Consider the following 57,671-nt stretch of genomic DNA (forward strand, 5'->3'; position numbering starts at 1 on the left):
AGTAATGGTGTTCACACTGTGGCGTAAGCGCATATTCTTGAAGTTTGCTAGCGGAACATCCGAAGACAAATAGTCATCAATCGCGTATTGCTGAGGTTTGATGAAACGTTTGATTTTGAGCAATGCTTTATGGGTGTCCATCAATTCATCACTCAGTTCTAACTCGTTGTCAAAGGCTTCTATTTTGTCTTCAACGGAATTGAGGTAATTATCGATATTTTTGTTTAGCCCATCGATGATATTAAGTATGAGATCTGCAATGGTTTTTGGACCTTGACCGTCACGCAAAGATTCACGGATAGCATTGATTGTTTTGGATGGGATCTTGCGAGTAGAGATCAACACGCCTTGATAATACAAAATGCGAACACTGAGCATATCTGCAGGATCAGCATTTTCATTAAGGTTGACGCCTCTGAGAATCAGCAAGAAATTCTGTTCGTCATATTGCTCAAATAAAGGGCGTGTATCTTCTGCCAACAAGCTATCGACAATCGATGCGGGAATAGTATTTTCGATAAGCCATTCACGAACGCCCGGCACATCTCGTTGGCAATGATACCAATGATGAGCTTCGAGTGAGCTTGGCTTATCCGTTGGTTGAGTTGCTTGCTGTCCTGAAAACTGCCAGTGATCGATTAAAAAATCCATGTTGTTCCTTTTGAAGTACTTAACTTTTATAAATTGTGCTTTTTTGAAAGTTATCTTCCGAAACTAAATCGAAAGTCTGCTCTGTTAAAGCTTATGTTTCTTATACAAAATAGCCCAAGATGACCTTGGGCTATTGACGAGTTTGGTTAGAAGCCGCGCATTTGGATTCGGCGCAGGAACTCTGTCATGACTCGGTCGTATAGCAAGTCTCCCAAGAAAGCATCCTCTACGTGATGGTCAATACTTGGGTTGTCGTTAACTTCAATAACATAAACTTGACCGTCAATCTCTTTTAAGTCAACACCGTACAAGCCGCTACCGATAAGGTTGGCTGCTTTAACCGCTACATCCACGACATTTTTCGGTACTTGTTTTAAGTCTAGAGTTTCAAAACCACCAGAAGATACTCGTCCGCTATTGTGGTGTTGATAAATCTGCCAGTGACCGCGACTCATCATGTATTTACAAGCGAAGATAGGTTGGCGGTTCATCACACCAATACGCCAGTCAAAATCAGTCGGCATAAAGGCTTGAGCCAAAATAAGCGCGCTCTTTTCAAACAGTGCTGAAGCTTCTTTTTGTAACTCTTCTTCAGTGCGAACTTTCACAACGCCACGAGAGAATGCACCATCTGGAATCTTCAGTACCATTGGCAGTTCAAGTTGAGAAAGCAGATTTTCTTTCCAGTCTACATCGAAGCTTTTCACAATCACCCCTTTCGGTGCTGGAACGTTGTTGCGTTGTAGAAGTTCTGTTAAAAAGACCTTATTGGTACATTTCATTATGGACTCAGAATCGTCCATGACTACCAAGCCCATCTTTTCTGCGGTTTTTGCAAAACGATAGGTGTAGTTGCTGATGTTGGTGGTTGCGCGAATGAACAAGCCATCAAATTCGCCTAAGCGTGATAAGTCATCCGGTGAAATCGTTTCTAAGTTCATCCCTAGACGGTTTGCTGCTCTTGCAAAACGTTTGAGGGCAGATGCATCTGAAGGTGGCATTTTTTCTTCAGCATCCACCAACATCGCCACATCGTAGCGGTATTTCTTCTCTTGCTTAGGTTTACGCCAAACCTTAGTTGAGAACATTTCCAGAGACTCAATGAAGAAGTCTTGTTCTTGATCTGCTAAGTCTTGGAATGGGAATGGTGCAATACGGCTAATTTGCCATTGTCCTTGGTACTTGTGCATTTTCAGCTCAATTACAGGCACCATAAATTGTTCGAACAGGCGACGAGCAAGCTTATCTAGCCCCGGCTCTGGTGTACGACCGAAGTAGATTTTACATTGAATAGAATCGGTATTTTTGCACAGTTTATTGAGTTTCAATAAGCCAGAAGAAAGCAGAAATGGCTGGTTGATATCGTTAATTGCCATTACGCGCGGAATAACGCGATGCCCACGAGCTTCTGCCATTAAAGAACAGTAATAGCCGTTGCTCATGTAATCATAATCACGACACAAATTGACCACTTGAACGCTGCGGAAGTTGTTTTTCCAGTCTGCATCAAGGTATTGGGCGACGCTGACAACTTGTTCTGAAGGGAAGTATTGTTGCCAGTCACTTGCTTGGTCAGTCACGATTAAAAGATTTGCCATATTATTTTGATTCCTATTGCTAGAGTCTATATAAGCTAAAGTTAGATTCCCGCTTCACAGTAAACAGCTTTACTGCTCATCACTCCCAACGGTTCAATACGATTAAGTGTAGACAATCGATTGAAGGTTATTGTTCATTACCTAGCTGCATGCTTAGTTGCTTTGGGTGTATTATTGAGTTGCAATCTATTAGGGGCTGCTGGCCTTTCAATATTGCATTTTGTTCGAGTTAAAAACGTTTTAATCGAGGCGTAAGTTAGGAAGCTTAGTCATTCTAAGAGACTAACTTACAACGAAGAGTAAAGCGTTTTTAACCGAACCCTTTGGGCAGTTTTTGTAAGCCCTTTCTACTGCGTTATCGCTTATTTATGTAGATGACTACATTGCATAAGCGCTGCCTTGTATAAAGAACGTACAAAATACTGCAAAAACAATCTTGAATGGCCAACAGCCCCTACACCTTAAGGACATCGTATGGACTTTCGTCTTGCGAAAAGTACTGATCTCTCTGCGCTTAATGCGTTAGAACAACAGCTATTTGACGGAGATAAGATCTCTCCACGTCAAATGAAGCGTTTTTTACACTCCAACCAAGCTGTCATTTTTGTGGCAGATTCGGGTGAGGAACTGGCTGGTTATGCATTGCTACTATTTCATCAAGGTACACAGCTATCAAGATTGTATTCAATTGCCGTTAAACCCGATTTCAGAGGACGGAGAATTGCTCAAAATTTGGTTGAGCAATGTGAGCGTGCAGCTCTTGATCAAGGCTCCACTACATTAAGGCTAGAAGTCCGTGAAGACAATACGGCAGCAATAAATTTATATGAAAAAATGGGTTATAAAACCCTGAAATTATTGATCCATTATTACGATGATTTATGTAATGGTCGTCGTCTACAAAAGCGCCTTATGCCTCATGGTCCAAAAGTGCAGTTACCTATGCCGTTGTATGTTCAAACAACGCCTTTTACTTGCGGTGCTGCTTGCTTATTAATGAGCTTTTCCTACCTTGATAAAACCTTTGAACCTTCTCGAATTCAGGAGATGCAACTGTGGCGTGAAGCGACGACCATTTTCATGGCTGCTGGACATGGTGGTTGTAGCGGGCATGGGTTAGCACTTGCTGCGACTCGTCGAGGTTTCCATGTTGAACTATGGAGCCAGTCTAAGAGCACCCCGTTCATTGATAGTGTTCGTGATGCCAATAAGAAAGCTGTGATTGAGTTGGTTCATCAGGATTTCTGTCAGCAACTGGAAACACAAGATGTGACGACTATTGATGCTCCACCAAGCCAAGAACAGTTGGAAGAGTGGGTAAGACAAGGCGCATGTGTACTGCTTCTTATCAGTACTTATCGCTTTGATGGCAAGAAAGAACCACATTGGATTGTATTGAGCGGTATGAGTGAGAAGTTTTTCTTCTTCCATGACCCACATGCTGAAGGCGAAGAACACGCAATTGCGTCAGCGTTTGTGCCATTAGGTAAAAAGGCTCTCTGCCAGATCTTAGGTTTTGGTAAACAGAAACACACCGCTTGTGTGGTGATTACCCCTAAAGTGTCTTAATTCATTAGTTTTTGCCTCTCACGATTCTTTTGGAATCAGAGAGGCAAATTGCCTTCGTAACTATACGTATGTAAGTAAATGTATGTAACTAAACGTATTGAGCCAAGTATTCGTTCGTTTGTTCAGTCATACGCGCTTTTTCCTGATCAGAAATGAAACTTGCTTCAATCGCATTCAAGGTGAATTGCGCTAACTCTTGGTAAGACATCGGGTGAGCATCCGCAACCGCGTTGAAGTTATCAGTCATATACCCACCAAAATAAGCTGGGTCGTCAGAGTTGATGGTCACACAAAGCCCCTGACGTAGCAGTTGCACGATATTGTGTTGCTCCATTTGCTGAAAAACTTTCAGTTTCAAGTTAGAAAGAGGGCATACTGTCAATGGCATACGAGTTTGTTTAAGCTCTTCCACTAATGCGACATCTTCAACACAACGCACACCGTGGTCGATACGTTGTACACCCAAAAGGTCGATAGCATTACGAATATTGAGCGCCGGACCTTCTTCACCAGCGTGTGCGACAGTAATGAACCCCGCGTTTCTCGCTTCACGGAAAACATTCATAAATTTCTCTGGTGGATGACCTTGCTCTGATGAATCTAACCCGACACCAACGATTTTATCTTTAAATGGTAATGCTTGAAGCAAGGTTTCCATCGCTGCTGGTTCGCTAAGATGACGTAAGAAACACATAATGATTTGACTAGAAATCCCCAGTTCTTGCTGCGCTTTTTCCAAAGATTTGCTAATACCGTTAATCACTGTTTCAAACGCAATACCACGACCGGTATGGGTTTGTGGATCAAAGAAAATCTCAGTATGGATAACGTTATCTTGCTTGCAACGAAGCATATATGCCCAAGTTAGGTCAAAGAAATCTTGCTCGTGAATGAGGACGTTAGCACCCTGATAATAGATATCGAGAAATGACTGTAGGTTGGAAAACTGATAAGCGGCACGAACTTCTTCTGGCGAAGAGAAAGGAATATCTATGTTGTTACGTTTTGCCAGTTCAAACATCAACTCAGGCTCAAGAGAACCTTCAATGTGCAAATGCAGCTCGACTTTTGGAAGTTTTTGGATAAATGGTTTCATATATGCTCTTAATCCTCATGTGATTAATCGCTTTTCATTTTGAGTGGTGTTTTACCGGAAAGGTAAATGGAGCCCATACAAAGAGAAAGCGACAACCTATTCGCTTAACTCTTCGTAATCAGAATTTTACGGATTCTGGTAGAGACCCCCACACCGTATCAGTGGGGTTATACGAAGCAACTTATACTACATTTTTTAGTTAGCCTTGCTCATTGACAGCAATCACTATCGTTAAAAATGAAAATAACAAACTTTAAACAAATGATAACGTAATTATTGGTAATTGCCACTTTTAACAATAAACAGAGATGATGGTCGAACTTCAGATACAACAAAGCTCCCCATCAAGGAGAGCTTTCTAAGGTCATTCTTATTAAGACAGAGCAAGAATCACGCTTGGGATCACTATGAATACTGAGAGTAAGTATCCAGCAACCACAGCTTTGCTTTTCACCGCCATGTCTGAAATGTAATCAGCACCTTTTAGCGGTATTTCACGTAAGAATGGAACACCATAAATTAAGATGGTCGCTAATACGTTGAATGATAGGTGTACTAGTGCAATCTGTAGTGCGAATACCGCAAACTCACCTGAAACCGCAGTTGCTGCCAATAGCGCTGTAATACAAGTACCGATGTTAGCGCCAAGCGTAAATGGATAAACATCTCGTACCTTCAATACGTCAGCACCGACAAGTGGAACCATCAAGCTGGTTGTTGTCGATGAAGACTGAACCAATACTGTCACAATTGTACCTGACGCAATACCATGTAGTGGTCCACGACCAATTGCGTGTTTAAGAATGTCACGAGCTCGTCCCACCATTAGGCTCTTCATCAATTTGCCAATCACAGTAATCGCTACGAAGATTGTCGCTATACCTAGCACTACCAGAGCAATGCCACCAAACATATCACCCAAAACAGCAAGTTGGTGTTTCACTGCACCAACTACAGGGCTAGTGATTGGTTTGACAAAGTTTAAACCCTTCATACTCATATCACCGCCAGCAAGGAATGGTGATACTAACCAGTGAGAAATTTTCTCTAGTAGACCGAACATAATCTCTAAAGGAAGAAAGATACACACCGCAAGTAAATTGAAAAAGTCATGAATGGTGGCACTTGCGAACGCACGCTTGAATTCTTCTTTATTACGGATATGACCAAGGCTAACAATAGTATTAGTGACTGTGGTACCAATGTTTGCGCCCATTACCATAGGAATGGCAGTTTCGATAGGTAAACCACCAGCAACTAAACCTACGATGATAGAGGTAACTGTACTCGAAGATTGGATCAGGGCCGTTGCGATCAAACCAATCATCAAGCCTGCGATAGGGTGTGAAGCGAACTCAAAAAGAACTTTTGCTTGTTCTGCTGCTGCCCATTTGAAGCCATCGCCTACCATTGTTACGGCAAGTAATAGCAAATAAATCATGAAAGCCAAGTTTGTCCAGCGAAGCGCGCGAGTCTTTGACGATATCGGCTCCATTGTAGAAGCTGCTTGGGTGATCATTGTTTTCTCCATTGACCTTATTAACTACTTTGGGTCTGTTGTTGAATCTGTCGGCGATAGTAGAGATCGAATATTTCAGTAATATGACAGTTCTGTAATGAATCTATATTTTTGTTAATTAGGTTCAATTATGAGATGTAATGTCTTATTTTGTGTTTGTATATATTTGATTTTTAAAATGAATTATTTGTTTTCGTGAGAGGGGAGGTAATGTTTGTGAAACATTTTTGCTTAAAGTTCACTAGTCAAATATGACGTTAGTGTCATAAATAAAAAGAGTGTTATCGTAAAAATTTTAAAAAAAATGAAAATTATTCGGTTTTTTCGAGTTTATTGATTGATGGCAGGCACTTGGTATAACCTTATTGATTATTTGGTTACTGAGTTCACTGGCACTATGTCACATCTTAACTATAACCATCTCTATTATTTTTGGATGGTATGTAAACAAGGGTCTGTTACCAAAGCTGCAGATGCTTTATTCCTAACACCACAGACGGTAACGGGGCAGATTAAAGCTTTTGAAGAACGTATGGATGGCAAGCTGACCAAACGAAACGGTAGAACGATTGAACCTACCGAATTGGGGCAATTAGTCTTTAAGTATGCTGATCGTATGTTTGGCTTGAGTTACGAAATGTTGGATATCGTTAACTACAGTCAACGCTCGAATGTGCTGTTTGACGTAGGTGTTGCGGATGCGCTGTCCAAAAGATTGGTTAGCAAAATCTTGATGACTACCATTCCAGAAGATAACAGCATTCACCTGCGTTGCTTTGAATCCACTCACGAGCTTTTGTTAGAGCAGTTATCGCAACACAAATTGGACATGATTCTTTCTGACTGCCCTGTAGATTCCAGCCAAAGCCCTGGTTTGTATAGCAAAAAGTTAGGCGAAAGCCATATGGGTTTCTTTGCCCGTAATCATCTTGGTAAAGTGGCATTTCCTGCAGTTTTAGAAGAACGTAAGTTGCTGATGCCGGGAAGCCGAACATCAATGGGAAGAAAAGTGCGTCAGTGGTTCGATCATCAGGGCATACAGCCAAACATTTTGGGTGAGTTTGATGACTCGGCACTAATGAAAGCTTTTGCTCGTTACCACCCTGAAGCAATTTTCCTTGCGCCGTTGCTATATGTCACGGAAGTGGCTGATGACTCTTCGTTGCAGCTTATTGCACCTATCGAAGAAGTAAAAGAAGAGTATTACGTTATCTTTGCTGAACGAATGATTCAGCATCCAGCAGTAAAAAATATTTGTGACGCAGATTTTACTAAATTGTTTGAATGAGACCTAAGTCATTATTTACAGTTGGATTAACTTCACACAATTTGATAAAAAGAACAATTATTACACAGAGCTAATTAATTCGAGCAGTAATAAAGATGCCAGTTATGAATCGATAAGAATTCAGACGCGTCGCATAAATAACCTTAATTGATATTACCAAAACACTTTACCCCGCTAATATGCCGCATAACTAGTTGAATTAGTTAATCATGTCGACTTAAAGAGCGTTTAGAAGTTGTTCCCAGGGGACTTAATTCATGAATTTACAAGAAATGGAAAAGAATTCCGCTCAAGCTGTTGTTTTATTGAAAGCGATGGCGAATGAAAGGCGTTTACAAATTCTTTGCTTGCTGCACAACAATGAGTTGTCTGTTGGTGAGTTATGCGGAAAACTCGAACTAAGCCAATCAGCACTCTCGCAGCATTTAGCTTGGTTGAGACGTGACGGGTTAGTAAATACTCGCAAGTCTGCGCAAACGGTCTTTTACACGCTAAGCAGCGATGAAGTGAAAAAGATGATCGAACTACTGCATGGTATTTACTGCAGCTGAACAGAAGTTTTAAAACTGTAACGTTTAGATATAAAAAGCAGATATAAAAAAACCGGCAAAAGCCGGTTTTTTTCATCGCTGATAATTCAAGCCAGAATTATAGAGCTTTGATAGCTGCAGCGAAGCGAGACTTATGACGAGCTGCTTTATTCTTATGAATAAGGCCTTTAGTCGCCATGCGGTCTAGGATTGGTGTAACTACAGCGAAAGCAGCAGTTGCAGTTTCTTTGTCGCCTGCTTGGATAGCAGCAACAGTTTTCTTCATGTAAGTGCGCATCATAGAACGACGGCTAGCATTGTGCTGGCGACGTTTCTCAGCTTGGATAGCGCGCTTCTTAGCAGATTTACTATTTGCCAAGGGTCTAACTCCCAAAAACTTTTCGTTAGGTAACATTTTAAGGGCGAGGAATATCCCCTATTTGCTCTAAAATGTCAAATGATTTGTGCAAAAACCCACCTGCACCAAACAAGTTTGGTATAAAAAGGCCTTCGCGGTTAAGATGGCGTGGATTCTAACAGTATTTTTTTTTCAATGCTAATACTTATCTACTCTCTGAATGACATTCTTTGCATTCAGTGGTCAACTATGTTGTTTTAGCTTGTTTTTCGAGGTTATCGTGAGCAAACGCTTACTCAAGTCTGGCATGATTGTCAGTGCTATGACACTTATCTCCCGCGTATTGGGATTAGTGCGTGATATTGTAGTTGCAAATCTTATGGGGGCTGGTGCAAGCGCAGACGTATTTTTCTTCGCTAACCGAATTCCTAACTTTTTGCGTCGCCTATTCGCTGAAGGGGCATTCTCTCAAGCCTTTGTTCCTGTCCTAACAGAATATCATGCGTCAGGTGACATTAACAAAACTCGAGACTTAATTGCCAAAGCATCGGGTACTCTGGGAGTATTAGTCTCTATTGTTACTTTGCTAGGTATTGTGTTCTCCGGTGTTGTTACGGCTGTGTTTGGTGCTGGTTGGTTTATTGATTGGCTTGATGATGGTCCGGCGGCTCCAAAATTCGAATTGGCGAGTCTGCTGCTCAAAATCACCTTTCCTTATTTATGGTTCATTACTTTTGTCGCTCTATCTGGGGCTATATTAAATACCCTCGGAAAATTCGCGGTTTCTTCTTTTACGCCTGTGTTTCTTAACGTAATGATGATCCTTTCGGCTTGGTATATCTCACCAAACTTGGATCAGCCAGAGATCGGTTTAGCAATAGGTGTATTTTTGGGTGGTTTAGCTCAGTTTTTATTCCAACTGCCTTTTCTGATCAAAGCGGGAGCGCTAGTTAAGCCCAAATGGGGCTGGAAAGATCCTGGTGTGGTTAAAATTCGCACTTTGATGATTCCTGCTCTGTTTGGTGTCTCTGTAAGCCAAATCAACTTATTATTTGACTCGTTTGTTGCAAGTTTCCTGCAAACTGGTTCTATCAGTTGGCTTTATTATTCAGACCGTTTATTAGAATTTCCACTGGGCTTGTTTGGTATTGCTATTGCAACTGTTATTCTGCCTGCGCTTTCACGCAAACATGTGGATGCACATAGTGAAGGGTTTGCTCATACCATGGATTGGGGGGTGCGCATGGTGACTTTATTAGGGGTCCCTGCCATGCTTGGCTTGATGGTATTAGCTAAGCCAATGTTGATGGTGCTTTTCATGCGAGGTGAGTTCTCTGCGAGTGATGTTGAGCAAGCGTCGATGTCGCTTTTGGCTTATGCTGCAGGGCTTCTGAACTTTATGTTGATAAAGGTTCTCGCACCTGGCTATTACTCGCGCCAAGATACCAAAACTCCGGTTCGCTACGGCATCATAGCTATGGTGAGTAACATTGTCTTCAACGCTATTTTCGCTTGGTTCTATGGTTTTGTTGGTTTAGCTGCTGCTACCGCGTTATCAGCCTTCATTAATATGGCTCTACTTTATAATGGTTTGCACAAGCAAGGCGTATATCAGCTTTCTCGTAAAACAGTATTGTTCTTTGCGCGATTGGTAGTTGCTGGTGGTGCTATGGTGGCTGCTATTTTGTGGCAACTGGAAGACATGTCGATTTGGCTAGAGTGGAGCTTCCATCAGCGTGCATTAATACTGGCTGCGCTTATTGGTTTAGGCGCAATTGTTTATTTGATCACCGCATGGGTTCTAGGCTTACGCCTAAAGGACTTAAAAGCGGCGACAGAATAATGTTAATTAGGGTATAATCCGCCAGTTTCGCACCAATATAACTGAGAACTATAGGTTTTAAACGTATTCCAATGGAATTAATACGCGGTATTCATAACATCAAAGCACAACATAATGGCTGTGTGTTGACGATTGGTAATTTTGACGGTGTTCATTTAGGACATCAGCGAGTTCTTCATAAAGTCTCTGAACAAGCAAAGTCGCTGAATTTACCTTCGGTCGTAATGACATTTGAACCGCAGCCTATGGAGCTTTTCCTAAAAGACAAAGCGCCAGCTCGGTTAACTCGTCTGAGAGATAAGTTTGTTCAGTTGAGTAAACTTGATATTGATCGACTATTGTGTGTGAATTTTAACCATCATTTTGCCAGCTTAGATGCGGACACTTTTATCCGTGACTTGTTGGTAAAACGTTTGGGTGTTAAGTTTCTGGTTGTTGGCGACGATTTTTGTTTTGGCCGTGAGCGTAAAGGTAATTTTGCTATGCTCAAAGAGGCTGGAAAAAAATACGGTTTTGAAGTCGTCAGCACGGAAAGTTTCTGCTTAGAAGAGCTTCGCGTGAGTAGTACGGCGATTCGCGAATCGTTGGCCGAAAACGATCTGACGGGAACGTCAGAAATGCTAGGAAGAGATTATAGTATCAGCGGTCGAGTTTCCCATGGTCGAAAACTGGGTCGTACTATTGGTTTTCCTACGGCAAATATTCCACTAAAACGCTGTGTTTCACCTGTGTCTGGTGTGTATGTTGTCGAAGCTTATGGACTAGGTGAACAACCTATTGGTGGCGTGGCAAATATCGGTCAGCGACCAACAGTAAACGGTGTTCGTCAGCAGCTAGAAGTGCACTTATTTGACTTCCAAGGCAATTTATATGGAAAGCAGCTAGAAGTTGCACTTTTACATAAGTTAAGAGATGAGAAGAAGTTTGAGTCATTTGATGCGCTTAAACAACAAATAGAATTGGATGCTGAAGCGGCTAGGGTGTGGTTGCTTCAGTTTAAGAATTAGCCAGTTGATTCCACTGGTTAAAAATAATGTCTAACTTCGCCCAATACAACGGAATTAAGAATCGATGAGTGACTATAAAAATACCCTGAATTTACCAGAGACAGGGTTCCCAATGCGCGGTGATCTGGCTAATCGTGAGCCAGCAATGTTAGAGCGTTGGTACCAAGAAGATCTATACGGTGAAATCCGTAAAGCTAAAAAAGGCAAAAAATCTTTCATCCTGCATGATGGCCCTCCATATGCCAACGGTGATATTCATATTGGTCACGCACTAAATAAGATTCTTAAAGACATTATTATTAAATCTAAAACACTTTCTGGTTTTGATTCGCCATACATTCCAGGTTGGGACTGTCATGGTCTACCAATTGAATTGATGGTAGAAAAGAAAGTGGGTAAACCTGGACAAAAAGTGACAGCAGCTGAGTTCCGCGAAAAATGTCGTGAATACGCTGCGGGTCAAGTTGAAGGCCAAAAAGAGAGCTTCAAACGTCTTGGTATTCTTGGTGAGTGGGATAAACCGTACCGCACTATGGATTTTGCTACAGAAGCAAACATCATTCGTGCGCTAGGCAAAATTGCCGATAACGGTCACTTACTGAAAGGTTTCAAGCCTGTTCATTGGTGTACAGATTGTGGTTCAGCTCTTGCTGAAGCAGAAGTAGAGTACAAAAACAAAGTATCTCCATCTATCGACGTACGTTTCAAAGCGGCAGATGAATCTGCACTGCTTGCTAAGTTTGCTCTTCAATCTGACCATGCAGGTGAAGGTGACGTTTCAATCGTTATCTGGACAACTACACCATGGACGCTTCCAGCAAACCGTGCTGTGTGTCTTCGTGACGATTTAGAATATGTGCTAATTCAAGTTGAAGGCGCTCTTGAAAAAGGTCAGCATCCAGAGCGTATTATCGTTGCTTCTGAGCTTGCTAAGGAAGTGATGGATCGTGCTGGCATTGAGCAGTTCCACAATCTAGGCTTTGCTAAAGGCAGTGATCTAGAGTTGACTCAGTTCCAACACCCATTCTATGACTTCACTGTTCCTGCGATCCTTGGTGATCACGTTACAACAGACTCTGGTACTGGTGTCGTTCACACAGCGCCTGGTCACGGTCAAGAAGACTTTGCAGTAGGTCAAAAATACGGTCTAGAAGTAGCAAACCCAGTAGGTTCAAACGGTGTATACCTGCCAGATACGGAGTTCTTTGCTGGTCAACATGTATTCAAAGCGAATGACAATGTAGTAGAAGTACTGAAAGAAAAAGGTGCTCTTCTTCATCATCACGCCTATGAGCACAGCTACCCACATTGCTGGCGTCATAAAACACCAATCATCTTCCGTGCAACGCCACAATGGTTCGTTTCTATGGACCAAGCGGGTCTTCGCGCCCAAGCTCTGAAATCGATCAAGAGCGTTCAATGGATGCCGGAATGGGGTCAAAGCCGTATCGAAGGCATGATAGAAGGTCGCCCTGAATGGTGTGTTTCTCGTCAACGTACGTGGGGTGTACCAATTGCTCTGTTCGTTCACAAAGAAACATCTGAGCTTCATCCAAACAGCCCTGAACTGATTGAGAAAGTTGCGAAGCTTGTGGAAGAGAAAGGTATCCAGGCATGGTGGGATGTTGAATCTGCGGAGTTGCTTGGTGCAGATGCTGAGAAATACGAAAAAGTATTAGACACGCTAGACGTATGGTTTGACTCTGGTGTCACTCACTACGCGGTTGTTGATAATCGTGAAGAGTTCAACGGCGCGGAAGCGGACATGTACCTAGAAGGTTCTGACCAACACCGTGGCTGGTTCCAATCTTCTCTGATTTCATCTATCGCGATGAAAGGTAAAGCACCTTACAAAGAAGTGTTAACTCACGGTTTCGTAGTTGATGGTCAAGGTCGTAAGATGTCTAAATCTATTGGTAACGTGGTTGCTCCTAAAGATGTCACCAACAAGCTAGGTGCAGATATCCTACGTCTATGGGTTGCTTCAACAGACTACACTGGTGAAGTCGCGGTTTCTGATGAGATCCTGAAACGCAGCGCCGATTCTTACCGTCGTATCCGCAACACAGCTCGTTTCTTCCTAGCGAACTTAAATGGTTTCAACCCTGCAACTGATATGGTTGCGGCAGAAGACATGGTTGCTCTGGATCGTTGGGCTGTCGCTCGCGCACTAGCTGCACAACAAGAAATTGTTAAGGCATACGATGAGTACAACACTCACGCAGTTGTTCAACGTCTAATGCACTTCTGTTCTGTGGAAATGGGTTCTTTCTACTTAGATGTAATTAAAGACCGTCAATATACAGCGAAGAAAGGTGGCCATGCTCAACGTAGTTGCCAAACGGCACTTTACTACATCGTAGAAGCTCTGGTTCGTTGGATGGCACCAATTATGTCGTTCACAGCAGATGAAATCTGGAACGAGATGCCAGCGAAACAAGAGAATGGTGAAGATCGTAGCAAGTTTGTATTCACCGGCGAGTGGTACCAAGGCCTGTTTGGCCTTGTAGAAGGTGAAGAATTTAACAATGAATTCTGGACTGAAATTCAAGAAATTCGCGGTGCTGTAAATAAACTAATTGAAAACGCTCGTAACGAGAAAACTATCGGTGGTTCACTACAAGCAGAAGTGACGCTGTTTGCTGAAGACGGACTAGCGGCGAAAATCAACAAACTTGAAGATGAACTTCGCTTTGTACTGCTGACTTCTAAAGCTGCGGTTAAGCCAGTTTCTGAGAAGACAGACGCTGCGCATGAAACTGAAATTGAAGGTCTGTTTGTTCAAGTAAATAAAGCTGAAGCAGAGAAGTGTGACCGTTGTTGGCACCACACTGCAGATGTTGGCACTATTGCTGGACACGAGAAAATCTGTGGTCGTTGTGTGTCTAACGTTGACGGCGAAGGCGAAGTTCGTAAGTTCGCATAATCAAAGGCTTTTAGATGACACAGCAAGCATTAACGCTAAAACAATCAGGAGTGCGCTGGCTATGGCTTGCACTCGTGATGTTCGTGGCGGACATTGGCATTAAACTCGTTGTTATGAATAGCATGGGTTATGGGTGGGATAATCGCATTGAAATCCTTCCATTTTTTAACCTGCTTTATGTCCATAACTACGGCGCAGCTTTTAGCTTCTTAAGTGATCAAGCTGGTTGGCAACGTTGGTTTTTTACTGCAATCGCTTTTGTTGTAACTGGCTTACTCGCATTTTGGATGAGACGTCTACCTGCGAGTGATAAATGGAACAACATTGCGTATGCGCTGATTATTAGCGGCGCTGTGGGTAACGTGTTTGATCGCGTTGTACACGGATTTGTGGTTGATTACTTAGATTTTTATTGGGGTAATTACCACTGGCCCGCATTTAATTTAGCGGATAGTGCAATTTGTATTGGTGCGGCGATGATTATTTTAGATAGTTTCCGCAATAATAAAAAAGCGGCGTAAGTTCTAGCACCTCCTAATAACCCTAAGCGCTGTCCGTTGATTCGGAGAGCGCTTTTTGTTAGAAAAAGACCTAATAAATTAAATATAAAGAAAACGAGACGTATAGATCTCGATTAACCTGAAGGAAGCCCAACGTGACAACAATTAATCAAGATTCTGCCGTGACCCTGCATTTCACTATTAAATTGAAAGATGGCTCTGTTGCTGACAGTACGCATAACTTAGGCAAACCAGCCAAGTTTGTGATTGGTGATGGCAGCTTAAGTGAAAATTTTGAACAGTGCCTTATCGGAATGACAGCAGGACAAAGCCAAGCTATCGAATTAGCCGCTGATGATGCTTTTGGACAGCCAAATCCAGATAATATCCACCATATGGACCGCGCGAAATTTATCGGTGAGTCTGAGGTGGAAGTCGGTACTATCATGGCATTTAGTGGCCCTGATGGTATGGAAATTCCGGGTATTATCACCGAGATTGTAGGCGACTCTGTGACGGTTGATTTCAACCACCCTCTAGCCGGACAAGATGTTATCTTTGATGTCGAAATTTTGTCTGTTGAATAACTGATTACTTAAAATACATCCATGAGCAACAACATGAAAATACTGTTAGCTAACCCTCGCGGCTTCTGCGCTGGTGTTGATCGTGCCATCAGCATCGTAGAGCGTGCATTAGAAATGTATCAGCCACCTATCTATGTTCGTCACGAAGTGGTACACAACCGTTTTGTGGTTGAAGGGCTAAAACAGCGTGGAGCAGTTTTTGTCGAAGAGTTGCATGAAGTGCCGGACAACAACATTGTGATTTTTTCTGCTCATGGTGTTTCTCAGGCCGTACGTATAGAAGCAAAAGAGCGTGACTTGACGGTGTTTGATGCGACATGTCCTTTAGTGACCAAAGTTCATATGGAGGTAGCGCGTGCAAGCCGTAAACATATGGAAGTGGTGTTAATCGGTCATGCTGGACATCCTGAAGTTGAAGGTACTATGGGGCAATATGCCAGCAATAAAGGTGGTATGTATTTGGTTGAAAAGCCAGACGATGTTATTGCTTTGGTTGAGAAAGTTAAAGATCCAAGTCATCTGCATTACGTAAGCCAAACAACGTTATCTGTGGATGAAACAGCGGATGTGATAGATAAACTGCGTGAAGTGTTCCCTGAAATTCAAGGTCCGCGCAAAGACGACATTTGTTACGCTACTCAAAACCGTCAGGATGCCGTTCGTATTCTAGCAAGTGAAGTGGATGTGATGATTGTAGTAGGTTCTAAAAATTCATCGAATTCAACACGTCTAAAAGAGTTGGCAGAAAAGTTAGGTACGCCAGGATATCTGACTGACTGCCCTGAAGATGTGCGCCCGGAGTGGTTTGACGGTAAGAGTCAAGTAGGTGTAACTGCAGGTGCTTCAGCACCAGAAGAGTTGGTTAACCAAATTATCAATCGTATTAAAGAACTCGGGGCGACTTCAGTGGAAGAAGTGCTAGGTCGTGAAGAGAATATGTTTTTCGAAGTGCCAAAAGAGTTACAGATTAAGCAGATTGATTAATCTCTTTTCTCATAGTTTTCTCTTTCGTTGAACAAAAAAGAAGGGCTCCAATCGGAGCCCTTCTTAATTTCTACAAAAACGTTGTTTATGAAAACTAAACAGTTTCAGTCACGCCTGATGGTTTTTCTTCGTCAGCGTACTCTGTATCGCCTTTACCTTTAGAGATTTTGATTACGTAAGCAGTAATTGCTAGAGCCGCTACAACACCAATGATAGTTGATAGTTGCATTGATTGACCAAACCCTAGCGTACCGTTGTTCAGGATAAAGGTAATACATACAGCAGTCATAAACGCTGCTGGAACTGTTGTGATCCAGTGGAACTTGTTATGGCGTAGTAGGTAAGCAGATGCTGTCCACAACATCATTACCGCTGTAGCTTGGTTTGCAAAACCGAAGTAGCGCCAGATGATACCAAAATCTACTTGAGTCAGTACACCACCGATAACGAATAGTGGTAGCGCCATGAATAGACGGTTACGCAGCGTTTTTTGTTCCATGTTGAAGTATTCAGCAAGGATTAGACGGCTTGAACGGAACGCAGTGTCGCCAGAAGTGATTGGTAGGATAACAACGCCTAGGAATGCGATAATACCACCGAATACACCTAGTAGACCGAATGAGGCGCTATAAACAACATTACCTGGACCACCATTAGCAATTGCAGCTTGTAGACCTTCTAGCGAATCGAAGAATGATAGAGCGATAGCACACCAGATTAGCGCGATGATACCTTCACCGATCATTGCTCCGTAGAAAACGAAACGACCGTTGGTTTCGTTCTCAATACAACGAGCCATTAGTGGTGATTGTGTTGCATGGAAACCAGAGATTGCACCACAAGCGATTGTGATGAATAGTGCTGGCCATAAAGGCATATCTTTAGGGTTCAGGTTGCTGAACATGTCGCTTGGTTCAAAGCCAGCTAAAATTTGGTGTTCGCTTGAGAACGCAATAGCCGTAATCAGACCTACAGACATGAAAATTAGAAGCGCACCGAATAGTGGGTAGAAGCGGCCAATGATTTTATCTACAGGTACGATTGTAGCAAGAATGTAGTAAGCAAAGATGATCACAACCATAGTGCTCATGCTTACTGTTAGGCTAGTTTGTTCATTGACTAGGTTAGTGATCATGCCCGCTGGAGCTGAAACGAATACCACACCAACAAGAAGTAGTAGAACAATGGCAAAGATGTTCATAAAGTGTTTTGCGCCATTGCCCAAGTAACGACCTGTCATGGTTGGTACTGATGCACCACCGTTACGAATTGAAAGCATGCCTGAGAAGTAATCGTGAACTGCACCAGCAAATACACAACCAACAACAATCCATAGCATTGCAGCAGGACCATAAAGGGCACCCATGATTGGACCGAAGATTGGACCAACACCAGCAATATTTAGAAGTTGAACTAGGTAAACTTTAGGCGTTGACATACGAACATAGTCGACACCGTCAGCTTTAGTATGGGCAGGCGTTTTACGTTTTTCGTTAATACCGAAGATTTTCTCTACGATAGCACCGTAGATGAAATATCCAGCTAGCAGTGCTGCTACACAGGTTAGGAACCACAACATAGCGATTGTCCTTTGTTATTGGATTAATAAATAAGCTCAATTTGCATAGTAATCGGTTGCTACGCTAGTAACATGCGCTTTCCTAGTGAGTGGTCAAATAGAGAATTAAGTGGTTTCTGATGTAAATAAGTGGTTTCTGATGTTGGATAGTGGTTCCTTGCAAAGGTTAAGTGGTTCGGTAAGCGGATTTAGTAGGAAAGATTTAGCAATCAGTGGTATATCTAAAGGGCTGAAGATTTTTTGCTAAATAGAAGGTAAATAATGAAAAAAGCAATTGTTGCGTTGGCTGTGTTAGGGCTCTTTGGCTGCGTAGCCAGTGATAGCGATTTGGCAAAAGAAGGAAATTGGTATCAAATTGGTTATCAGGACGGTATGGTTGGACATTCTCAACGTTCGCATAAGCGATTATCTGAACTGGGTGATGTTCAAGTATCGGATTATGAAAATGGCTATTCAGCAGGCATCGCTGAATATTGCAATCCTAATTTTGCTTATCAAATCGGTGTCAGTGGTCAATATTACGAAGGTGTGTGTGAAGGAACAGAACAGGCACAGCAATTTCGTATGGAATGGCAACGTGGCTGGAATGAATACAATAACTAACTAAATTTTTATTTCATTGTCCTTTTCTTATTCGTTAGTTACAGGATGTTGAGGTGCAACGATGCACGACGAATCACTCGCGTTAGCTTTAGCCAGTGTTGGTGTTGTTGGTTTATTTTGTCAGTGGCTGGCTTGGCGTTTACGCTTGCCAGCCATTTTGTTTTTGCTGCTCGCAGGCATTATTGCCGGACCTCTAACCGGTGTTCTTGTGCCTCAACAATTGCTTGGCGAGTTATTATTTCCACTAATCTCATTAGCGGTTGCCGTCATCTTGTTTGAAGGCAGCTTAACGCTCAATTTTAAAGAGATACGCGGTGTCAGTAACACCGTGTGGAGCATTGTCTCTTTTGGTGCCTTTATCTCATGGGCTATCACTTCTTTTGCTGCTCACACTTTGCTTGGGTTTGATTGGACTCTCGCATTTCTATTTGGCAGTTTGACTGTAGTGACGGGACCGACCGTTATTGTCCCTCTATTACGAACGGTAAGACCAAATACTCGGCTGTCAAACATACTCCGTTGGGAAGGTATCCTTATCGACCCGTTAGGTGCGCTTTTCGTTGTAATGGTGTATGAGTTTATTGTTTCAAGTAGCGAAGCACATAGCCTACAAGTGTTTGGTCTCATCATCGTCGTTGGTTTAGTTCTTGGCGTATTATCCGGGGGGGCTGTCGCTTATGTACTGCGTAAAAGTCTTATTCCGGAATATCTTCAACCTTTTGGCGTTCTTAGTGTGGTGTTAGGCATCTTTGCTCTCTCAAACCACATCGAATCTGAATCTGGTTTGCTAACTGTGACTGTGATGGGGATGTGGCTTGCTAATGCCAAAGATGTGAATATCCGCCACATTCTGCATTTCAAAGAGAATCTCACCATCTTGTTGATTACCGGACTTTTTATTTTGCTAGCAGCACGTATTCAACTGAATGACTTCACCACATTGGGCTGGAGCGCGCTGTTACTGTTTGCTGTGATGCAGTTTGTTTCCCGCCCTGTTTCAATATTGCTTTCAACCTTGCGCAGCAGTTTAGCATTTAAAGAAAAACTCTTTCTCGCATGGGTAGCACCGCGAGGCATTGTTGCTGCGTCCATTTCGTCATTGTTTGCGATTAAGCTTAGTGCTGTAGGTATGACCGAAGCTGAGTTATTAGTTCCACTTACCTTTATGGTCATCATCGGTACTGTTGTTTTGCAAAGTGCGACGGCAAGGCCGATGGCATTAGCGCTCGAAGTGGCTGAGCCAGCACCGAAAGGTTTTCTTATCATTGGTGCTAATGATGTCGCTCGTCAGTTGGGCTTGGCGATTATGAAATACGATTGCCGAGTCGTGCTCACCGATTCGAACTGGGACTATATTCGCCAAGCTAGAATGGCAGGGTTGGAGAACTATTATGGGAATCCGATTTCAAGTCATGCCGATGAGTATCTGAACTTAATTGGTATTGGGCATGTCGTGGCGTTAAGCCCGGATAAACACTTCAACATAATGGCGTGTATGCAGTTTTTATCTGATTTTGGTGAGAGGCGGGTGTTTTGTCTGCATGATAAGGTAAATGGTAACACTAAAGATAAACACGTAGTCGCGCAGGAATATCACGGTTTATCATTCCTAGGTGCTGATGTCAGTTACAAAAAACTGGCAAGCTTAATCAATCAGGGTGGTGAAATTAAACATACTAAGCTAAGTGAAAACTTCACTTATGATGATTATTTAAAGAAACATCAGGATAGCTACGTTTTGCCGCTGTTCTTGGTTGATTCTCGCAATCGTGTGCAAATATGTTCTGACCTAAATTCATTTGCACCAAAAGAAGGGGAGACAGTTGTCTCATTGATTAAAGCCTAGTTGGGGTTTCAGTTTAGGTTGTATGAATGTTTAATTGACGACTATGTAACAAAAAGAGCCTCAAAAGAGGCTCTTTTAGATAAGAATAAAGGGGAAGAGTTATTGCTCTTTAATCACCTTATGCAGTACACCGTCAGATTCAGACAGCTTCTCTTTTGCAAAATCTGCATCCACCCCCGTCAATAGCATCAAAATGGCGACTTTAGCGCTATAACCGCATTCAATTAATAGCGATTCTGCTGTTTGGGAATTGCAATCTGTGGCTTGCATAACGATTCGAATTGCACGCTTCTTTAACTTTTCTTGGTCATTAACCGTTTTATGATTAGGCTTTGGCGACTGAAAATGCTGCTCTAAATCATTCAGTTCCTGTTCTTTTGACACAATATGAGAAAGCGCGGATAAAAGTGCGTCGTTAGCCATGAATTACCTCAATAACCTCTAAATTGTGATGCTTGTCGCTATATTAATCCGAAAAATAGATAACGCCAAGACTTGCAAGGCGAGAGGCTCCAGTAACTGCAGGCAAATTACTTGGCAAATTATGCATTCTGCGCTGAGCAAGCCATGCAAACGCCATGGCTTCCATATAGTCGCTATCGACGCCTTTGCTGATGGTCGGAGCAACTGTCCAGTTTGGTAGAAGAGATTGGATTCTTGCCATCAGTAAGGGGTTTTGTGCGCCGCCACCACAGACCAACAGTTCTGGCTGTGGACCTATCGTAAATTTAGTCACTTCGTTACAGATAGTTACTGCGGTAAATTCGCACAAAGTGCGAACAACATCTTCCGATGAGTAATGGGTGCCCTCGAGATGTTTTTCTAACCAAGGTAAGTTAAACAGCTCTCGCCCAGTGCTCTTCGGTGCTGGCTCATATAGGTAAGATTCTTGGCAAAAATGCTCTAGCAATTCAGGTATAACTTTGCCTTGTTTGGCTCTAGAGGCATCTTTGTCATAACTCTCATTCCAGTTAAGTTGACACCACGAATCCATCAACATGTTGCCTGGACCTGTGTCATAGCCAACCACGTCACCTTTAGGTTTAAGTACAGAGATGTTCGAGATGCCACCGATATTGAGCACCACCACACTGGAGTCTTTTACTTTAAAAATGGTGTGGTGAAATGCAGGAACTAAAGGAGCACCTTGTCCTCCCAATGCCATGTCTTTTCGTCTGAAATCTGCAACAGTAGTAATACCTGTTTTTGCAGCGATGATGTTGCTGTCGCCCAATTGCATCGTAAACGGTTTTTCACTATTAGGCTGGTGGAAAACGGTTTGTCCATGGCTGCCAATAGCTCGAATCTGTTGTTTATCAATGTTCGATTTCTCAACCAGAGCCAATGCAGCTTCAGCAAACAGATGACCAAGCTCATGATCGATCTCGCCAATTTCCGGTAAGTGAGTTGCCTGACCAATACAAATATTCAACACGCGAGATTTGAGATCTGCAGGAAATGAAAAGAAGTCGTGCTCAATAAGTTCGATTTCATCGTCTTGTATCGCCACCAAAGCGGTGTCGACACCATCCAAACTCGTTCCAGACATAATTCCTATATACAGTTCACGTTCATTCATTATGTAATCTCGCCGTCATATCTAAACAAACTCATTGTAATTGAAAAATAAACTGAATAACCTCACTCGCAGTGACAAAATTTGAACTTAGGAGAAATAATGGGACCGTTATGGCTTGATGTGGAAGGCTATGAATTGACCGCAGAAGATCGCGAAATTTTGCAACATCCTACGGTTGGTGGCGTCATATTGTTTGCTCGCAATTACCACGATAATCAACAGCTATTGGCGTTAAATAAAGCGATTCGCCAAGCGGCAAAGCGTCCTATCTTAATCGGTGTCGATCAAGAGGGGGGCCGAGTTCAGCGTTTTCGTGAAGGTTTTAGTAAAATTCCAGCGGCTCAGTTATATGCGAAGTGTGAAAACGGCGCAGAGTTAGCAAAGCAAGGTGGCTGGTTAATGGCTGCGGAGCTGATTGCTCACGATGTCGATTTGAGTTTTGCACCAGTGCTCGATAAAGGCTTTGAATGTCGTGCCATTGGCAACCGTGCGTTTGGTGAAGATGTCGCAACAGTACTCAAACACAGCAGTGCTTTTATGCAGGGAATGAAATCTGTAGGTATGGCGACAACAGGCAAGCACTTTCCTGGGCACGGTGCTGTGATTGCAGATTCTCATTTAGAAACGCCTTACGATGAGCGTGAAGCTATCAGCGATGATATCTCGATTTTTAAAGCTCAGATTGCAGCTGGAATTCTCGATGCCATGATGCCTGCTCACGTTATTTACCCGCATTTTGATGATCAGCCTGCTAGTGGCTCTCCTTATTGGTTGAAAAAGGTTTTGCGCCAAGAGATGGGATTCAAAGGCATTATCTTCTCTGATGATTTAAGTATGGAAGGTGCTGCAATCATGGGGTCGCCAGCAGAGCGTTCACAGCAAGCGCTTGATGCAGGCTGCGACATGATTTTAATGTGTAACAAGCGTGAAGCGGCTGTTGAAGTGTTGGATAACTTAGCGATTGTTGAGGTTGCTCAAGCTGATCAACTACTGAAGAAGCAAAACTTTAGTTATCAAGAATTAAAATCAGCGGAACAGTGGAAGCAAGCGGTGTCTGCGATGCAACGAATCATAGATCAGCACAGCTAATTTTGGCTTAAGCCGATATTGGACACAAACACGCACTTGTTCATCCTGAAGCTCCAACGAGCCGTCCATGGTTCGTTGGGTTTGTTTATCAATATCGGCACACTACTACTGGTTAGTTAAACTGGTTAGTGAAATCCGAGTTTTTCTTTTAGCTCTTTTAAGTAGCGACGGCTGACTGGAACTTTGTGCTCCGAACGCGTAATAATTTCCGCTAATCCATTTTCAAGCAGCTTTATTTCTTTAATCGCTTTGAGATTAATTAAATACTGGCGATGACAACGCAGAAGATGCGTTTTTTCTTCCAATATTTTCAACGTAAGCTGGCTGGTGGCTCTTTGATTATGGGTTTGAACATGTACGCCGCTAATATCAGTAAACGCATACTCAACCTCAGTTGTGGGAATAATAACGATTCGGTTCAGACCAATACACGGCACCTGATCCAAGGTGGTAGGTGCGATGGTTGAGTAGTCTTTCTTTTGCGTTGTGCTACGTTGCAGACGTTGAAGCGTTTTGTTCAACCGTGCTATTTCAATCGGTTTCAACAAGTAATCAAATGCGTTGTCTTCAAACGCTTGCAAAGCATATTGGTCATAAGCGGTGACGAACACAACCTTAGGCATGGTTTCAGGGTCCAACATACTCAACATTTCAATGCCTGTGATTTGAGGCATCTGAATATCAAGGAAGACTACATCTGGTTTTAGTTGGTTTATTTTCTTAAGACCTTCAATGGCGTTGTTCGCTTGTCCGATAACATTAATTTCGCCACTCTCTTCAAGTAATTCTGTCAGTTCTTCACGGGCGAAAAGTTCGTCGTCAATGACCAGTGCTGAAAGCATTCTAATCCCTTACTTGTTTTCTTGATTAGGAATGAGGAAGCTCATTCGTGTGTATTGTCCCGGTTCAACTTCGATTTTTAGTGCTGAGTCATCGCCGAATTTATTGGTCAGTCGTTTGGCAACAATCTGCATTCCCAGCCCATCATGATCTTCACTGGGAGCCTGATAGCTGCCTGCGTTGTCTTCAACTACTACTCGGTAGCCGTTATCTGCCAATTCGCTGTAAATGCGAACTTTACCATCTTCAAGTAAGTTGGACGTGCCGTGTTTTATCGCATTTTCCACCATAGGTTGTAAGGTGAAAGTAGGCACATTACGTTCCAACAAAGAACTATCGATATCGATCTCGACATCTAGCCGGTCACTAAAACGGGCTTTCTCTATAGTTAGGTAGGCGTTGACGTGGGCTATTTCGTCTCGAAGTGTTACTGTTTCTATATTCTGTTTCAGGTTACTACGGAAAAACTGCGATAGATGCTGAATTAATTCGCGAGCTTTGGTGGGATCCCTACGAATCACCGCGCTAATGGTATTGAGTGCATTAAATAGGAAGTGCGGGTTGATTTGCGCTTGTAACAGCTTAATTTCTGCCCTTGAAAGCAGAATTTGTTTCTGTTGGTATTCGCCATAAAGAATCTGGCTTGAAAGTAACTGGGCGATACCTTGTGCCATAGACATATTGATGGTGGAGAACAGCTTACGTTTTGGCTCATAAAGCTTAATAGTGCCAATAACTCTGTCACCTGCTCGAAGGGGAATGATAAGTGCTGAACCTAGTTTACAGGTCGGTGATAATGAGCATTGGTAAGGTTGTTCTTTACCGTCGAGGTAGATGATGGCATTGCCCGAAATCGCATCTAGAGTGCTTTGAGAAGATATCGGAGTATTCGGTTTATGGTGGTCGTCGCCGATACCGACGAAAGCGAGAATCTTTTCTCTATCGGTAATCGATACTGCACCTACGTTCGTTAATTCGTAAACGATTCGGGCAATTTTATCTGCGTTTTTAGGGTTAAAACCTTGTGCGAGGATACCGACAGAGCGCTCTGCGATGTTTAATGCTCTGCGAGAAAAGGTGGCTGAATACTCTTCGAATATGGTTTTTCTGTCTTGTAGGATACTCATGAATAGTGCTGCACCGACAGAGTTTGCAATGATCATTGGTGCAGCAATGGTCGAAACCAGGTCATAGGCTTCATCAAACGGTTTGGCGACGATAAGAATCAGCAGCATCTGAATAATTTCGGCAAACAGAGTTACGGCAAAGACAATGCTCGGGCTGAAAACGAGTCGTCCTTTACTATTTCTGAGCAAATAGGTGTGTAACAGACCACCAATAAGACCTTCCGCTGTTGTGGAAATGGCACAGGCTAAATCGGTAAAACCACCTAGAGTGTAGCGGTGAATCCCGCCTGTTAGCCCAACGAAGAAACCAACCACAGGTCCACCGAACAGACCACCCATCACCGCACCAATGGCTCGGGTATTGGCTATGGCGTCATCAATTTGCAGACCGAAGTACGTACCCATAATACAAAACAGAGAAAATAGGGCATAGACACTTAACTTATGATCAATGCGGCTGGAAATATTAAGCAGCGGCAGAAAGAGTGGCGTCTTACTTAACATGTAAGCTAAAACTAAGTAGACACACATCTGTTGTAGTAGAGAAAGGATCAAATCCATAGTTCAGCCAGCAAAGCATAGGTTTGTGATGAGGTGTATTTTATGAAAGTTATTAGCAATAAAACACGTTTTAATCTCATTCAGTGACTAAAAGCGCTTAATTGTGTTTGTGTAAATTTAATTTTACATGTGTGTTTTTTTTAATTTACACTTGAAATCTTTTTCTAGCCTGATAATTTGTGTTTTATTCAGTTTGTACTTAGGTACATAAATTCAGTGTAAAGATTTAAATACAGGTGACGAGATGAAAAAAAGTGAACTAAGTGATATCAATATAATTGATGAACAAATATTGATCACACCAGACGCGCTAAAAGCAAAATTACCTTTAAGTGATGATAGCCGTCGTTTTATCCGTGAGTCTCGTCAGACTGTGGCAGATATTATTCATAAACGCGATCACCGTTTGTTAGTAGTATGCGGTCCTTGTTCTATCCATGATGTTGAAGCGGCAAAAGAGTACGCGAAACGCCTAAAAGCATTGTCTGAGGAGTTGAAAGATCAGCTTTACATCGTTATGCGTGTTTACTTTGAAAAACCGCGTACAACGGTAGGTTGGAAAGGGCTCATAAACGATCCGCATCTTGATGGCACTTTTGATATTGAGCATGGTTTGCATGTAGGTCGTAAATTGTTGGTGGATCTAGCTGCGATGAATATTCCATTAGCAACTGAAGCGCTTGATCCTATTAGTCCACAATACCTAGCGGATACTTTTAGCTGGGCTGCGATTGGCGCGCGTACCACGGAATCTCAAACTCACCGTGAAATGGCAAGTGGTTTATCAATGCCTATCGGTTTTAAAAATGGTACAGATGGTAGTCTTTCAACGGCGATCAACGCTATGCAGGCTGCATCATCAAGCCACCGTTTCATGGGTATCAACCGTGAAGGTAACGTGGCATTACTCACCACAAAAGGCAATGAGAATGGTCATGTGATCCTACGTGGTGGCAAGCAAACCAACTACGATTCAGTGTCTGTGGCTGAGTGTGAAGAAGATTTAGCAAAAGTAGGGCTAGATGCAGCGTTGATGATCGACTGTAGCCATGCAAACTCACGTAAAGATTACCGCCGTCAGCCTCTAGTGGCGGAAGATGCGATTCACCAAATTCGCGAAGGTAACCGTTCAATCATCGGTTTGATGATAGAAAGCCACATAAATGAAGGCAATCAGTCTTCAGATCTACCAATTGGTGAGATGAAGTACGGTGTATCAATCACCGACGCATGTATTAATTGGGAAGCAACTGAGGCACTATTGCGTAAAGCTCACAGAGAGCTGACACCGTTTCTAGAAAACCGCCTGAAAGGATAAAAAAGGATTAACCATGGCTGTTGAATTGAATGAATTGCGTGACCAAATTGATGCGGTTGATAAGCAGATGGTGGAGCTGCTTGCTCGTCGCTTAGCATTAGTGGAAAAAGTGGGTGAAGTAAAAAGCCAGCACGGTCTTCCTATTTATGCGCCAGATCGTGAAGCGGCAATGTTGGCTTCACGTCGTGCAGAAGCTGAGAAACAAGGTGTACCTCCGCAATTAATTGAAGATATTCTTCGCCGTACCATGCGTGAATCTTATGCCAGTGAAAAAGATTCAGGTTTTAAGTGTTTGAATCCTGAATTACGTTCAGTCGTCATCATTGGTGGTAATGGTCAGCTAGGTGGTCTGTTTGGGCGAATGTTCAAATTGTCTGGTTACCAAGTGAAAGTCCTAGGTAGCAAAGATTGGGACAGCGCGGACGAGCTATTGAAAGATGCTGGCCTCGTTGTGGTTACAGTACCTATTCATAAAACCCTTGGTGTTATCGAGAAGCTCAATAATCTGCCTGAAGATTGCATTTTGTGTGATTTAACTTCCATCAAATCCAAGCCTTTGAAAGCCATGATGGCGGTTCATAAAGGCCCTGTTGTTGGTTTGCACCCTATGTTTGGTCCAGATGTGCCGAGCTTGGCGAAACAGGTTATCGTTCATTGTGATGGTCGAGATAAAGAACAGTATCAATGGTTGTTAAAGCAGTTCTCTATTTGGGGAGCGAGTCTGTGCAATATCGATGCTGAAGAGCATGACCATGGTATGACGTTGATTCAGGCATTACGCCACTTTACTTCATTTGCATACGGTTACCACTTATCTAAAGTGAAGCCAAATCTTGCTCAGTTACTGAAATTAAGCTCGCCAATTTACCGTCTTGAGTTGGCAATGGTTGGACGTTTGTTTGGCCAAGATCCAAATCTTTACGGCGATATTATTCTATCGTCTGACGAAAACATCGAAATGATTCAGCGTTTCCAACGCAGTTTCGGTGAAGCCGTGAGTTTGATTGAAAGCCGAGATAAAGCTGGATTTGTTGAAAGCTTTGAGCAGGTAAGCCAGTGGTTTGGTGATTACTCTCAGCAGTTTATGACCGAGAGCCAGAATCTTCTAAAACAAGCGAATGACTCTATTCACCGTCCTCATTCAAGCTAAAGTGAATAACTAAAACAAACTAGAAAGCGCTGCCTATTAGTCAGCGCTTTTTTGTTTTCTAACCCTAAACCACCTTCTATGAAGGCTGTCTTTTATACAGAAGTCCCTCACATCATGTGAGGGACTTCTGTATAAAAGACAGCCTGCTATGCAGGTGGATTTTTACTCGTATTGATTAACCAAAAGTTTTTATTGCTCAGCGTAGTCTGCTCCTAATCAACATAGTCAGCTAAATCCACTAAGTGCTCAAGTTCGCGGTGTAGCAGTTCATCACTACCTACATTCAATTCAACTAAGCGGCGTAAGTGCCCAACACTTTCAATATCAATATGGTCGATTTTAAGATGCAAAATACGTTCATTTTGCATGATGAGCGTTGCTGAGAGGTTAATAGAAATATCACTGTCAGGAAGAGTGAAAGTGACGTCTACAATGCTGTTGGTATCGAGTTCGGGTTCATCGACCGCCCACAGTAATAGCCCTTTTAAGGATAAATCTTGAATGCAGGTGGTTAGCTGATAATTGCCTTGAGTCAGCGTAGCCGGTGCTTGATAGATGATGCGTGAAAAACGTCGACGTTCGATCATAAGTTTATCTCTCAGTAAGCCTACTCAAAAGCATAGCAAAGGATAGTCTATTGAACAGAAACCTGATTCACGAATCCTCCTTTCTACTTGAAGCTATTACATTCAGAATGTGTTTATCTATCGAGATAAAAAAGGCCGCTAAAAAAGCGGCCTTGAATCTTTTTGGTATTACTTTGAAATACGTTTGTATTTGATACGGTGTGGCTCAGCGGCTTGAGCACCAAGCGTTTGCTTCAGCCATTCCATGTATTCTGTGTAGTTACCTTCGTAGAAGTTTACTTGGCCTTCATCACGGTAATCCAGAATATGCGTAGCAATACGGTCTAGGAACCAACGGTCGTGCGAGATAACCATGGCACACCCAGGGAACTCTAGTAGTGCTTCTTCAAGAGCTCGTAGCGTTTCAACGTCTAGGTCGTTGGTTGGTTCGTCGAGTAACAGTACGTTACCACCCGCTTTTAGCAGTTTTGCTAAGTGAACACGGTTACGCTCACCACCAGATAATTCGCCAATTACTTTCTGTTGATCTACGCCTTTGAAGTTGAAGCGAGAACAGTAAGCTCGCGCTGGTATCTCGAAGTTGTTGATCTTAATGATATCCGCACCTTCAGAAATCTCTTGGAAAACGGTGTTTTTGTCGTTCATGCTGTCGCGGAACTGATCAACAGACGCAAGTTTAACGGTTGCACCCAATTCGATTTCACCTGAATCTGGCTTTTCAACGCCGCTTAGCATCTTGAATAGTGTTGACTTACCCGCACCGTTAGCACCGATGATACCGACGATTGCACCTTTAGGCATGCTAAACGATAAGTTGTCGATCAGTACGCGATCATCGAATGACTTAGTCAGGTTACGAACTTCAAGAACTTTGTCACCTAAACGCTCACCTGGCGGGATGAACAGTTCGTTAGTTTCGTTACGTTTTTGGTGATCGCCACTTTGTAGCTCTTCAAAGCGTGCCATACGAGCTTTAGATTTCGCTTGACGACCTTTAGGGTTCTTACGTACCCACTCAAGTTCTTTCTCGATCGTTTTTTGACGAGCACTCTCTTGTGCAGATTCTTGCTTCAAACGCTCATCTTTTTGTTCTAGCCAAGAGGTGTAGTTACCTTGCCATGGAATACCTTCACCACGGTCAAGTTCCAGAATCCAGCCAGCAGCATTATCTAGGAAGTAACGGTCGTGCGTGATAGCCACAACAGTACCTGAGTAATCAACTAGGAAGCGTTCTAGCCAAGCGACTGATTCTGCGTCCAAGTGGTTGGTTGGTTCGTCAAGTAATAGCATATCTGGTTTTTCAAGAAGCAAGCGGCAGATAGCAACACGGCGACGTTCACCACCAGACAGCACAGAAATTTTTGCGTTCCACTCAGGAAGACGAAGTGCGTTCGCTGCACGCTCCAGAGCGTTCTCTAAATTGTGGCCATCTTTCGCTTGAATCAGCGCTTCCAGCTCACCTTGCTCTTTGGCAAGTGCATCGAAGTCAGCATCTTCTTCAGCGTAAGCAGCATAAACTTGGTCTAGGCGCGTTAGCGCACCTGCGACATCCGCAACGGCTTCCTCAACCACTTCGCGAACCGTTTTTGATTCATCAAGAACTGGTTCCTGAGGTAGATAGCCTACTTTAAGGCCAGGTTGTGGACGTGCTTCACCATCGATGTCTTTATCGATACCGGCCATGATACGTAGTAGGGTAGATTTACCCGCACCGTTTAGACCTAAAACACCAATTTTGGCACCTGGGAAAAAACTTAGAGAGATGTCTTTTAGAATTTGACGCTTAGGCGGGACGATCTTGCTCACCCGCGACATGGTATATACGTATTCAGCCATTGCCGATTGTTCCTAATCTATCTTTCAGAATAAAGTCGCTATTCTATACCAAAGTTATGGCATTTGTTACTAGGGGCAGTAGCCCTTTATTATGCAATATCAAAGGTAATAAAAAGGCGATGATTTACCGCGTGAATGTATATATTAGTTAATTATTATTTATGTCACATTATTCACATCAACTTTACATCTAACCCCTTTACATTTGTCACTAGAATTAGCGTAATGGATAGTAAGTAGTATTCAGTAAAGGAATAGAGTTCATGGCGTCCCTGCATTCTTCAAAGCCGTCTCGTATTTTGTTATCAATGGTTGCTTTCAGCTCATTGTTTAGCGGCACAGCGTTTTCAGACTCTACCGAACTCGATGCTCAGCGAGATCTCTACGATCAAGCTCAAGAGTGGCTAGATGACAAAAATGTCACCCAGTTTGAAGAGGTTAGGCCGAAACTTACCAACTATCCGCTTACACCGTATTTGGACTATCGAGCATTTCTCATCGATATTGGTGATAAACCACCGATCACTGTTAGAGTCTTCATTGACGGACATAAAGATTATCCATTTTCTAGCCGCATTAGCGCCCCTTATATTGATGCTTTAGCCAAGCAAAATGCGTGGAGTAAGCTTTTGCAATTTCAGACTTCAGAACCGGGTGGAGAGACTTATCTGTGCCACTACTACAATGCTCATTTGCAAGTAGGTAAGCGTGCAAAGGCATTCGATGGCGCTAAAAAACTTTGGATGAGTGGTGGAAGTATTGCGGATGCCTGTAACCCATTGTTTAGTGCTTGGGAGAAATCTGGTGGGCTTACTGATGAACTGATTTTTCAACGTATGTTGCTAGCGTTTGACGGCAGAAACAGAGGGTTGTTGGTCTATTTATCTAAAAAGCTCAGTTCGAGCAAATATCAGGCGAAGGGCAAAGCAATGTTAGCGCTTTATGATAAGCCTGAAACAGTGATCAGTTTTGCCCAAAAATACAGTGATCCGCTATCTGTTCAACAAGCGCAATTGGCACTGGAAAAGTTAGCTCGTACTGATAGCGAAAAAACGCAGCCTTTAATTTATAAAGTAGTAAAAAGACCTGCTTGGACTCCAGAGCAAAAGACGCAAATTGAACAGTTCATTGCTTTGCGATTAATGGACACCGAGGATGATAATCTTATCCGTTGGAGAGATAAAATTATCGCAATGGGTGATAACGTGCCTCTTATAGAATCTCGTATTCGAGTAGCACTGCGTAGTGCAGATTGGCCTGATGTCCTATTTTGGATAAATCGCTTACCCGATGAAGAGATGAAGTCTCAGCGTTGGCAGTATTGGTTAGGGCGCAGTGAAATAGAGAATGGTCATACTGAACAAGGTATGCAGCGTTTGGTTTCTATTCTCGGCCAACGTAATTTTTATAGCGTTGCTGCTGCGAAGATCGTTAAGCAATCAGTTCAGTATTCCAAAAGTACGATTGAACTGGATTTCAGTAAGATAAAGCTTTATCAGAAAAGTTTAACTCGTATTCAAGAGTTGATTGAGAGAGATAAAATCGCGGCTGCCAAAAGTGAATGGGATTGGCTACTTGATAAAGTCAATCAATCAGAGAAAGAGATGTTAGCTGCATACGCTTCTAGCCAACACTGGCATCACTTAACTGTTACAGCTTCAATATCAGCGAGTTTGTGGGATAACTTGCAGTTGCGTTTCCCTGTTGCTCACCAGTGGTGGTTTAACTTTTACGGCAATAAACACGGAATTGACCCCATAATGTTGATGTCTCTAGCTCGTCAGGAGAGCGCGATGGATTCAGAGGCACAATCACCTGTGGGTGCTCGTGGTATAATGCAAATCATGCCAGCAACGGCAAAATATACTGCCAAGAAATACCAGCTAACCTACAGCGGTGCAGATGATTTATACGAAGTTGGGAAGAACATTGAAATTGGTAGTCATTACTTAAATGGGCTGCTAGAGCAATATGATAACAACCGAATTTTTGCTTTTGCTGCCTATAATGCTGGACCGCAGAGAGTGGATAGATGGCGTAAACAAACACAAGGTAAGCTTGATGCTTATGCGTTCATTGAAGCGATTCCATTTAGGGAAACTCGTGGCTATGTGCAAAATATATTGATGTTTGAAACCTACTACCGAGATCTGATGGGGTTGCAAGGCGATTTTCTTAATGAAAATGAGTTGAAGACAAAATATTGATTATCTTCGAGGTATCACTAAAATAGCGAGAGTGTATCACTTAACGAGTACAGTTATGTCTCAACAACCACAATACAGTGATTGGTCGCAATTAATTGATCTGGTTAAACAAGCTGCAGATAACGATCAACATGAGATGCTATTGACCATGTTAATGACATCAGATGAAAGGGAAGCGCTTGTTGCTCGTGTAAATATATTTTGTGAATTGCTCAAAGGTGATATGTCACAGCGTCAAGTGAGTCAGATGTTAGGCGTGGGTATTGCAACGATTACTCGAGGCTCGAATGAATTGAAGTCTCGTTCAGAACAAGAAAAAGAGATTCTCAGTCAATTGATTCTAAAATAGTCGTTCTTTAAATATTAAAAAGCCAGTTTTATACCATTCTGGAACATTTCCTGATCAGTGAATGGGCGTCGATAAGCAAACCCTCCGAGCCATGGATGGTTCGACGGAGCTTCAGGGACGAATGAATGCGCGTTTGCGTTTGGCGCCCATTCGCTGCTCGCCGATGCTCAGTCTGATCATATTTTTATCTAGGATGGTATTATGACTGGCTTTTTGTTTGCAGATGTCATGCGGTCTCATGCAAATTCGCAGGAAAGTGCTCAGGATTGGTAAACGGAATCAGAGCCAAAATTAAGGCTTGGTGGTAGACCGAGCTGCGAGTGAGTTGGTGTTGGGTTAAAAGCCCAATCGCACCGCCTTTTTGCTTAATGTTGTCAGTACCGAAAACTTCATCCATAACATCCCCAAGTTCATTCGCTTGCTGGAGTTTATCTAGTACTTCTGGTGGTAGCATCAAGCTTGCTGAGCGAGACTCTCCTCGGTGAGTATATGACTCAATAATCATCCAAGCGAAAGTTACATTTCCTTCAATCCCCGCTTCTAATCCAACGTAGTAATCACCGTTAGTAATTTGTTGTTTGGCATTTCGCACACGATTTAATGCGCCTGCTTTGGTTTCTTCATTTGTCATGGGTTGATCCGCGACTTCACTCGGTACACTTATACCTTGGAAATTGAATTCTTGGTTGGGAAAAGCGGATTCAAAAGCACTCTTTACAGCATTGATTTTTGCTGGATTAAGAGAAGTGATAATTACATTCTTCATAACTTATTTCTGTATTGTCATTATTCCAATATTGGATTTCACGTAGAGACATTGGCGGTGCTAAATAGAAGCCTTGCATATAGTCACAATGATAACGCGTTAACCATTGCTGCATTTCTTTGCTTTCAATGCCTTCTGCCGTGACTTTCATCATCTGAGAATGACAGAGTTGGATAAGTGGCTCAAGTACAGACTGTTTGCCTGTTTCGATGATTGTCTCTAGAAATCCCTGATCGAACTTAATGCGTTTAATCGGATATTGGACCAACTGAACAATGGAAGTATAGCCAGAACCAAAGTCATCGATAGTCAGGCTGTAGCCTTGATCAACTAAGTCATACAGCAGTGGTATCGCTTTAGAGTCGGCGGCGAAAGTCTCAGTGATTTCGAAATCTATCCAGTGAGGTCGAATTTTGTGTTGGTTTGCCTGTTCACGTATGTAATCTGCTAGGTCAACGGAGTTGAGTTCCGCAGAAGAGAGATTGATCGAGATGTGAATTGGGTAGTCAAAACTTTTGCATAAGGTGGAAAATTCTGCAAAGGCATGACTAATGACCCAACGATCAATTTTACCGAATAAGCCTGTTTGCTCTGCAATTGGTATGAACTCATTTGGTGAGACTTCGCCAAGTAACTCGGAGTGCCATCTTAAAAGTACTTCGAATCCTGCAATATCCATGCTGTTGCATGAGTAATAGGGTTGATAAACCAGAGTGAACTCATTATCAAAATTCTCCATACGTAGGGCTCGTTCAATCGAATTTCTGCGTTGAACCTGCTGATCTAGTTCTTTGGAATAATGGGCAATCTGATTTTTTCCTGCACTCTTCGCTTGATACATAGCGGTATCGGCATTAATAAGCAGACTTTCAATATTGATACCATCCATTGGGTATGTGGCAATGCCGATACTGGCGGTAATTGGGAATCGTCCAAGCGGAGAATCGTGATGCTCTTGAATTGGCTGCAATAGGCGATGTGAAAACTCATCAGCAAAATCAGACAAACGGCTTGGTGCACAAATCAGAATAGCGAACTCGTCTCCAGATAGGCGTGACGCAAGACTATAGACATGCTTATTCTGGTTAAATTCTTCGGAAAGAGATTGCACATGAGTGGCAAAACTTATTAACAATGAATCGCCCACTTGATGACCATATTTATCATTGACGTATTTGAAGTTATCTAAGTCAATATAGAGCACCTGAATATGGCTATTTGTGGGAGATTCTCTAAGTGTTGTCTGTGCATGAAGTTGAAACTGATAGCGGTTAGATAGCTTGGTTAAATGGTCAAACTCCGCCAAGGTTTTGGTTTTTTGATAGGTATTATTAAGCTCATTGTACATATCGTAAAAACGTGAGGAAAGGCGTCCAATTTCATCGTTCGATCTGAGTTTTTCTATATTGTTTCTTTGCTTGTATTCAACTTCCTGAAGTTGTTTGTCCAAGCGAGATATTGGTGTGATCACGTGTCGGTATAGCAACGACAGCAACAGCAATAAGCTGAACAATGCAGAGCCGCCAAACGCCACAACTAAATTTTGTCTGATTTCATTGAGCTTATTTCGCATCAGCATGGGCGCTGGGGAAAGCGTCGCAAACATACCTGATTGAAGTTCAACGGTTTGAGTCAAACCTTCGGGGAAGGCTTGCTGTTTCTTACTAAAGAAAATAGGACTTTGATTATCAAACTCTAACTTGTTACGCAGAGCGTTAAACTCGTCTAAGACCACGTAAACCACGATGAAGAATATTCTGTCTCGGTTATAGCTTAGTGGTGTATCAAGAGTTCGAGTGTCTAATACATCGTAACGAACTAATATGCCATCACCACTAGAGTTTTCGGTGTAACTGATGTCTGAAGTTCTTAACGTTTGGTTGAAGCGATTCTTCACAAACTTGAAAACTGTTGGGTCGATTTTGCTGAAAGGGTCGTCACTATTATCTGCGAAGTAAAGGATATCTTTGTTGCCGTCAAAGATTGAAACAGCGACGGAATCTCGTTCATTTGACTTCATTACATTGAAAGTTTTTTCGATATTCTCAGCAAGTTCCAACTCTCGGTAGGGGTTGTTACTGTGTTCGAAATAGTGACGAATAATGTCGCTATTAGCGAGAGTAAAGGTATAGCTGCTGACCAGAGATTTGGTTTGCCGAAAGTGGCTAGCAAGCTTTTCCATATCAAGTTTTAAATAGCTGTCCATCCGCTTAACAAGTGCGTCTTTTTGGCTATCGTAGATAAGATATCCAGAAACAGCTGAGCTGAGTATTATCACCGGAGCGATGAGTAAGAGAATTCTATGGTTTAGCTTCATGTTGTTTGATCAGGCTGTTTATGATTTTTGCCCGCTGACTCAAATTGGATGAAGAAAGCTGACTGTCAATGATGCTATGCGTAAGCAAATCATCGCTTAGGAAGATAGTTTTGTCTTTGATATAGCTATCCGGCATGAACACCATTGCACTGGCATTAGGCGTTGCAGCTTTGATGTCTTGTGCATTGATTGCGGCTATCTCTGGTTGCATTAAGAATTCGAGAAATAATTTTGCTTGTTGTTTGTTGGGCGAATAATGGTTTACCGCTAAGCAATCGACCCAGATATAAGGTTCACCTTCGGGAAGTGCAAACGCCCAGTCGTCGTTATCAAAATATCGATTCAAAGAGAACTGGTCCCCGCTATAACTAAGCGACATATACAAGTTATCACTATTGCTATGACTACGGACGTAACTCAATGCGTATTCGTAGGTAAGAACATCTGGTGTTGCAGTTTCAAGCTTTTGGTAGGCTTGTTTTAGCTCCTCAACGGAAGCAGTCAAAGGTGAAAAGTTAAGGCTATAAAGTGCGGGCAAAAATGTTTCTACACTATCTTGAATTAAGCCCACATGACCTTTCATCGTCTCATCAATATCTACCAACTCTCGCCATTTGGTTGGCGGTTTAGTCACTTTACTTTTTCGGTAAGCAATCCCTACATATCCCCAAAAATATGGGACGCTGTGTGTGCCGCAGGCTTGTTGCCACATAGCGCCGTTATGTTGATTGGGAGTGAATGTTGAGAGGTTTTCAAAAGTTTCTTGGTGGGAAAAAATCTGTGCAGAAACATTGTCTAAAATCACCACATCGAATGGGATTTGTTCGCTACTTAGCATTAGCAAACTGCGTTCATCATCATTATCAAAATGATAAAAGTTAAGCTTAATGTCGTGAGTTTGATTCCATGCATCAATAATCCTTGGCGATATTGTGTCTTCCCAAAGATAAATGTTTAGCTCTGAAGCAATGACATGACTACTGAGACCAGTAGCACCGAGCATAAGGGATATGAGTCGTCCTATCTTCACCACAAATAATGCGCCTTATATGATATGAAGCAATTGTGTTTTCCCTGTGTTCACTTTTAAAACACTCGGTAGAACACTAATTGATCTGGACTAAATTGTATAACTATTTCTGTTTTATAAAGCTCTAATATGCAACTTTGGTCAAACTCGGCGCATTAGTTTGAAGTTGGTACGGTCAGATTGAGTTGTTGTTAGCTTAAACGTACTTGTGTTGGTTTAATGTTCTCACTCGGATAACAACCAAGAACTTTTAGATGCTTGGTCAATTTTGTTAGTTCGCTGAGTGCTTGCTGCATATTGTCGGAGTCTAGGTGGGCTTCTAAATCGACATAAAACATCTCTTCCCAAGGATTACCCATAATTGGGCGAGATTCGAGTTTGGTCATATTGATACCGAAGCGTTGAAGTACCAAGAGTGTTGCAACCAGTGAGCCTGCCTGTTGTGAAGTAGACATAATTAGCGTTGTTTTTGCTGGGATCTGGGTTGACACTTCCACTGGCTTACGAGCAACCACGATAAAACGTGTATGGTTTTCTGTTTGGTTGGCAATATTGCTCTGAATCGTTTGAAGCCCATACAGCTTACCACTAGAAGAGTTGCCAATAGCGGCCACATCATCTCGTTTTAACTCTTGTACTTTCTTCATGGCATCAGCTGTGCTCGCACATGTTTCGAGTTGTACACCTTTTAAGCGACCTAAGAACTCACTGCATTGTTGATGAGGCTGAGGGTGCGAATAAAGCACTTTCAAGTCTTCTAAGCGAATGTCCTTTGTTGCCACGAGACAGTGCTCAATTGGTTGAGTGATCTCACCTACTATGTATAAGGTGGTGTGCTGAAGTAAGTCGTAAACCTCGTTGATTGAACCAGAACTGGTATTTTCAATAGGAAGGACACCATAGTCAGCATGGCCTGATTCTACGGTTTTAGTCACTTCTTTAAATTGGTCGCAGTTAAGTTCAACTAATTCTGTATTTCTGCGGCTAAAGTATTCACGTGTAGCAAGGTGGGAATAGGAACCTTTCGAACCAAGAAATGCTACGCGAGCGAGTGGTTTTATGCTTTGTGGGTTAGCTAAATTCTGCAGGTAAGCCTGTTGAAGTAGCACTGAGTCTTCAATGATGGTGTGGAAAAGTTTAGTGATGTATTGAGCATCAAGTTGGTACTTATCCTTACCAGAGTTGATCAGTTTTACTAGGAGTTGTTGTTCACGTACGGCGTCACGAACGGGTTTTGACGTCTCTACTTTACTTTTTGCCACTTCAATACTTAGTTTACGTCGTTCTGATAGTAGGCTTAATAATTGGTCATCAAGTTCGTTAAGTCTTAAACGAATCTCGTCGAGAGAGTACTGTCTGTCTGTCATTGAAAATTATCCTTATAAAAAAACCTCCCAGTGGGAGGCTTTCTGTTCGTTTTTGACTTTTTTTTCTTAAACGACTTAGCCTCCAAAGGTTATTGGAGAAAAAAGAAGTCAAAAAAGAACAGTTGAGTATTTTGCATTATGGTTATTCAAGTCGTTAAGATAGTCCCACAATAAGCAAGGCAGCATAGAGCGTCAAGCAAAAAAATAGCGCCCGAGGGCGCTATTTTTAAACCTGCTAATTATTCAGTTTCTTCTTCTTCCAATTCTGGTTTTTCAGATCTTCTTGCTTCTGGTTTATGACGAAGCTTGTTTAGTTGACGTTCGAGTTTCTGTTCAACTTCGTTTACGGCTGCGTAGAGATCTTCGTGAATCGCGGAAGCAACTAATTGTCCTTTTGGTACCGTAACTGTTGCTTCAAACTTCATCTGTTTGTTTGGTTCTTCACTAAAGCTGCATTGACAACCTGTGATGTCGACTTGCCACTTCTCTAGTTTTTTTAATTTGCTCTCAATGTGGTCGCGGATTGCAGAGGTAATTTCGATGTTTTTACCAGTGATATTCATTTTCATAATGCTTTTTCCTCTGTGTCATCCCTCATGGGTTAACTCCAGATTACCCATTCTTAAATAAAAAATAGTGATCCTGATCACTATTTTTTGTGGGGTAATTCCGATCGCTTTTAAACGTGATCTTCCGCAAAATGTTGTCTTGATAGTGGCAGAAAAAGCTTGTGATTTTGCAGTTTATGACTAAATTTAGAGAGGTGGCTTACTGAAAATTCATCCATTTTTAGGGATCTAGTTCGGCCCTTTAAACATATTTGTCTATTTCCTAAACAACAAAAAATTGCGATTCCAGTCACTCTGCTCTCGTTTCTACACGTTTTGTCCCCGAATCTATACCTTCAATCTCATTTAACGTTGCTGCCAAACTCTCTTCTTTTGCTTGCTTTAGTTGTTCTAGTTGTTTGTAAACCACAAAATAGCGGCTGATGTTTGCGACATAATTAACAGGTTCAGCACCGATGTTCCTTCTCGTAATTACTTCCACGTTTTTAAACCAGATATTTGGATTAAAACCGTGTTTCTTGGCTAGGCGGCGCATTCTGCTGATATTCGCAGGGCCTGCGTTGTAAGCTGCTAACGCGAAATAAACTTGGTCATCTTCGCTGATTTCTGGTTCTGAAAAATATCGATTTTTGATGAAACGCATATACTTCACACCCGCATGAATATTGTTATCAACCCTATCTATGTGCGTAATATTGACGTTTCGGTCTCTGGCTGTGCTCGGTAATACTTGCATAATGCCAATGGCGCCTTTGTGTGACACTTTACGTTGATCAAAACCAGATTCTTGAAATCCTTGAGCTGCCATCATCAAGTATTCAAACTCATATTTTTGGGAATATTTAGTAAATATTTTTGCTAGTTCTTCAAGGCGTTTAAGGCTAGCTGGATTAAGTGCCTTATTTAGCCAACGAGTATCATCAATGTATTTGCTGAAGATAACATTGCCTAATAGCGTTCCTGATTTTGCGGTTCTCAAAAAGTCATTGACTATTTTTTTTAGCGCTGGCGAATTTTTACGCATCGCCCAAGCAATTTGACCATTTGTTCTTAGTGGTAATTGAGTATGCGCTTTTATGTCTTCCATCACGTGCAGCCACATTTCTGCTTTGTGGCTATCAAGCACTGTTGCGGTTATGTGACCTGAATTGACTAATTCCAGCAACTCGTAATCTTGTAGAGCTTCCTCTACGTAATGAATCTTAACAGGTTTTAGATTTTGCGACTTTAGTGACTTGTTTACTTTCCCCAAACTTTCCAGATAGCTAGAGCTAGCTCTGACCCAAATGTCTTTGCCCTCTAACTGAGTTAAGGTTGTAAGCTCAGGATAATTTTTGTTGGTGACAATTAACTCCTGAATCTCTTTTGTTAGAGGGTCACTAAAATCGATTTGCTGTAAGCGAGTTGGTGTTATTGTGAGATTGGCTATAGCAAGATCTGCAAAACCAGTTTCAACGGATGCAATAAGGTCATCTCTGAGTACGGGGATAATTTGGATATGTACATAGGGCGCTTGCTTTTTGAGACTATTTTCGAAGTGATACAAAAGTTCTGCCCCAATCCCTTTTGGGCGACCTGCTTCAACGTAGTAAAAACCTAAATCGGCAGAGACAACAACTCGAATGACTCCTTTTTCCTTAAGGAGTGGCCAATCACCTATATATGGCTTATCACTAAGTGGTGATAGTTCAATGCTGCTCACTGGAAGGGTGAAAAGCAAAAAAAATAGACTTAATACCCAACTGTGTAACCAACGCAAAATGCGACTCCTTTGCATTCACTTCTATCGGTTTGAATACCGATAAGTTTATGAACAAATGAAGAAATCAGCAAATTGAAACGAAAAAAAGCCACTGTAAAACAGTGGCTCATTCGGAGGTATTAGTAATTATTTTTCTGGGTTTAACTCAATTAGCTTCTCGGTGCGAGCGATTGAATCTGCCAATCCTAATTCTTTATATGCTGCTAGCTGAATTTGCAGCGATTTTCTTGCCGCTTCAGTGTCGGGGTAGGTTTTTTGCAGTTCCTGACAGCGTTTAATCGCTGCGATCCAAGCTTCTCTGCGTAAGTAAAAATCAGCAGTCGCTAGGTCATATTCAGCAAGACGGTTTTTCAGTGCAAACATTCGACGTTGCGAATCTTCTGCATATGGGCTGTCTGGGTAACGTTGCAGTAACTTTTTAAAGTCTGCAAAAGCGGCTTTCACTGGCTCTGGATCTCTGTCACTACGCTCAATATTGAACAAATCGTGCATAAAGTTACGATCTTGTGCCATATGAGTTAGGCCTCGCATGTAGAGTACCCAGTCCATTTTTTCATGCGTTGGATTTAAGCGACTAAAACGCTCAATGGTTGCCAAACCAAGGGCTAGATCGTCATTTTTGTAATAGACATAGATTAGGTCAAGCTGTACCTGTTCAGAGTATGCACCAAAGGGATAACGTGAATCCAAAGCTTCAAGTTTATCTATGGCAGTTAACCAGTTACCACTTTGCAATTCTGATTGAGCCTCAGTATACAGCTCAGAAGGTGGTACATCAGGGACGATGTTATCTTTGCTTGAACAGCCAAATAGCAGTGATAGTGCAAGCAAGCCTGATAAAGTTTGGTATTTCATGTCAGGAGTGGGTTCCTTGAAAATAAAGCATCTTAAAGCTGGAGCAACTGTTTTAAGCCAGAAGAATAGTTTCTTGTTTTAGCACGAACAACAGGGCTCCTCAAATCGTTTGGTTACTTTCTCTTTCGTTACAGATACAATAGCGGCCATTATTTTATCCATACTAGTGAGTATTAGTCTCACGGTTTTTAAAAAAGTTCGATATGGCTCAGCAGATTGAATTAACTCAAACAGTAAAAGATAGCCAGCTTGGTCAACGTTTAGATCAAGCTGTGGCTGAATTGTTCGCCGATTTTTCTCGTTCACGTCTGAAAGAGTGGTTACTTGACGGCAAAATAACAGTAGATGGACAAGTTGTCACTAAACCGCGCACGAAAGTGATGGGCGGCGAAGAGATTACTGTGCAGGCTGAACTTGAAGATGAAGTTCGTTGGGAAGCGCAAGACATCCCATTAGATATCGTTTACGAAGATGACGACATTATCGTTATCAACAAACCTCGTAATTTTGTAGTTCACCCAGGTGCTGGTACTCCAGATGGTACAGTGCTTAATGCGCTGTTATTCCACTACCCACCAATCGCAGAAGTACCGCGTGCGGGTGTTGTGCACCGTCTAGACAAAGACACCACTGGTTTGATGGTGGTGGCGAAGAACGTTCCTGTTCAAACTCGTTTAGTACGTGAACTGCAAAAACGTAACATTACCCGTGAATACGAAGCGATTGCGATTGGCAGAATGACGGCTGGTGGTATGATCGACAAACCTATTGGTCGCCATGCAACTAAACGTACACTGATGGCCGTATCACCAATGGGTAAACCTGCGGTAACGCATTATCGTGTCGCTGAGCATTTCCGCGAGCATACGCGTCTTCGTTTGCGTCTTGAAACTGGTCGTACACACCAGATTCGTGTTCACATGTCCTATTTGCAGCATCCTTTACTAGGAGACACTGCATACGGCGGTCGTGCACGTATTCCTAAAGGTGCTTCTCAAGAGTTAACGGATATGATTCGTAACTTTGATCGCCAAGCTCTGCACGCGGCTATGTTGCGCTTCAATCACCCTGTGACTGGGGAAGAAATGGAATTCCACGCACCAGTGCCAGAAGACATGGTTATCATGACTGAAGCACTACGCGCAGATGCACAGCAGAACAAAACGGAAGAGTATTAATCCTTAAGGGTTCTAACATGAATTGGATCACACCTAACTGGAATGCGCCTAAACAAGTCAAAGCCCTAGCTTCAACTCGTATCGGTGGCTTATCAAAAGTGCCTTACGAAGGACTGAATTTAGGAATGCATGTCGGGGATGATCCTATTCTTGTGCTACGAAATCGTGAGTTATTGCAGCAACAAACTCAAATGCCGAGTTCGCCAGTATGGCTCAACCAGACTCACTCAACGGTTGTGTTGAACGTGTCTGAGCCAACAAATGATGTACTCGATGCCGATGGTGTGATTACCTCGTCGTCAAATGTGGTTTGTTCTGCAATGACAGCTGATTGTTTACCTGTGTTGATCACCAACACATCGGGAACGCAAGTCGCTGCTGTTCATGCCGGCTGGCGTGGTTTAGCGGGTGGTATTGTTGAAAATGCGCTTAAGCAATTTTCTAATGATGTAATGTTATGGTTAGGCCCTGCTATTGGCCCTCAAGCATTTGAAGTCGGCGAAGACGTTTTAAAAGCGTTTTTAGATTACGACTCAAAAGCAGAATCAGCATTTGTACCGGGTAAACAAAAAGGTAAGTGGTGGGCTAACATGGCTACCTTGACTCGTTTGCGTATGGAGAAACTCGGTATCGATCAAGTTTTCGATAGCGGATTATGCACTTACCAAGATTCACAGCGTTTTTATTCTTATCGCCGCGATGGCGTGACAGGCAGACAAGCTACCTTCATCTGGATTGAAGAAAAATAATCACCACAAAGTTTTCAGTGTTACCTTGAAAATTGTCCCTATTGTAACCATCTTTCCTAACGTAATTAGTTCATCTCAGTTGAGGTTAGGAAGGTTGTTATGCGTCTCGACAGATTTACCAGCAAATTTCAAATAGCGATTTCCGACGCCCAGTCACTCGCACTAGGGCGAGATCACCAATACATCGAACCTGTGCACCTGATGGTTGCGCTGCTAGATCAAAATGGCAGCCCGATTCGTCCATTGCTGACCATGCTTGACGTCGATGTCATGCAGCTTCGCTCCAAATTGGGGGAAACGTTAGATCGTTTACCAAAAGTGAGCGGGATCGGCGGTGATGTACAGCTTTCTAGCGGCTTAGGTACTTTGTTCAACCTGTGTGACAAAGTGGCTCAAAAGCGCCAAGACTCGTACATATCTTCTGAGATTTATCTTTTGGCTGCGATTGAAGATCGCGGTCCGCTTGGTCAAATTCTTAAAGAGTTTGGTTTAACTGAGAAAAAAATCTCAGATGCGATTGAAAAGATCCGCGGTGGTCAGAAAGTGAATGACCCGAATGCGGAGGAGCTGCGTCAGGCTCTCGAAAAATTTACTATCGATCTTACTGAGCGAGCAGAGCAGGGTAAACTTGACCCTGTTATCGGTCGTGACGACGAGATCCGCCGAACCATTCAAGTATTGCAACGTCGTACCAAAAATAACCCTGTGATCATCGGTGAACCGGGCGTTGGTAAAACGGCAATTGTTGAAGGTTTGGCACAGCGCATTATCAATAACGAAGTGCCAGAAGGATTACGTGGACGCCGCGTTTTATCCCTTGATATGGGCGCACTCGTGGCGGGTGCAAAATACCGTGGTGAGTTCGAAGAGCGATTGAAATCGGTGTTGAATGAGTTAGCCAAAGAAGAAGGCAACATCATTCTGTTCATCGATGAGCTGCATACCATGGTGGGCGCGGGTAAAGGCGAAGGTTCAATGGACGCTGGCAACATGCTCAAACCTGCACTTGCGCGCGGTGAGCTTCACTGTGTAGGGGCAACAACGCTTGATGAATATCGTCAATACATCGAGAAAGATCCTGCGCTTGAGCGCCGTTTCCAAAAAGTGCTGGTGGATGAGCCGAGCGTGGAAGACACCATAGCAATTTTGCGCGGCTTGAAAGAGCGTTATGAACTTCACCACCACGTAGAGATTACTGACCCTGCGATTGTTTCGGCAGCAACGCTGTCTCATCGATATGTGTCAGATCGCCAGTTACCAGATAAAGCGATTGACCTGATTGACGAAGCGGCTTCAAGCATTCGTATCCAAATCGACTCGAAACCAGAAGCGTTGGACAAACTGGAACGTCGTATCATTCAGTTGAAAATTGAGCAGCAAGCGCTGTCGAATGAAACGGATGAAGCCAGCGAAAAACGTTTAAGTATTCTCAACGAAGAGTTGGGGCTAAAAGAGCGTGAATACGCTGAACTAGAAGAAGTTTGGAAAACAGAAAAAGCGGCATTATCAGGTACTCAGCACATTAAAACGGAACTTGAACAAGCTCGAATGGACTTAGAAGTTGCAAGACGTGCAGGTGATTTAAGCCGTATGTCTGAGCTGCAATACGGTCGTATTCCAGAGCTGGAAAAGCAACTTGATCTTGCTGCTCAAGCTGAAATGCAAGAGATGACTCTGCTACGCAACAAAGTGACAGATACCGAGATTGCCGAGGTGCTGTCTAAGCAAACGGGTATTCCTGTTTCGAAAATGCTGGAAGCAGAAAAAGAGAAATTGCTTCGCATGGAAGACGTTCTGCATAAACGTGTCATTGGGCAAGTTGAAGCGGTTGAAGTGGTCGCGAATGCGATTCGCCGTAGCCGTGCCGGTTTGTCTGACCCTAACAAACCGATTGGTTCGTTCCTATTTTTAGGTCCAACCGGTGTGGGTAAAACTGAGCTTTGCAAAACGTTGGCTCACTTTATGTTTGACAGCGAAGACGCGATGGTTCGTATCGATATGTCCGAGTTTATGGAGAAACACTCTGTGGCTCGTTTAGTCGGTGCACCTCCGGGATATGTGGGTTATGAAGAAGGCGGTTATTTAACAGAAGCGGTTCGTCGTAAACCTTACTCTGTCATCTTGTTAGATGAAGTGGAAAAGGCGCATCCCGATGTGTTCAACATTTTGTTGCAAGTGCTTGATGATGGTCGTTTAACTGACGGTCAAGGTCGTACGGTTGATTTCCGTAACACGGTAGTGATCATGACGTCGAACTTAGGCTCTTCAAGCATTCAGGAAAACTTCGCAAAACTGGATTATCAGGGTATCAAAGAGCGAGTGATGGAAACCGTAACCAAACATTTCCGTCCTGAGTTCTTAAACCGTGTTGATGAATCGGTAGTGTTCCATCCGCTTGGCAGAGAACATATTAAATCTATTGCTTCTATTCAGTTGGAACGTTTACATAAGCGCTTAGCTGAAAAAGACTACGAGTTAGCGGTTAACGAAGAAGCATTGGAGCTAATTGCTCAAGTGGGCTTTGATCCTGTTTACGGTGCTCGTCCCTTGAAACGCGCTATTCAACAGAATATTGAGAACCCGTTAGCGAAGTCTATTCTGTCTGGAAAATTCTTACCGGGCAAACCGATCCAACTTGGTGTTCGAGATGGCAATATCATCGCCAGTCAATAATTTTCGAAAGAGAATCGTAGAAAAGCCATGCGAAAGCATGGCTTTTTTGTATTCCTATGTATTGAGTTTATAGGGCTCATCTATCGACTCAAATACTGAGTTATACCACCCTAGATAAAAATATGCTCAACTGAGCATCGGTAGAACAGCGAATAGGCGTCAAAAGTAAACGCGCATTAATTCGTCCCTGAAGCTCCGCCGAGCCATCCATGGCTCGGAGGGTTTGCTTATCGACGCCTATTCACTGATCAGGAAATTATCCAGAATGGTATTAGGATCATTTAGCAAAGTTGGCGTTAATGCGCATTTTTAAATAGTCCTGCGCTGTGATTGGCTCGTAAACTTTCTTTGGTCCTTGAATGATTTGGTCACGGTTTGCTTGGCAGAAAAACGCCATACTGTAGCGCGAATCCTGGTTTTCTTCGGCGGTTGGCATGCGTACGCGGTGCAGAGTTGATTTGAGCAAATCATCACTCCAACGCATCAACATATCTCCAATGTTGCACGTAATCACTCCTGCTTTAGGTTCAACAGTGCTCCACACCAGATTCTCTTTTGCATCTTTACCTGCAGCTGCTTGTAATCCACCTTGGTTCTCTTGTTGGAATACCATAGTTAAACAGTCAAAGTCGGTATGTGCACCTGCACGCCAGAAAGTACCGGTTTGCGGAACTTCTTTCATTGGCAAGTAGTGAAGCATACGCAAGGTGCTAAGGTAATTTTCAGACTCTCTTTGATGCGCTTTAGTGAAAAAGTCGCGCTCAAATCCCAGCTTGTCAGCAAAGCAAGAGAGGATCTTCATGCCCAATTGCCATGCTTGATGCTCAAATGAAAGCAGGTGCGATTCAAAACCTTCCACTAACGTATTGCTTGGCCATAGGTCACTCATGTGAGGAAGAGTGATTTGGTAAGACTCTTTTTGATCTGCTGTACCCGTTGACGGGCGAACTTGTTGTTTAAATTCCCAGCCCGCATTTAACCCTTCTTTTAAAGGGAACTGCTGTTTTTCTTCGATAGGAAGTGCAAAGAATTGTTCGCTTAACTTAAAGGACTTTTCGATATCAGCTAAAGCAATACCGTGCTCAACCAGTTGGAAAAAGCCAACTTCTGTTGCGGCTTTCCAAAGCTGCTCGGTGATCTCTTCTCGGCGATGATCAAAGTCATGCAAGTTGATCATAGGGATCACGGTGTCGCTGGTCTCTAACCCTTTGCCACCGATGGTTGTCTCAAAGTTAAGTTCGTCTAAAAGATATGATTGACTCATTGTTTTCTCCAATTAAGCATTTGCTTGTTATTGGAGCAATGTCCAGCAATAAGCCAAGAACCTTATTCTTGGTATTACAGACCGCTTCTACTCCGTTGTTTGCTCTTTCTAATCAAAGTGTTGCTTTAACCAGTTAGAGCAAATTGAATATTTGTAGGTTAATTCATCGAGAGTTATTACCAAACCCCGTGTTGAACTTGTTCTGCCTCTTCTTCAAGTAGCGGACCGATGACTTCGACTTCGCGTTGACCTGATTCAAAAACCACTCGGCATGGAAGTGCCAAGGTTGGGTTCTCGGGATGATTGCCGGTTAACTCTTTGAGCTTGGCTTCGCTCAGACCGTAAACAACACGTCCAACGCCTGCCCAGTAAATGGCACCCGAACACATCGCGCAAGGCTCTGCAGATACATACAGAGTGCAACGGTTAAGAAAATCTGGGCGATAAAGTTTGCTTGCGCGAGTCATAATGACGCGCTCCGCATGACCCGTCATATCGAAATCCGGTAGATAACCGTTGATCTCTTCCAACAGAATATCACCGTGTTCATCGACCAATACTGCTGAAAATGGGTGAATCCCCCTCGATTTTGCATCTTCTGCCAAAGAGAAGCTGTAGCGTAACAATTTGAAATCCGTTTCCTGGTTAAACATTTCTTGTCCTTGTTTGTTATGCACTTAACGTTGTTTTTCTTCTTCAGTCAGGCTCCAAGAGAAGTAACCTTTTTGCACCCAACTAACGGCTTTGAACAGCAACATACTGACTAGAGATAGGAATACCAGTGCTGCAAAAGCTTGGGGGATTTTGAAATAAGACGTTGAAAACTGAACCAAGTAACCGAGACCTTTTTCAGCAGCAACAAATTCAGCGATAACTGAACCAATAACTGCCAACGTGATGGCAACTTTCACACCGCTGAAAATGTGAGGAATGGCGTAAGGTAGGCGAATTTGCCAAATGGTTTTACTGTTTTTCACACTGAGTGAACGAGACAACTCAATCAGTTCAGGTGGTGTAGCTAACATCCCTGTCGTTGCTGAAACCACGAGAGGGAAGAAGGTAATTAAGCAAGTGATGGTTAGACGTGGAGCATCACCCGTTCCTAAAATCACAATCAGTAGAGGAGCGATAGCAACCACAGGTGTGGATTGAATCACCACCAGAATGGGAAACAATGCGCGAGTTAGAAACTTCGAGTTCACCATCAAGATAGCAAGCGGAATACTAATCAAGAATGAGATAACAAAACCTAATAACGCAATACGTAACGTTGCCCATAGGTTATCAAGCCAACGTTCCATTGGTACCTGAGTGAAGGCAATAGCGATATCGCTAGGCGCTGGCAAGATAAACGTTGGTACGGAGAAAATTTTACAAATGGCTTCCCAGATAGGAATGATCGCTAATATTGCAATCAGTGGCAGCCAGTTTTGTGACCATTGAGAAAACAATCGTTTCATATCTATTCCTTTAGACAAGTGCCGTTAAGCGACGGTTTTACGAATCGGCTCAACGTTGTCGTTATTCTTACTTTCCGTTTCTTCACTGCTTACTGAGTCGCTCTTTTCTGAACGATAGAAATATTCGCGAATTTTGTTGGTGTAAGTACCAAACTTAGCGTCTTGAAGCGTATGTATGTTGCGTGGACGAGGCAGATCGATCTTGATCTCTTCCAACACGGTACTTGGACGAGGTCCCATAACCAGTACTTTATCCGCGAGCAATACTGCTTCTGAAATCGAGTGAGTGATGAACAGAACCGTCTTTGGTTTCTCCATCCAGATTTTTTGCAGTTCAAAGCCCATCTCCTCGCGCGTTAATGCATCCAAAGCCGAGAAAGGTTCATCCATGATCAAAATGTCTGGATTGAGCAGTAATGCACGTGCGATACCCACACGCTGTTGCATACCACCGGAAAGTTGGTCAGGCATACTGTTTTCAAAACCTGCTAGTCCAACCGTGTTCAATAGCTCTTGTGCATTTTGACGGTCTTTCTGGCTGACATAATTGAACTTATGTTTAAGTGGAAACAGAATGTTATCGAGGATGTTTTTCCATGGTAGTAATGTTGGTTTTTGGAAAACAATACCGATGTCTTCACGTGGTCCAGTTACTGGGTGTCCAAAAACGGAAATTTCACCCTGTGTTGGAATGATTAACCCTGACAGTAGGCGCAGCAAGGTAGACTTGCCGCAACCTGAAGGACCAACGATGGCGACGAACTCATGTTTTTCCACATTGAAGTCGACATCGTTGAGAACCGTAACCGAATGTTTGTCAGAGTTATAGGTATGACCTATACGCTTGAACGAAACAAATGGTTGCATTAGTTCACTCCCTCGTAAAACTGACGATCAACTGCTGTTTCTGGGTCAAGTTTGCTGAGATCTAAACCTTGAGCTTCTGCTGTCCATTTCCATGTTTCGTTCAGACGAGATGGCGTAAACTGACCAACACCGTCACGCTGTGAAACTTCGTTCAACACTAGACCATGGATAGACTTGATGGTGTCAGCTGCTTGTTTTGCATCGACTTCTGGAACCATTTTCGTTACGTCAGCGCCACTTTCTTCAGGATGCGCCCAAGTGTATTCCACTGCTTTGGCGTAAGCTTTCACAAAGCGTTTCACCACATCAGGGTTTTTAGCCATGAATTTTTCGCTAGCAATAATCGAAGATGAGTAGAACTCTAGACCAGCGTCATACCAAGGCAACACAGTAAGTTTTTTACCTGCTTCAGCGGCTTGCTGTTCGTTTTTAACACGGTCAGTCATCCAAGAAATCATCACATCAGATTGACCAGTGATCAGCATTGGGTTAAGCGCGCCTGGATCTGCTTTTAATACTTTGACACTTTGTTCTTCAATGCCGTTTTTCTTAAGCATTAAAGGAAGGAATACGTTCGCAGAAGTGAACGGAGAAGTAGCAATAGTTTTACCTGAAACGTCTTTTACTGAATTGATACCGGAAGTATCCAAAACATAAAACGCGTAAGGAGCTTTACTAAATAGTGAGTAGATAGCTTTAACTGGCACGTTGTCATTTGCTTTCGCCACTAACAACGAAACAATGTCTGCTGAACCAATATCTGCTGTACCTGTAGCAATTTTAGTAATTGCGTCGGTCGAACCTTTACCACCAAGGATGGTAACGTCTAGGTCCTGCTCTGCAAAAAATCCCTGCTGAACTGCTACGTAAACAGGTGCTTTATCGCCACCAGGAAGCCAGTCAAGTTGAAACGTGACTTTATCTGCTGCGAAGCTACTTGCTGATGTAAGTAGCAAAGATAGCGACAGGCTTAGTTTGTTGAATTTCGAAATAGTTTTCATAGTTACTCCGTGTCTTCCTTTTCACTCTAAAGTGCAGCTTATGTGGGCTGCATCTTTTCGCTAACTATGAGCAATGTCCCGACACCATCATTGGTATCTAACCGCTTCTACTCACACTTCCGATGATTACAGAGCAATCGGTGTGCCATAAATTTTAAATTGGCGATTTGGTTATTAACTGTACACTAACCAACCGTTAACAGATGGGCTTTGCAGAGGATTCGGTAATAGTCTTCTTTGTATACAATGTTTAACTGTGATTGGATAAATATTGTATGCAATTGCACCTTTGTAATGCATTGCAAGTAGGCTTGGCTCAATAATGGTGCAAGAATGACGAGCAAAATTTGCAAGTACTGGGGGTAGGGGACTGGTCTGCAATTTGCATTGTATACATTAAAAATTAATGCTCAGAACAGATAATGTTTTGTGTATGTTAAATGAGTAGAAGCGGTTAAGAGTAATCAAACTCTGGGACATTGCTCAAAAGCGAATAAACCGATGAAACAAAATCGGTTTACTTATAAGGAAGCTTTGATGAACTACTTAATTAAAAATGCCAACAGTGTCTTTTCGCCTAAGCAAGATATTAAAGATATACGTATCCACGATGGTCTGATTGTTGAACTAGGACAAAACTTATTGCCTCAGCAAGGCGAAGACGTTATCGATGCAAGTGATTGCGTTATCTATCCCGGCTTTGTCAACACACACCATCATATTGCACAGTCTATCTTGAAGGGCATACCCGCAGGACTTAATGACGGGTTGGGTGACTGGTTAGCCAGTGTCCCTTATCGTTACTGGCCACAGATTACGCCGGAGATTATGTATTCAGCGGCGAAGCTTGGGTTTTATGAGTTGTTACGCTCTGGAGCGACAACCTGTGCTGACCACCATTATCTCTACCACGCTAATTCTTCAATGGAATTAGAAGAGGCGGTTTGGCAAGCCGCAGATGAAATGGGTATTCGGCTGGTCTTATGTCGAGGTGGTGCGACAGTGAAAGGAACTCATAAGGGGTTAGCGAAAGCAGGCGTTGAACCTGAATCCGTTGAGTTGATGATAAACCGTTTGGAATCTACCCGTACTCGTTATCACCAAGAGGGGGATTTCGCCATGCGTAAGCTGGTGGTCGCCCCAACCACCGTTGCTCATTCAGCAACACCGAGTGACTTACGCTTATTGTCTGAATACGCAAGAAGCCACAAGTTACGTATGCATTCACATATGTTAGAAGTAGATTTCGACAATGAGCAGTCGTTGGCTAAATATGGCAAGGGCATTGTTGAATTCGCACAAAGCTGTGATTGGCTAGGTGAAGATGTTTGGTTTGCACACTTAGTCAAAGCGACAGAGCAGGATATAAAGCTATTAGCGGAAACAAAAACAGGTATCGCGCACTGTCCGACGTCTAATTGTCGATTGGGTAGTGGTATCGCTCCAGTGATTAACATGGCTAAAGCCGGAATGCCAATTTCTATTGGTGTGGATGGCTCTGCATCGGCTGAATCGGGTTCTATGCTTCAAGAACTGAACCTGACTTGGCTGATTCATCGAGCGCAAAACGGTCCTAAAGCTACAACGTTAGAACAAGTACTTACTTGGGCAAGTAAAGGTGGCGCAGATATTTTAGGTTTGAGAGGTGTAGGAACAATCGATGTAGGTCAAGCAGCGGATATTGTCTTATACGATATTAACCAACCGCGCTTGTCTGGTTGCCACGATTTATCAATGTCTCCAATAATGGCGGGAGAGCCTTCTTATATTAAAGCGAGTTTCATCAACGGTAAGATTGCCTATCGCCATAGCGATGAAGCCAAATATCTCAATTTAGTTGAAGAAGTACGTCACTCTATTGCCAAATTAAACCAGCGAGTGCAAAAGCTAGAGGCTCTATAAGCTTATTTGTGGTGAAATCGCCTAGATAAAACTCGATTTGTGTCTTTATTAATCAATCAGTCTGAAAACTTGGTTTTTAGGCTGATTTCCTCTTGCCAACTTATTTTTCCTCCCTATAATGCGCCTCCGTTGACCAGTAATTCTGTACAAAAGAATGTTGGGAAATATGACGGAAAGTTAAATTTCTTAACCTAAAGAAAATTAACTAAAAAAGTGGTTGACTCTGAATGTTTACTCGCTAAAATGACCGTCCGTTTTGAGAGGAATGACTCGCAAAACCAAGCTCTTTAATAATTTAAACCTATCAATCTGTGTGGGCACTCGTTGATGAAAATCAAATTAGATACTTCGGTATCAAATTAGGTTTCAATGAACTGAGTGACCAATTGAATCGCAAGATTCAGCACAGTCAATTCAACATTACTATGTAATGTATTCAGTATTCATTGAGCCGACAAAATCTTAAATTGAAGAGTTTGATCATGGCTCAGATTGAACGCTGGCGGCAGGCCTAACACATGCAAGTCGAGCGGCAGCACAGAGGAACTTGTTCCTTGGGTGGCGAGCGGCGGACGGGTGAGTAATGCCTGGGAAATTGCCCTGATGTGGGGGATAACCATTGGAAACGATGGCTAATACCGCATGATAGCTTCGGCTCAAAGAGGGGGACCTTCGGGCCTCTCGCGTCAGGATATGCCCAGGTGGGATTAGCTAGTTGGTGAGGTAAGGGCTCACCAAGGCGACGATCCCTAGCTGGTCTGAGAGGATGATCAGCCACACTGGAACTGAGACACGGTCCAGACTCCTACGGGAGGCAGCAGTGGGGAATATTGCACAATGGGCGCAAGCCTGATGCAGCCATGCCGCGTGTGTGAAGAAGGCCTTCGGGTTGTAAAGCACTTTCAGTAGGGAGGAAGGCAGTGTCGTTAATAGCGGCATTGTTTGACGTTACTTACAGAAGAAGCACCGGCTAACTCCGTGCCAGCAGCCGCGGTAATACGGAGGGTGCGAGCGTTAATCGGAATTACTGGGCGTAAAGCGCATGCAGGTGGTTTGTTAAGTCAGATGTGAAAGCCCGGGGCTCAACCTCGGAATAGCATTTGAAACTGTCAAGCTAGAGTACTGTAGAGGGGGGTAGAATTTCAGGTGTAGCGGTGAAATGCGTAGAGATCTGAAGGAATACCGGTGGCGAAGGCGGCCCCCTGGACAGATACTGACACTCAGATGCGAAAGCGTGGGGAGCAAACAGGATTAGATACCCTGGTAGTCCACGCCGTAAACGATGTCTACTTGGAGGTTGTGGCCTTGAGCCGTGGCTTTCGGAGCTAACGCGTTAAGTAGACCGCCTGGGGAGTACGGTCGCAAGATTAAAACTCAAATGAATTGACGGGGGCCCGCACAAGCGGTGGAGCATGTGGTTTAATTCGATGCAACGCGAAGAACCTTACCTACTCTTGACATCCAGAGAAGTCGACGGAGACGTTGATGTGCCTTCGGGAACTCTGAGACAGGTGCTGCATGGCTGTCGTCAGCTCGTGTTGTGAAATGTTGGGTTAAGTCCCGCAACGAGCGCAACCCTTATCCTTGTTTGCCAGCGAGTAATGTCGGGAACTCCAGGGAGACTGCCGGTGATAAACCGGAGGAAGGTGGGGACGACGTCAAGTCATCATGGCCCTTACGAGTAGGGCTACACACGTGCTACAATGGCGCATACAGAGGGCAGCGAACTTGCGAGAGTAAGCGAATCCCAAAAAGTGCGTCGTAGTCCGGATTGGAGTCTGCAACTCGACTCCATGAAGTCGGAATCGCTAGTAATCGTGAATCAGAATGTCACGGTGAATACGTTCCCGGGCCTTGTACACACCGCCCGTCACACCATGGGAGTGGGCTGCAAAAGAAGCAGGTAGTTTAACCTTCGGGAGGACGCTTGCCACTTTGTGGTTCATGACTGGGGTGAAGTCGTAACAAGGTAGCGCTAGGGGAACCTGGCGCTGGATCACCTCCTTACGTAAAGATTCTCTTGATGAGTGTCCACACAGATTGATTAGGTTTAAGTAAGTTTAAGAGACGATACTGGGTCTGTAGCTCAGGTGGTTAGAGCGTTCGCCTGATAAGCGAGAGGTCGGTGGTTCGAGTCCACTCAGACCCACCAATATTCCTTGTGAAATTGAAGTATCGACACCTGATGGGGTTATAGCTCAGCTGGGAGAGCGCCTGCCTTGCACGCAGGAGGTCTGCGGTTCGATCCCGCATAGCTCCACCATCTTTAAGTGCATTCGATGAGTGCTTTTAAAAATGGTTTTCAATAGAAAACTTGCTCTTTAACAATTTGGAAAGCTGACAAATAACTTAATTTGTTTTCACTTTTGAAAAAGTAAAACAAAACGGCTCAAGGCTGTTTGATTAAGTTATTTATTAAAAGTTCTCAAATCCTAGATGATTTCTTTTTATGAAGAGATGATTTAGGTACCAATACACATTCAAGTGTTCTTGGGAATCTTACTTTATAAGTAAGTATTCATATTTGAGTCCGGCAAAATCGAAATGTCTCTCGCTCATTCAAATAATGAGAGACAACTAAACCTTGGTTGTTTGCCATACGAAAGACCTCTTGGGGTTGTATGGTTAAGTGACTAAGCGTACACGGTGGATGCCTTGGCAGTCAGAGGCGATGAAGGACGTATTAACTTGCGATAAGCGTAGATTAGGCAGTAAAAGCCACTTGAGTCTACGATTTCCGAATGGGGAAACCCACGTGCATAAGCACGTATCATTAACTGAATACATAGGTTAATGAGGCGAACCGGGAGAACTGAAACATCTAAGTACCCCGAGGAAAAGAAATCAATTGAGATTCCGAAAGTAGCGGCGAGCGAAATTGGATTAGCCCTTAAGCTTTTAATGACACAGGTGAAGGCTCTGGAAAGTGCCGCGATACAGGGTGATAGCCCCGTAACCGACATGTCATTTTAAGTGAAAACGAGTAAGGCGGGACACGTGATATCCTGTTTGAATATGGGGGGACCATCCTCCAAGGCTAAATACTCCTGACTGACCGATAGTGAACCAGTACCGTGAGGGAAAGGCGAAAAGAACCCCTGTGAGGGGAGTGAAATAGAACCTGAAACCGTGTACGTACAAGCAGTAGGAGCCTCTTCGTGGGGTGACTGCGTACCTTTTGTATAATGGGTCAGCGACTTATATTCAGTGGCAAGGTTAACCGTATAGGGGAGCCGTAGGGAAACCGAGTCTTAACTGGGCGCTTAGTCTCTGGATATAGACCCGAAACCGAGTGATCTAGCCATGGGCAGGTTGAAGGTTGAGTAACATCAACTGGAGGACCGAACCGACTAATGTTGAAAAATTAGCGGATGACTTGTGGCTAGGGGTGAAAGGCCAATCAAACTCGGAGATAGCTGGTTCTCCCCGAAAGCTATTTAGGTAGCGCCTCGGACGAATACTACTGGGGGTAGAGCACTGTTAAGGCTAGGGGGTCATCCCGACTTACCAACCCTTTGCAAACTCCGAATACCAGTAAGTACTATCCGGGAGACACACGGCGGGTGCTAACGTCCGTCGTGGAGAGGGAAACAACCCAGACCGCCAGCTAAGGTCCCAAATTACTACTAAGTGGGAAACGATGTGGGAAGGCTCAGACAGCTAGGATGTTGGCTTAGAAGCAGCCATCATTTAAAGAAAGCGTAATAGCTCACTAGTCGAGTCGGCCTGCGCGGAAGATGTAACGGGGCTAAGTAGTAAACCGAAGCTGCGGCAATATCCTTTAGGATATTGGGTAGGGGAGCGTTCTGTAAGCCGTTGAAGGTGTGTTGTAAAGCATGCTGGAGGTATCAGAAGTGCGAATGCTGACATGAGTAACGATAAAGGGGGTGAAAAACCTCCTCGCCGGAAGACCAAGGGTTCCTGTCCAACGTTAATCGGGGCAGGGTGAGTCGACCCCTAAGGCGAGGCCGAAAGGCGTAGTCGATGGGAAACGGGTTAATATTCCCGTACTTCTTACAATTGCGATGGGGGGACGGAGAAGGCTAGGTGGGCCTGGCGACGGTTGTCCAGGTTCAAGTGCGTAGGCTTGAGGGTTAGGTAAATCCGGCTCTCTTTAAGGCTGAGACACGATGTCGAGCTACTACGGTAGTGAAGTCATTGATGCCATGCTTCCAGGAAAAGCCTCTAAGCTTCAGATTGTAAGGAATCGTACCCCAAACCGACACAGGTGGTCGGGTAGAGAATACCAAGGCGCTTGAGAGAACTCGGGTGAAGGAACTAGGCAAAATGGTACCGTAACTTCGGGAGAAGGTACGCTCTTGACGGTGAAGTCCCTCGCGGATGGAGCTGATGAGAGTCGCAGATACCAGGTGGCTGCAACTGTTTATTAAAAACACAGCACTGTGCAAAATCGTAAGATGACGTATACGGTGTGACGCCTGCCCGGTGCCGGAAGGTTAATTGATGGGGTTAGCGGTAACGCGAAGCTCTTGATCGAAGCCCCGGTAAACGGCGGCCGTAACTATAACGGTCCTAAGGTAGCGAAATTCCTTGTCGGGTAAGTTCCGACCTGCACGAATGGCGTAATGATGGCCACGCTGTCTCCACCCGAGACTCAGTGAAATTGAAATCGCTGTGAAGATGCAGTGTACCCGCGGCTAGACGGAAAGACCCCGTGAACCTTTACTACAGCTTGGCACTGAACATTGAACCTACATGTGTAGGATAGGTGGGAGGCTTTGAAGCGCAGACGCTAGTTTGTGTGGAGCCGTCCTTGAAATACC

44 protein-coding genes, 2 tRNA genes, 2 rRNA genes, 1 riboswitch and 1 other annotated feature (2 of these 50 only partly in view) are annotated in these 57,671 nt (G+C 43.3%); of the genes, 24 read left to right on the top strand and 24 right to left on the bottom strand.

Going from position 1 to position 57,671, the window contains the following annotated elements:
- Together G5S32_RS02865 and G5S32_RS02870 are read right to left on the bottom strand one after the other, a co-directional pair.
- Positions 1 to 651, bottom strand: the 5' portion of a protein-coding gene (locus G5S32_RS02865; protein WP_165310398.1) for a zinc transporter ZntB. It extends 288 nt beyond the left edge of the window; only the first 651 of its 939 coding nucleotides appear in the window; it begins with the start codon at positions 649 to 651; the stop codon falls past the left edge of the window.
- Positions 652 to 797: 146 nt separating this feature from the next.
- Positions 798 to 2,249, bottom strand: a complete 1,452-nt coding sequence (locus tag G5S32_RS02870; RefSeq protein ID WP_165310399.1) for a RimK family protein — start codon at positions 2,247 to 2,249, stop codon at positions 798 to 800.
- A gap of 474 nt (positions 2,250 to 2,723) precedes the next feature.
- Between G5S32_RS02870 and G5S32_RS02875 the strand changes: the two genes are divergently transcribed.
- Positions 2,724 to 3,818 (top strand): GNAT family N-acetyltransferase/peptidase C39 family protein, encoded by a 1,095-nt coding sequence (locus tag G5S32_RS02875; protein WP_165310400.1) that lies wholly within the window; start codon positions 2,724 to 2,726, stop codon positions 3,816 to 3,818.
- Positions 3,819 to 3,906: 88 nt separating this feature from the next.
- On the opposite strand, the gene G5S32_RS02880 is transcribed toward G5S32_RS02875, so the two are convergent.
- Positions 3,907 to 4,914 (bottom strand): adenosine deaminase, encoded by a 1,008-nt coding sequence (locus G5S32_RS02880; RefSeq protein ID WP_165310401.1) that lies wholly within the window; start codon positions 4,912 to 4,914, stop codon positions 3,907 to 3,909.
- A gap of 95 nt (positions 4,915 to 5,009) precedes the next feature.
- Positions 5,010 to 5,109: riboswitch (purine riboswitch) on the bottom strand.
- 178 nt (positions 5,110 to 5,287) lie between these two features.
- Positions 5,288 to 6,433, bottom strand: coding sequence for a Na/Pi symporter (locus tag G5S32_RS02885; protein WP_165310402.1), 1,146 nt, complete (start codon positions 6,431 to 6,433; stop codon positions 5,288 to 5,290).
- 397 nt (positions 6,434 to 6,830) lie between these two features.
- On the opposite strand from G5S32_RS02885, the gene nhaR reads away from it, so the two are divergent.
- Positions 6,831 to 7,721, top strand: a complete 891-nt coding sequence (gene nhaR / locus G5S32_RS02890; protein ID WP_165312698.1) for a transcriptional activator NhaR — start codon at positions 6,831 to 6,833, stop codon at positions 7,719 to 7,721.
- Between the two features lie 257 nt (positions 7,722 to 7,978).
- Positions 7,979 to 8,272 carry an ArsR/SmtB family transcription factor gene (locus tag G5S32_RS02895; protein WP_165310403.1) on the top strand — a complete coding sequence of 98 codons (294 nt, stop codon included), beginning with the start codon at positions 7,979 to 7,981 and terminating at the stop codon, positions 8,270 to 8,272.
- Between the two features lie 97 nt (positions 8,273 to 8,369).
- Here G5S32_RS02895 and rpsT read toward each other — a convergent pair whose 3' ends face one another.
- Complete coding sequence (gene rpsT / locus G5S32_RS02900; protein WP_042484294.1) at positions 8,370 to 8,630, bottom strand: 30S ribosomal protein S20; 261 nt, start codon at positions 8,628 to 8,630, stop codon at positions 8,370 to 8,372.
- 259 nt (positions 8,631 to 8,889) lie between these two features.
- Here rpsT and murJ point away from each other — a divergent pair, with 259 nt between their 5' ends.
- From murJ to ispH, 6 genes are all read left to right on the top strand, one after another.
- Positions 8,890 to 10,452 carry a murein biosynthesis integral membrane protein MurJ gene (gene murJ, locus G5S32_RS02905; protein WP_165310404.1) on the top strand — a complete coding sequence of 521 codons (1,563 nt, stop codon included), beginning with the start codon at positions 8,890 to 8,892 and terminating at the stop codon, positions 10,450 to 10,452.
- A gap of 71 nt (positions 10,453 to 10,523) precedes the next feature.
- A complete protein-coding gene (gene ribF, locus G5S32_RS02910) occupies positions 10,524 to 11,459 on the top strand; it encodes a bifunctional riboflavin kinase/FAD synthetase (RefSeq protein WP_165310405.1) in 936 nt (311 codons plus the stop codon).
- A 64-nt stretch (positions 11,460 to 11,523) separates the two neighbouring features.
- Entirely contained in the window at positions 11,524 to 14,385 is a 2,862-nt protein-coding gene (gene ileS, locus G5S32_RS02915; protein ID WP_165310406.1) for an isoleucine--tRNA ligase, read from the top strand.
- Between the two features lie 14 nt (positions 14,386 to 14,399).
- On the top strand, positions 14,400 to 14,906 hold the full coding sequence (lspA, locus tag G5S32_RS02920; RefSeq protein ID WP_165310407.1) for a signal peptidase II: 507 nt from the start codon (positions 14,400 to 14,402) through the stop codon (positions 14,904 to 14,906).
- Positions 14,907 to 15,040: 134 nt separating this feature from the next.
- A complete protein-coding gene (gene fkpB / locus G5S32_RS02925) occupies positions 15,041 to 15,472 on the top strand; it encodes an FKBP-type peptidyl-prolyl cis-trans isomerase (RefSeq protein ID WP_165310408.1) in 432 nt (143 codons plus the stop codon).
- Between the two features lie 21 nt (positions 15,473 to 15,493).
- A complete protein-coding gene (ispH, locus tag G5S32_RS02930; protein ID WP_165310409.1) occupies positions 15,494 to 16,456 on the top strand; it encodes a 4-hydroxy-3-methylbut-2-enyl diphosphate reductase in 963 nt (320 codons plus the stop codon).
- 94 nt (positions 16,457 to 16,550) lie between these two features.
- Here ispH and G5S32_RS02935 read toward each other — a convergent pair whose 3' ends face one another.
- Complete coding sequence (locus G5S32_RS02935; protein WP_165310410.1) at positions 16,551 to 18,035, bottom strand: carbon starvation CstA family protein; 1,485 nt, start codon at positions 18,033 to 18,035, stop codon at positions 16,551 to 16,553.
- A gap of 261 nt (positions 18,036 to 18,296) precedes the next feature.
- Here G5S32_RS02935 and G5S32_RS02940 point away from each other — a divergent pair, with 261 nt between their 5' ends.
- Positions 18,297 to 18,638 carry a DUF2799 domain-containing protein gene (locus G5S32_RS02940; protein WP_165310411.1) on the top strand — a complete coding sequence of 114 codons (342 nt, stop codon included), beginning with the start codon at positions 18,297 to 18,299 and terminating at the stop codon, positions 18,636 to 18,638.
- A gap of 61 nt (positions 18,639 to 18,699) precedes the next feature.
- The gene (locus G5S32_RS02945) at positions 18,700 to 20,484 is read left to right on the top strand and encodes a cation:proton antiporter (RefSeq protein ID WP_165310412.1); all 1,785 of its coding nucleotides are present in this window, start codon (positions 18,700 to 18,702) and stop codon (positions 20,482 to 20,484) included.
- Positions 20,485 to 20,583: 99 nt separating this feature from the next.
- Here the strand turns inward: G5S32_RS02945 and G5S32_RS02950 are convergent, their stop codons facing one another.
- Together G5S32_RS02950 and G5S32_RS02955 are read right to left on the bottom strand one after the other, a co-directional pair.
- Complete coding sequence (locus G5S32_RS02950; RefSeq protein ID WP_165310413.1) at positions 20,584 to 20,907, bottom strand: N-acetylmuramic acid 6-phosphate etherase family protein; 324 nt, start codon at positions 20,905 to 20,907, stop codon at positions 20,584 to 20,586.
- Between the two features lie 43 nt (positions 20,908 to 20,950).
- Positions 20,951 to 22,063, bottom strand: a complete 1,113-nt coding sequence (locus G5S32_RS02955; protein ID WP_165310414.1) for an anhydro-N-acetylmuramic acid kinase — start codon at positions 22,061 to 22,063, stop codon at positions 20,951 to 20,953.
- Positions 22,064 to 22,162: 99 nt separating this feature from the next.
- Between G5S32_RS02955 and nagZ the strand changes: the two genes are divergently transcribed.
- On the top strand, positions 22,163 to 23,152 hold the full coding sequence (nagZ, locus tag G5S32_RS02960) for a beta-N-acetylhexosaminidase (RefSeq protein ID WP_165310415.1): 990 nt from the start codon (positions 22,163 to 22,165) through the stop codon (positions 23,150 to 23,152).
- A 125-nt stretch (positions 23,153 to 23,277) separates the two neighbouring features.
- On the opposite strand, the gene btsR is transcribed toward nagZ, so the two are convergent.
- Both btsR and G5S32_RS02970 read right to left on the bottom strand, forming a co-directional pair.
- Positions 23,278 to 23,994 (bottom strand): two-component system response regulator BtsR, encoded by a 717-nt coding sequence (gene btsR / locus G5S32_RS02965; RefSeq protein ID WP_165310416.1) that lies wholly within the window; start codon positions 23,992 to 23,994, stop codon positions 23,278 to 23,280.
- A gap of 9 nt (positions 23,995 to 24,003) precedes the next feature.
- Complete coding sequence (locus tag G5S32_RS02970) at positions 24,004 to 25,680, bottom strand: sensor histidine kinase (RefSeq protein WP_165310417.1); 1,677 nt, start codon at positions 25,678 to 25,680, stop codon at positions 24,004 to 24,006.
- A gap of 244 nt (positions 25,681 to 25,924) precedes the next feature.
- Between G5S32_RS02970 and G5S32_RS02975 the strand changes: the two genes are divergently transcribed.
- Together G5S32_RS02975 and tyrA are read left to right on the top strand one after the other, a co-directional pair.
- Positions 25,925 to 26,998 carry a 3-deoxy-7-phosphoheptulonate synthase gene (locus G5S32_RS02975; RefSeq protein WP_165310418.1) on the top strand — a complete coding sequence of 358 codons (1,074 nt, stop codon included), beginning with the start codon at positions 25,925 to 25,927 and terminating at the stop codon, positions 26,996 to 26,998.
- Positions 26,999 to 27,011: 13 nt separating this feature from the next.
- Positions 27,012 to 28,148: a bifunctional chorismate mutase/prephenate dehydrogenase gene (gene tyrA, locus G5S32_RS02980; protein ID WP_165310419.1), complete on the top strand. Its 1,137-nt coding sequence runs from the start codon at positions 27,012 to 27,014 to the stop codon at positions 28,146 to 28,148.
- Positions 28,149 to 28,360: 212 nt separating this feature from the next.
- On the opposite strand, the gene G5S32_RS02985 is transcribed toward tyrA, so the two are convergent.
- Both G5S32_RS02985 and ettA read right to left on the bottom strand, forming a co-directional pair.
- Entirely contained in the window at positions 28,361 to 28,735 is a 375-nt protein-coding gene (locus G5S32_RS02985; RefSeq protein ID WP_165310420.1) for a PilZ domain-containing protein, read from the bottom strand.
- A 168-nt stretch (positions 28,736 to 28,903) separates the two neighbouring features.
- A complete protein-coding gene (gene ettA / locus G5S32_RS02990; protein ID WP_165310421.1) occupies positions 28,904 to 30,571 on the bottom strand; it encodes an energy-dependent translational throttle protein EttA in 1,668 nt (555 codons plus the stop codon).
- A 263-nt stretch (positions 30,572 to 30,834) separates the two neighbouring features.
- Here ettA and G5S32_RS02995 point away from each other — a divergent pair, with 263 nt between their 5' ends.
- Entirely contained in the window at positions 30,835 to 32,778 is a 1,944-nt protein-coding gene (locus tag G5S32_RS02995; RefSeq protein ID WP_165310422.1) for a transglycosylase SLT domain-containing protein, read from the top strand.
- A 55-nt stretch (positions 32,779 to 32,833) separates the two neighbouring features.
- A complete protein-coding gene (gene trpR, locus G5S32_RS03000; protein WP_165310423.1) occupies positions 32,834 to 33,127 on the top strand; it encodes a trp operon repressor in 294 nt (97 codons plus the stop codon).
- Between the two features lie 226 nt (positions 33,128 to 33,353).
- On the opposite strand, the gene yjjX is transcribed toward trpR, so the two are convergent.
- The 7 genes from yjjX to G5S32_RS03035 form a co-directional block, all read right to left on the bottom strand.
- Positions 33,354 to 33,893 carry an inosine/xanthosine triphosphatase gene (gene yjjX, locus G5S32_RS03005; protein WP_165310424.1) on the bottom strand — a complete coding sequence of 180 codons (540 nt, stop codon included), beginning with the start codon at positions 33,891 to 33,893 and terminating at the stop codon, positions 33,354 to 33,356.
- Positions 33,865 to 36,210 (bottom strand): putative bifunctional diguanylate cyclase/phosphodiesterase, encoded by a 2,346-nt coding sequence (locus tag G5S32_RS03010; RefSeq protein ID WP_165310425.1) that lies wholly within the window; start codon positions 36,208 to 36,210, stop codon positions 33,865 to 33,867. The genes yjjX and G5S32_RS03010 overlap by 29 nt, the downstream gene beginning before the upstream one ends.
- A complete protein-coding gene (locus tag G5S32_RS03015; RefSeq protein WP_165310426.1) occupies positions 36,194 to 37,213 on the bottom strand; it encodes a polyamine ABC transporter substrate-binding protein in 1,020 nt (339 codons plus the stop codon). The genes G5S32_RS03010 and G5S32_RS03015 overlap by 17 nt, the downstream gene beginning before the upstream one ends.
- 218 nt (positions 37,214 to 37,431) lie before the next feature.
- A complete protein-coding gene (gene pheA / locus G5S32_RS03020) occupies positions 37,432 to 38,607 on the bottom strand; it encodes a prephenate dehydratase (RefSeq protein WP_165310427.1) in 1,176 nt (391 codons plus the stop codon).
- A 14-nt stretch (positions 38,608 to 38,621) separates the two neighbouring features.
- Positions 38,622 to 38,741 (bottom strand) — a sequence feature (Phe leader region).
- Between the two features lie 105 nt (positions 38,742 to 38,846).
- Positions 38,847 to 39,176, bottom strand: a complete 330-nt coding sequence (gene hpf / locus G5S32_RS03025; RefSeq protein WP_165310428.1) for a ribosome hibernation-promoting factor, HPF/YfiA family — start codon at positions 39,174 to 39,176, stop codon at positions 38,847 to 38,849.
- A 289-nt stretch (positions 39,177 to 39,465) separates the two neighbouring features.
- Entirely contained in the window at positions 39,466 to 40,935 is a 1,470-nt protein-coding gene (locus G5S32_RS03030) for an MltF family protein (protein ID WP_425509203.1), read from the bottom strand.
- Positions 40,936 to 41,064: 129 nt separating this feature from the next.
- A complete protein-coding gene (locus tag G5S32_RS03035) occupies positions 41,065 to 41,793 on the bottom strand; it encodes an outer membrane protein assembly factor BamD (RefSeq protein WP_165310430.1) in 729 nt (242 codons plus the stop codon).
- Between the two features lie 203 nt (positions 41,794 to 41,996).
- On the opposite strand from G5S32_RS03035, the gene rluD reads away from it, so the two are divergent.
- The 3 genes from rluD to clpB all read left to right on the top strand — a co-directional run bounded on the left by rluD (position 41,997) and on the right by clpB (position 46,393).
- Positions 41,997 to 42,971, top strand: a complete 975-nt coding sequence (rluD, locus tag G5S32_RS03040; protein ID WP_165310431.1) for a 23S rRNA pseudouridine(1911/1915/1917) synthase RluD — start codon at positions 41,997 to 41,999, stop codon at positions 42,969 to 42,971.
- Between the two features lie 17 nt (positions 42,972 to 42,988).
- The gene (gene pgeF / locus G5S32_RS03045) at positions 42,989 to 43,720 is read left to right on the top strand and encodes a peptidoglycan editing factor PgeF (protein ID WP_165310432.1); all 732 of its coding nucleotides are present in this window, start codon (positions 42,989 to 42,991) and stop codon (positions 43,718 to 43,720) included.
- Between the two features lie 99 nt (positions 43,721 to 43,819).
- Positions 43,820 to 46,393 (top strand): ATP-dependent chaperone ClpB, encoded by a 2,574-nt coding sequence (gene clpB / locus G5S32_RS03050; protein ID WP_165310433.1) that lies wholly within the window; start codon positions 43,820 to 43,822, stop codon positions 46,391 to 46,393.
- 277 nt (positions 46,394 to 46,670) lie between these two features.
- Here clpB and G5S32_RS03055 read toward each other — a convergent pair whose 3' ends face one another.
- The 5 genes from G5S32_RS03055 to G5S32_RS03075 form a co-directional block, all read right to left on the bottom strand.
- Positions 46,671 to 47,657 carry an isopenicillin N synthase family dioxygenase gene (locus G5S32_RS03055; RefSeq protein WP_165310434.1) on the bottom strand — a complete coding sequence of 329 codons (987 nt, stop codon included), beginning with the start codon at positions 47,655 to 47,657 and terminating at the stop codon, positions 46,671 to 46,673.
- Positions 47,658 to 47,833: 176 nt separating this feature from the next.
- The gene (locus G5S32_RS03060) at positions 47,834 to 48,310 is read right to left on the bottom strand and encodes a nucleoside deaminase (protein WP_165310435.1); all 477 of its coding nucleotides are present in this window, start codon (positions 48,308 to 48,310) and stop codon (positions 47,834 to 47,836) included.
- Between the two features lie 24 nt (positions 48,311 to 48,334).
- Positions 48,335 to 49,117 (bottom strand): ABC transporter permease, encoded by a 783-nt coding sequence (locus G5S32_RS03065; protein ID WP_165310436.1) that lies wholly within the window; start codon positions 49,115 to 49,117, stop codon positions 48,335 to 48,337.
- 24 nt (positions 49,118 to 49,141) lie between these two features.
- Positions 49,142 to 49,984 carry an ABC transporter ATP-binding protein gene (locus G5S32_RS03070; RefSeq protein ID WP_165310437.1) on the bottom strand — a complete coding sequence of 281 codons (843 nt, stop codon included), beginning with the start codon at positions 49,982 to 49,984 and terminating at the stop codon, positions 49,142 to 49,144.
- A complete protein-coding gene (locus G5S32_RS03075) occupies positions 49,984 to 50,985 on the bottom strand; it encodes an ABC transporter substrate-binding protein (protein ID WP_165310438.1) in 1,002 nt (333 codons plus the stop codon). The genes G5S32_RS03070 and G5S32_RS03075 overlap by 1 nt, the downstream gene beginning before the upstream one ends.
- Before the next feature lie 537 nt (positions 50,986 to 51,522).
- On the opposite strand from G5S32_RS03075, the gene G5S32_RS03080 reads away from it, so the two are divergent.
- The 5 genes from G5S32_RS03080 to G5S32_RS03100 form a co-directional block, all read left to right on the top strand.
- A complete protein-coding gene (locus tag G5S32_RS03080; RefSeq protein WP_165310439.1) occupies positions 51,523 to 52,887 on the top strand; it encodes an amidohydrolase family protein in 1,365 nt (454 codons plus the stop codon).
- 464 nt (positions 52,888 to 53,351) lie between these two features.
- Positions 53,352 to 54,894 (top strand): 16S ribosomal RNA (locus tag G5S32_RS03085).
- Between the two features lie 68 nt (positions 54,895 to 54,962).
- A tRNA-Ile gene (locus G5S32_RS03090) sits at positions 54,963 to 55,039 on the top strand.
- Between the two features lie 35 nt (positions 55,040 to 55,074).
- Positions 55,075 to 55,150: transfer RNA gene (locus G5S32_RS03095), tRNA-Ala, on the top strand.
- Between the two features lie 360 nt (positions 55,151 to 55,510).
- A 23S ribosomal RNA gene (locus G5S32_RS03100) occupies positions 55,511 to 57,671 on the top strand; it runs 729 nt beyond the window's last position.
- The 16S and 23S rRNA genes sit together here with 2 tRNA genes alongside, the layout of an rRNA operon.

Origin of the sequence: Vibrio ziniensis, from assembly GCF_011064285.1 — a bacterium.
Classification (GTDB): domain Bacteria; phylum Pseudomonadota; class Gammaproteobacteria; order Enterobacterales; family Vibrionaceae; genus Vibrio; species Vibrio ziniensis.

Excerpts from the sequence above, each read along its gene's own strand:
- G5S32_RS02870 (WP_165310399.1), bottom strand. The coding sequence starts at position 2,249 with ATGGCAAATCTTTTAATCGTGACTGACCAAGCAAGTGACTGGCAACAA.
- G5S32_RS02875 (WP_165310400.1), top strand. The coding sequence starts at position 2,724 with ATGGACTTTCGTCTTGCGAAAAGTACTGATCTCTCTGCGCTTAATGCG.
- G5S32_RS02880 (WP_165310401.1), bottom strand. The coding sequence starts at position 4,914 with ATGAAACCATTTATCCAAAAACTTCCAAAAGTCGAGCTGCATTTGCAC.
- G5S32_RS02885 (WP_165310402.1), bottom strand. The coding sequence starts at position 6,433 with ATGATCACCCAAGCAGCTTCTACAATGGAGCCGATATCGTCAAAGACT.
- nhaR (WP_165312698.1), top strand. The coding sequence starts at position 6,831 with ATGTCACATCTTAACTATAACCATCTCTATTATTTTTGGATGGTATGT.
- G5S32_RS02895 (WP_165310403.1), top strand. The coding sequence starts at position 7,979 with ATGAATTTACAAGAAATGGAAAAGAATTCCGCTCAAGCTGTTGTTTTA.
- ribF (WP_165310405.1), top strand. The coding sequence starts at position 10,524 with ATGGAATTAATACGCGGTATTCATAACATCAAAGCACAACATAATGGC.
- ileS (WP_165310406.1), top strand. The coding sequence starts at position 11,524 with ATGAGTGACTATAAAAATACCCTGAATTTACCAGAGACAGGGTTCCCA.
- lspA (WP_165310407.1), top strand. The coding sequence starts at position 14,400 with ATGACACAGCAAGCATTAACGCTAAAACAATCAGGAGTGCGCTGGCTA.
- ispH (WP_165310409.1), top strand. The coding sequence starts at position 15,494 with ATGAGCAACAACATGAAAATACTGTTAGCTAACCCTCGCGGCTTCTGC.
- G5S32_RS02935 (WP_165310410.1), bottom strand. The coding sequence starts at position 18,035 with ATGTTGTGGTTCCTAACCTGTGTAGCAGCACTGCTAGCTGGATATTTC.
- G5S32_RS02940 (WP_165310411.1), top strand. The coding sequence starts at position 18,297 with ATGAAAAAAGCAATTGTTGCGTTGGCTGTGTTAGGGCTCTTTGGCTGC.
- G5S32_RS02945 (WP_165310412.1), top strand. The coding sequence starts at position 18,700 with ATGCACGACGAATCACTCGCGTTAGCTTTAGCCAGTGTTGGTGTTGTT.
- G5S32_RS02950 (WP_165310413.1), bottom strand. The coding sequence starts at position 20,907 with ATGGCTAACGACGCACTTTTATCCGCGCTTTCTCATATTGTGTCAAAA.
- G5S32_RS02955 (WP_165310414.1), bottom strand. The coding sequence starts at position 22,063 with ATGAATGAACGTGAACTGTATATAGGAATTATGTCTGGAACGAGTTTG.
- nagZ (WP_165310415.1), top strand. The coding sequence starts at position 22,163 with ATGGGACCGTTATGGCTTGATGTGGAAGGCTATGAATTGACCGCAGAA.
- btsR (WP_165310416.1), bottom strand. The coding sequence starts at position 23,994 with ATGCTTTCAGCACTGGTCATTGACGACGAACTTTTCGCCCGTGAAGAA.
- G5S32_RS02970 (WP_165310417.1), bottom strand. The coding sequence starts at position 25,680 with ATGGATTTGATCCTTTCTCTACTACAACAGATGTGTGTCTACTTAGTT.
- G5S32_RS02975 (WP_165310418.1), top strand. The coding sequence starts at position 25,925 with ATGAAAAAAAGTGAACTAAGTGATATCAATATAATTGATGAACAAATA.
- tyrA (WP_165310419.1), top strand. The coding sequence starts at position 27,012 with ATGGCTGTTGAATTGAATGAATTGCGTGACCAAATTGATGCGGTTGAT.
- G5S32_RS02985 (WP_165310420.1), bottom strand. The coding sequence starts at position 28,735 with ATGATCGAACGTCGACGTTTTTCACGCATCATCTATCAAGCACCGGCT.
- ettA (WP_165310421.1), bottom strand. The coding sequence starts at position 30,571 with ATGGCTGAATACGTATATACCATGTCGCGGGTGAGCAAGATCGTCCCG.
- G5S32_RS02995 (WP_165310422.1), top strand. The coding sequence starts at position 30,835 with ATGGCGTCCCTGCATTCTTCAAAGCCGTCTCGTATTTTGTTATCAATG.
- trpR (WP_165310423.1), top strand. The coding sequence starts at position 32,834 with ATGTCTCAACAACCACAATACAGTGATTGGTCGCAATTAATTGATCTG.
- yjjX (WP_165310424.1), bottom strand. The coding sequence starts at position 33,893 with ATGAAGAATGTAATTATCACTTCTCTTAATCCAGCAAAAATCAATGCT.
- G5S32_RS03010 (WP_165310425.1), bottom strand. The coding sequence starts at position 36,210 with ATGAAGCTAAACCATAGAATTCTCTTACTCATCGCTCCGGTGATAATA.
- G5S32_RS03015 (WP_165310426.1), bottom strand. The coding sequence starts at position 37,213 with ATGCTCGGTGCTACTGGTCTCAGTAGTCATGTCATTGCTTCAGAGCTA.
- pheA (WP_165310427.1), bottom strand. The coding sequence starts at position 38,607 with ATGACAGACAGACAGTACTCTCTCGACGAGATTCGTTTAAGACTTAAC.
- hpf (WP_165310428.1), bottom strand. The coding sequence starts at position 39,176 with ATGAAAATGAATATCACTGGTAAAAACATCGAAATTACCTCTGCAATC.
- G5S32_RS03035 (WP_165310430.1), bottom strand. The coding sequence starts at position 41,793 with ATGAAATACCAAACTTTATCAGGCTTGCTTGCACTATCACTGCTATTT.
- rluD (WP_165310431.1), top strand. The coding sequence starts at position 41,997 with ATGGCTCAGCAGATTGAATTAACTCAAACAGTAAAAGATAGCCAGCTT.
- pgeF (WP_165310432.1), top strand. The coding sequence starts at position 42,989 with ATGAATTGGATCACACCTAACTGGAATGCGCCTAAACAAGTCAAAGCC.
- clpB (WP_165310433.1), top strand. The coding sequence starts at position 43,820 with ATGCGTCTCGACAGATTTACCAGCAAATTTCAAATAGCGATTTCCGAC.
- G5S32_RS03055 (WP_165310434.1), bottom strand. The coding sequence starts at position 47,657 with ATGAGTCAATCATATCTTTTAGACGAACTTAACTTTGAGACAACCATC.
- G5S32_RS03060 (WP_165310435.1), bottom strand. The coding sequence starts at position 48,310 with ATGTTTAACCAGGAAACGGATTTCAAATTGTTACGCTACAGCTTCTCT.
- G5S32_RS03065 (WP_165310436.1), bottom strand. The coding sequence starts at position 49,117 with ATGAAACGATTGTTTTCTCAATGGTCACAAAACTGGCTGCCACTGATT.
- G5S32_RS03070 (WP_165310437.1), bottom strand. The coding sequence starts at position 49,984 with ATGCAACCATTTGTTTCGTTCAAGCGTATAGGTCATACCTATAACTCT.
- G5S32_RS03075 (WP_165310438.1), bottom strand. The coding sequence starts at position 50,985 with ATGAAAACTATTTCGAAATTCAACAAACTAAGCCTGTCGCTATCTTTG.
- G5S32_RS03080 (WP_165310439.1), top strand. The coding sequence starts at position 51,523 with ATGAACTACTTAATTAAAAATGCCAACAGTGTCTTTTCGCCTAAGCAA.